The 44,707-nt window shown below is 73.0% G+C and carries 37 protein-coding genes (1 of these 37 only partly in view); 24 read left to right on the top strand and 13 right to left on the bottom strand.

All coding sequences use genetic code 11. The annotated features are described in order from the left end of the window. The first annotated feature begins 1,030 nt into the window (after positions 1 to 1,030). The 4 genes from ACGGAQ_RS14885 (at position 1,031) to ACGGAQ_RS14870 (ending at position 8,469) form a co-directional block, all read left to right on the top strand. Entirely contained in the window at positions 1,031 to 1,999 is a 969-nt protein-coding gene (locus ACGGAQ_RS14885) for an ATP-binding cassette domain-containing protein (RefSeq protein ID WP_393048839.1), read from the top strand. Continuing rightward, positions 1,999 to 4,233: a YhgE/Pip family protein gene (locus ACGGAQ_RS14880; RefSeq protein WP_393048836.1), complete on the top strand. Its 2,235-nt coding sequence runs from the start codon at positions 1,999 to 2,001 to the stop codon at positions 4,231 to 4,233. The genes ACGGAQ_RS14885 and ACGGAQ_RS14880 overlap by 1 nt, the downstream gene beginning before the upstream one ends. Positions 4,234 to 4,243: 10 nt before the next feature. Beyond that, the gene (locus ACGGAQ_RS14875) at positions 4,244 to 4,837 is read left to right on the top strand and encodes a TetR/AcrR family transcriptional regulator (protein WP_354857591.1); all 594 of its coding nucleotides are present in this window, start codon (positions 4,244 to 4,246) and stop codon (positions 4,835 to 4,837) included. A 95-nt stretch (positions 4,838 to 4,932) separates the two neighbouring features. Next, positions 4,933 to 8,469, top strand: coding sequence for an ATP-binding cassette domain-containing protein (locus tag ACGGAQ_RS14870; protein WP_393048832.1), 3,537 nt, complete (start codon positions 4,933 to 4,935; stop codon positions 8,467 to 8,469). A gap of 45 nt (positions 8,470 to 8,514) precedes the next feature. On the opposite strand, the gene ACGGAQ_RS14865 is transcribed toward ACGGAQ_RS14870, so the two are convergent. The 4 genes from ACGGAQ_RS14865 to ACGGAQ_RS14850 all read right to left on the bottom strand — a co-directional run bounded on the left by ACGGAQ_RS14865 (position 8,515) and on the right by ACGGAQ_RS14850 (position 12,769). After that, a complete protein-coding gene (locus tag ACGGAQ_RS14865) occupies positions 8,515 to 9,585 on the bottom strand; it encodes an NADH:flavin oxidoreductase/NADH oxidase (protein ID WP_393048829.1) in 1,071 nt (356 codons plus the stop codon). A 67-nt stretch (positions 9,586 to 9,652) separates the two neighbouring features. Beyond that, positions 9,653 to 10,945, bottom strand: coding sequence for a dicarboxylate/amino acid:cation symporter (locus ACGGAQ_RS14860; protein ID WP_354857680.1), 1,293 nt, complete (start codon positions 10,943 to 10,945; stop codon positions 9,653 to 9,655). Positions 10,946 to 11,142: 197 nt separating this feature from the next. Beyond that, positions 11,143 to 11,811, bottom strand: a complete 669-nt coding sequence (locus ACGGAQ_RS14855; protein ID WP_393048826.1) for a DUF998 domain-containing protein — start codon at positions 11,809 to 11,811, stop codon at positions 11,143 to 11,145. Further along, a complete protein-coding gene (locus tag ACGGAQ_RS14850) occupies positions 11,804 to 12,769 on the bottom strand; it encodes a glutathione S-transferase family protein (RefSeq protein WP_393048823.1) in 966 nt (321 codons plus the stop codon). Before ACGGAQ_RS14850 ends, ACGGAQ_RS14855 begins: the two co-directional genes overlap by 8 nt. Before the next feature lie 107 nt (positions 12,770 to 12,876). On the opposite strand from ACGGAQ_RS14850, the gene pcaF reads away from it, so the two are divergent. From pcaF to ACGGAQ_RS14830, 4 genes are all read left to right on the top strand, one after another. Then, positions 12,877 to 14,082, top strand: a complete 1,206-nt coding sequence (gene pcaF, locus ACGGAQ_RS14845) for a 3-oxoadipyl-CoA thiolase (RefSeq protein ID WP_393048820.1) — start codon at positions 12,877 to 12,879, stop codon at positions 14,080 to 14,082. A 151-nt stretch (positions 14,083 to 14,233) separates the two neighbouring features. Continuing rightward, positions 14,234 to 15,046, top strand: coding sequence for an SAM-dependent methyltransferase (locus ACGGAQ_RS14840; RefSeq protein WP_393048817.1), 813 nt, complete (start codon positions 14,234 to 14,236; stop codon positions 15,044 to 15,046). Positions 15,047 to 15,051: 5 nt separating this feature from the next. Beyond that, positions 15,052 to 17,217, top strand: coding sequence for a putative bifunctional diguanylate cyclase/phosphodiesterase (locus tag ACGGAQ_RS14835; protein ID WP_393048814.1), 2,166 nt, complete (start codon positions 15,052 to 15,054; stop codon positions 17,215 to 17,217). 55 nt (positions 17,218 to 17,272) lie between these two features. Continuing rightward, the gene (locus ACGGAQ_RS14830; RefSeq protein WP_393048811.1) at positions 17,273 to 17,773 is read left to right on the top strand and encodes a DUF456 domain-containing protein; all 501 of its coding nucleotides are present in this window, start codon (positions 17,273 to 17,275) and stop codon (positions 17,771 to 17,773) included. A gap of 105 nt (positions 17,774 to 17,878) precedes the next feature. On the opposite strand, the gene ACGGAQ_RS14825 is transcribed toward ACGGAQ_RS14830, so the two are convergent. Next, positions 17,879 to 18,448 (bottom strand): AAA family ATPase, encoded by a 570-nt coding sequence (locus ACGGAQ_RS14825; protein WP_393048809.1) that lies wholly within the window; start codon positions 18,446 to 18,448, stop codon positions 17,879 to 17,881. Between the two features lie 471 nt (positions 18,449 to 18,919). Here ACGGAQ_RS14825 and ACGGAQ_RS14820 point away from each other — a divergent pair, with 471 nt between their 5' ends. The 7 genes from ACGGAQ_RS14820 to ACGGAQ_RS14790 all read left to right on the top strand — a co-directional run bounded on the left by ACGGAQ_RS14820 (position 18,920) and on the right by ACGGAQ_RS14790 (position 29,359). Then, positions 18,920 to 20,506 carry an amino acid permease gene (locus ACGGAQ_RS14820; protein ID WP_393048807.1) on the top strand — a complete coding sequence of 529 codons (1,587 nt, stop codon included), beginning with the start codon at positions 18,920 to 18,922 and terminating at the stop codon, positions 20,504 to 20,506. 127 nt (positions 20,507 to 20,633) lie between these two features. Continuing rightward, on the top strand, positions 20,634 to 21,998 hold the full coding sequence (locus ACGGAQ_RS14815) for a glutamine synthetase family protein (RefSeq protein WP_393048805.1): 1,365 nt from the start codon (positions 20,634 to 20,636) through the stop codon (positions 21,996 to 21,998). A gap of 33 nt (positions 21,999 to 22,031) precedes the next feature. Then, positions 22,032 to 23,387 (top strand): aldehyde dehydrogenase family protein, encoded by a 1,356-nt coding sequence (locus ACGGAQ_RS14810; RefSeq protein ID WP_393048802.1) that lies wholly within the window; start codon positions 22,032 to 22,034, stop codon positions 23,385 to 23,387. Positions 23,388 to 23,392: 5 nt separating this feature from the next. Further along, the gene (locus ACGGAQ_RS14805; protein ID WP_393048799.1) at positions 23,393 to 24,160 is read left to right on the top strand and encodes a 3-oxoacyl-ACP reductase; all 768 of its coding nucleotides are present in this window, start codon (positions 23,393 to 23,395) and stop codon (positions 24,158 to 24,160) included. Further along, complete coding sequence (locus tag ACGGAQ_RS14800; RefSeq protein WP_393048797.1) at positions 24,157 to 24,906, top strand: gamma-glutamyl-gamma-aminobutyrate hydrolase family protein; 750 nt, start codon at positions 24,157 to 24,159, stop codon at positions 24,904 to 24,906. Before ACGGAQ_RS14805 ends, ACGGAQ_RS14800 begins: the two co-directional genes overlap by 4 nt. Before the next feature lie 46 nt (positions 24,907 to 24,952). Next, the gene (locus ACGGAQ_RS14795; protein WP_393048794.1) at positions 24,953 to 25,504 is read left to right on the top strand and encodes a pyridoxamine 5'-phosphate oxidase family protein; all 552 of its coding nucleotides are present in this window, start codon (positions 24,953 to 24,955) and stop codon (positions 25,502 to 25,504) included. 195 nt (positions 25,505 to 25,699) lie between these two features. Beyond that, on the top strand, positions 25,700 to 29,359 hold the full coding sequence (locus ACGGAQ_RS14790; RefSeq protein WP_393048791.1) for a SpoIIE family protein phosphatase: 3,660 nt from the start codon (positions 25,700 to 25,702) through the stop codon (positions 29,357 to 29,359). A 41-nt stretch (positions 29,360 to 29,400) separates the two neighbouring features. On the opposite strand, the gene ACGGAQ_RS14785 is transcribed toward ACGGAQ_RS14790, so the two are convergent. Beyond that, positions 29,401 to 29,715, bottom strand: a complete 315-nt coding sequence (locus ACGGAQ_RS14785) for an STAS domain-containing protein (RefSeq protein WP_393048789.1) — start codon at positions 29,713 to 29,715, stop codon at positions 29,401 to 29,403. Positions 29,716 to 29,810: 95 nt separating this feature from the next. Between ACGGAQ_RS14785 and map the strand changes: the two genes are divergently transcribed. Together map and ACGGAQ_RS14775 are read left to right on the top strand one after the other, a co-directional pair. Continuing rightward, positions 29,811 to 30,668, top strand: a complete 858-nt coding sequence (gene map, locus ACGGAQ_RS14780) for a type I methionyl aminopeptidase (RefSeq protein ID WP_393048786.1) — start codon at positions 29,811 to 29,813, stop codon at positions 30,666 to 30,668. Beyond that, positions 30,665 to 31,378, top strand: coding sequence for a VIT1/CCC1 transporter family protein (locus ACGGAQ_RS14775; protein WP_393048783.1), 714 nt, complete (start codon positions 30,665 to 30,667; stop codon positions 31,376 to 31,378). The genes map and ACGGAQ_RS14775 overlap by 4 nt, the downstream gene beginning before the upstream one ends. Positions 31,379 to 31,384: 6 nt before the next feature. Here ACGGAQ_RS14775 and ACGGAQ_RS14770 read toward each other — a convergent pair whose 3' ends face one another. The 7 genes from ACGGAQ_RS14770 to ACGGAQ_RS14740 form a co-directional block, all read right to left on the bottom strand. After that, positions 31,385 to 32,122, bottom strand: coding sequence for a nucleotidyltransferase domain-containing protein (locus ACGGAQ_RS14770; protein WP_393048780.1), 738 nt, complete (start codon positions 32,120 to 32,122; stop codon positions 31,385 to 31,387). Positions 32,123 to 32,158: 36 nt separating this feature from the next. Next, complete coding sequence (locus ACGGAQ_RS14765; protein ID WP_393048777.1) at positions 32,159 to 32,659, bottom strand: nitroreductase/quinone reductase family protein; 501 nt, start codon at positions 32,657 to 32,659, stop codon at positions 32,159 to 32,161. Positions 32,660 to 32,741: 82 nt separating this feature from the next. After that, the gene (locus ACGGAQ_RS14760) at positions 32,742 to 35,531 is read right to left on the bottom strand and encodes an FtsX-like permease family protein (RefSeq protein ID WP_393048774.1); all 2,790 of its coding nucleotides are present in this window, start codon (positions 35,529 to 35,531) and stop codon (positions 32,742 to 32,744) included. After that, complete coding sequence (locus ACGGAQ_RS14755) at positions 35,528 to 36,262, bottom strand: ABC transporter ATP-binding protein (protein ID WP_355066859.1); 735 nt, start codon at positions 36,260 to 36,262, stop codon at positions 35,528 to 35,530. Before ACGGAQ_RS14755 ends, ACGGAQ_RS14760 begins: the two co-directional genes overlap by 4 nt. Beyond that, on the bottom strand, positions 36,259 to 36,861 hold the full coding sequence (locus ACGGAQ_RS14750) for a PadR family transcriptional regulator (protein ID WP_393048770.1): 603 nt from the start codon (positions 36,859 to 36,861) through the stop codon (positions 36,259 to 36,261). Before ACGGAQ_RS14750 ends, ACGGAQ_RS14755 begins: the two co-directional genes overlap by 4 nt. A 52-nt stretch (positions 36,862 to 36,913) precedes the next feature. Next, positions 36,914 to 37,351, bottom strand: a complete 438-nt coding sequence (locus ACGGAQ_RS14745) for a ferritin-like domain-containing protein (RefSeq protein ID WP_393048767.1) — start codon at positions 37,349 to 37,351, stop codon at positions 36,914 to 36,916. After that, positions 37,348 to 37,875, bottom strand: a complete 528-nt coding sequence (locus ACGGAQ_RS14740; RefSeq protein WP_393048764.1) for a hypothetical protein — start codon at positions 37,873 to 37,875, stop codon at positions 37,348 to 37,350. The genes ACGGAQ_RS14745 and ACGGAQ_RS14740 overlap by 4 nt, the downstream gene beginning before the upstream one ends. Positions 37,876 to 38,029: 154 nt before the next feature. Here ACGGAQ_RS14740 and rimP point away from each other — a divergent pair, with 154 nt between their 5' ends. The 7 genes from rimP to ACGGAQ_RS14705 form a co-directional block, all read left to right on the top strand. Then, complete coding sequence (rimP, locus tag ACGGAQ_RS14735; RefSeq protein ID WP_393048761.1) at positions 38,030 to 38,761, top strand: ribosome maturation factor RimP; 732 nt, start codon at positions 38,030 to 38,032, stop codon at positions 38,759 to 38,761. Next, positions 38,758 to 39,801 (top strand): transcription termination factor NusA, encoded by a 1,044-nt coding sequence (gene nusA / locus ACGGAQ_RS14730; protein WP_393048758.1) that lies wholly within the window; start codon positions 38,758 to 38,760, stop codon positions 39,799 to 39,801. The genes rimP and nusA overlap by 4 nt, the downstream gene beginning before the upstream one ends. Positions 39,802 to 39,817: 16 nt before the next feature. Then, the gene (locus tag ACGGAQ_RS14725; protein ID WP_393048755.1) at positions 39,818 to 40,150 is read left to right on the top strand and encodes a YlxR family protein; all 333 of its coding nucleotides are present in this window, start codon (positions 39,818 to 39,820) and stop codon (positions 40,148 to 40,150) included. A gap of 91 nt (positions 40,151 to 40,241) precedes the next feature. Continuing rightward, positions 40,242 to 43,253 (top strand): translation initiation factor IF-2, encoded by a 3,012-nt coding sequence (gene infB / locus ACGGAQ_RS14720; RefSeq protein WP_393048752.1) that lies wholly within the window; start codon positions 40,242 to 40,244, stop codon positions 43,251 to 43,253. Positions 43,254 to 43,343: 90 nt separating this feature from the next. Then, complete coding sequence (locus ACGGAQ_RS14715; protein ID WP_234588255.1) at positions 43,344 to 43,640, top strand: DUF503 domain-containing protein; 297 nt, start codon at positions 43,344 to 43,346, stop codon at positions 43,638 to 43,640. A 128-nt stretch (positions 43,641 to 43,768) separates the two neighbouring features. Beyond that, positions 43,769 to 44,272, top strand: coding sequence for a 30S ribosome-binding factor RbfA (gene rbfA, locus ACGGAQ_RS14710; RefSeq protein ID WP_393048749.1), 504 nt, complete (start codon positions 43,769 to 43,771; stop codon positions 44,270 to 44,272). Continuing rightward, a protein-coding gene (locus tag ACGGAQ_RS14705) for a bifunctional oligoribonuclease/PAP phosphatase NrnA (protein ID WP_393048746.1) crosses the window boundary here: on the top strand, positions 44,269 to 44,707 show its 5' end (the start). Its footprint extends 620 nt past the window's final position; only the first 439 of its 1,059 coding nucleotides appear in the window; it begins with the start codon at positions 44,269 to 44,271; its stop codon lies beyond the right edge, outside the window. The genes rbfA and ACGGAQ_RS14705 overlap by 4 nt, the downstream gene beginning before the upstream one ends.

The following is a 44,707-nucleotide window of genomic DNA, read 5'->3' as shown; positions in this document are numbered from 1 at the left end:
CACCACCGGCGAACGCGAGACCAGCAACGGACAGCATGCTCTTACGCAAGATCGTGTTCATGGGGGTAGCTCCTTCGGGGGTAGGAACACCAGCGCACCGTTCGGGGGAAGCGGTGACGCGGGTGTGAGCACCTCGTCGGGCGCTGCACTATCAAAGGGGGAAGGTTTGGGGGCCGGCGAGCCCGAGGGCTCGCGGCGCGGCGGCCTACGAGCGGAGGGCTCGCGGCGCCGGGACGGTGTGTAACGACCGTCGGGCCGGGGGGATTCCCGGGGCGGCCAGCGAGCGGTGCTCGTGGCGCCGGGACCGTGTGTAACGACCCTCGGGCCGGGGGGATTCCCGGGGCGGCCAGCGAGCGGTGCTCGCGGCGCCGGGACCGTGTGTAACGACCCTCGGGCCGGGGGGATTCCCGGGGCCCTCACCGGGGCCAAATAGCGGACCCGGGGCGAGCCCACGCTCGTTCGGGGGGTCTGCAACGACCCGGCCCGGCCGACCATTCCCGCCCCGGTCGAGCCGGGCGCGGTGGCCGTGGTCCTGCGATCGTCAGGGTATGTAACGACCCCCGGCCCGCCACGATTCCAGCCCACGGATGCACCCGGTCACACCCCCACGCCGCCCAGAAACCGACATCCCGCCCCGACGGCCCCGTCGGAAACGGACATCCCTCCCAATCGACGCGGTGGGCGCGGTGGACGGGGCGCGTCCGGGGGGTGATCGACTCGGGTTCGCCGATATCGGGGTGTCCGGGGCGGGTTGATGCCGCGACATCAGCGATCTCGTGTCGATCACGGCCCGGTCACACGTCCACCAGCGGCCCAGAGACGGGCATCCCGCCCATTTGGCGCGGTGGGCGCGGTGGACGGGGGGTGTCCGGGCGGTGATCGACTCGGATCGCCGATATCGGAAGGTCCGGGACGGGTTGGTATCCCGACCGTGATGACCGGGATCACGCGTCCCAGACGGGCGCGAACCCGACCACCACGCCTATGCTGGGTCATGTTTTTAGACTGACCAGTCAGTACAGTGATCGGGGTGGGCGTCGTGGTGGTCGAGGCGAGGGGTCTTGGCCTGCGTACCTCTCGAGGGTGGGTCTTTCGGGGTGTCGACCTTGCGGTCAAGGCGGGTGAGCTGCACGCGATCGTCGGGGCGCCCGGTAGCGGACGGACCTCTCTGCTCCTCGCCCTGGCAAACCGCTTCCCCACGAGCGAAGGCCAGTTGGAACTCCGTGCGGCCGCGGCGCTCGGTCAGGTGGCCGGGGTGCACGAGCCCGACCCGGAGTTGACGGTCGCCGAGCACATCTCGGAACGACTGTCGCTGCTCGGGCGGCGAGCTGACCGTGCCGGGCCGACGGCCCTTCGTCCCGGTGCGGCAGGCGAGCTTCCGGCTGCCGAGATTGCCGACAAAGCCGAAACCGAAAGCCAAGCCGAAGCCGAAAGCCAAGCCGAAGGCCAAGCCGAAGTCGAAGGCCAAGCCGAAGCCGAAGCCGATGCCGAAGTCGAAGGCCAGGCCGAAGTCGAAGACCAAGCCGGAGGCGGAGGCCGAGGCGCGCCCGACCGACGGTCGACGGGCCGTCGAGGGTTCTTCGGGTACGGCACGGTGGGCGGTCGACCGGCTGGCCGGCGCGGGTCGCCGAGGCAGGGCCGGCGGGAGGCGGTCGCCGCCGTGATCGAAGGCGCCGGACTGGGCACGGACGTCCCGCTCGATCCGGCCAGCCGAGGACGGGACCTGACCCCGGTGCAGCGCCAGATCCTCGGGCTGGTGCTCGCCACCCTCGCGGGGCCGGGGTTGATTCTCGCCGACGACATCGACGCGGGTACGGACGGTGCGGACCGCGCCCTGCTCTGGGACCTTCTCGGTCGACTGACCGACCGCGGCATCGCGGTGGTGGTGACCGCCCGTGAGGTGGAAGCGCATGCGCCGTCGATCGTGCACCGACTGGGCCCACCCGAAACCGCCGTTGCCGTCGGGGCGGCTGCCGACCAGGACACCGAGGTGAACTGATGAGTGTTGTCCGACTGGCCTGGTTCGAGTTGCGCCGGATGACCCGGGGCCGGCTGCCGCGTGCCGCGCTTGCCGTGCTGACCGTCGTGCCGCTGCTGTACGGGGCGCTCTACCTCTACGCCTTCTGGGATCCGTACGGAAAGATGGACCGGATTCCGGTCGCCCTGGTGAACGCCGACCGGCCGGCGACGGCCAGCGACGGGTCGGTGGTGCACGCCGGGCAGGACCTGACCGACGAGCTGATCGACCGCCGGGTGTTCGGCTGGCAGGTCACCGATGCCGAGGACGCCGACGCGGGGTTGCGCAGCGGCCGGTACCACCTGGTGTTCTCCATTCCGGCGGACTTCTCGGCGACGCTCGCCGCGAGCCCCGAGCCAGGCCAGCCGGCCCATCGGGGCGAGCTGAAGGTGGTCAACGACGACGCCACCAACTACCTGTCGGGTCTGCTCGCCCGTTCGGCGTTCAGCGAGATCCGGGCCGCCGCGGCGGAGAGCGCCGCGTCCGGTTACTTCGCCCGGATGCTGGTGGGCTTCACCGATGCCAAGGCCGAGACGGGTCGGGCCGCCGACGGCGCCGGTCAGCTCGCCGACGGGCTGGGCAGCTCCGAGGCGGGCGCGGGTCGTATCGCCGACGGGTTGGACAGCTCGGCCGACGGTGCCGGGCAGGTCGCCGACGGGTTGGACAGCTCCGCCGCCGGGGCGGGCCGGCTCTCCGCCGGCCTGGACGCGAGCGCGCGGGGCGCCGACGAGTTGGCCACCGGGCTGGATCAACTGCGGACCGGCGCCGCGCAGCTCGCCGACGGCACCGCGCGGGCCGCGACGGCGACCCGCGCGGTGGCCAGCAGGGTGGACGGTGCGGCCGCGAGGATCGAGCCGGTCCTGCGGGAGAACGCCGAGCGGATCGAGCGGTCGGCGACGGCCATCGCCGACGGGGCGCAGGCGCTCGCCGACGGTCTGGACGCTCTGCCGCAGCGTGCGCAGAAGGCCCAGACCCAGGCCCAGGTGGTGCGCGATCGGCTCGACGCCCTGGTCGCCGCGCACCCGGAGTTGGCCGACGATCCGGACGTCGTCGCCGCAAGGGCGGCCGCGGTGGCCGGAGTCGAGGCGGCGCGGGCGGTGGTCGGTGGTCTCGACCAGGCCGACCTGACCGCGCTGCGCGAGCGGATGAGCGCGGTGGCCGCCACTGCGCGGCAGATCGCCGCCGCGGCGCCGCACCTGGCCGACGACGTGGCCGCCGCGCGGAGCAAGGTCGACGAACTGGCGGCCGGGCTGGGCACCCTCGCCGACGGCAGCGCCGAGCTGCGCGACGGTCTCGGCGACGCGGCGACCGGGGCCGCGCAGCTGCGCGGCGGGCTGTTCCGCCTGGCCACCGGGGCCCGCGAGCTGGACGGTGGGCTCGACCGGCTCAGCGCCGGCGGCGACCGGCTCGCCGACGGCCTGATCCGGCTGGAGAGCGGCGCCGGTGAGTTGGCCTCCGGGCTCACCCGGCTGGGCGGCGGGGCCGGCGACCTCGCCGACGGCCTGGCCGACGGCGAGAAGAAGATTCCGGGGTACGACGACGCGGACGCCCGCTCCGGCATCCTCGGCGATCCGGTGTCACTGGACCGCTCGGCCCGCCACCCGGCCGGCTCGTACGGGGTCGGCTTCGCGCCGTACTTCCTCGGTCTGGCGCTCTGGGTCGGCGCGATGATCACGTACATGCTGCTGCGGCCGGTCAACCGGCGGCACGTCATGTCCGGCGCACCCGCCTGGCGGGTCGCGCTGGCCGGTTTTCTGCCTGCCGCGGCGGTCGGGCTGGCCCAGGCCGGTGTGCTCTTCACCGTGGTGACACTGGTGTTGGGGCTGGACCCGGTGCACCCCGCCGCGACGCTGGGTCTGCTGGCGCTGGTCTCGCTCGCCTTCACCGCGATCATGCAGTGGCTGGGCGCCCAGCTCGGCCCCGCCGGGCGGCTCGCCGCGCTGGCCCTGCTGATGCTTCAGCTCACGTCCTCGGGCGGCACCTACCCGGTCCAGACCTCGCCCGGCTTCTTCCAGGCGATCCACCCCTGGTTGCCGATGAGCTACGTGGTGGCCGGGCTGCGGCACACCATCAACGGCGGCCCGGCCGGCCCGGTGGTGACGGCGGCGCTCGTGCTGCTCGGCTTCGCGGTGGCGGCGCTGGCCCTGACCGCCGGCGCGGCCCGCCGCTCACGCCGACTCACCCCGGCGAAGCTGCACCCCGAGCTGACCATGTGAGGATGGGCCGGTGACGGACGGACGGTCGAGGCGGCGGGAGGATACGCGTCAGCGGCTCTTCGTCGCCGCGGTGGACCTCATCGCCGAGCGCGGTTTCTCCGCGACCACCGTGGACGACATCGCTGCCCGGGCCGGTGTCGCGAAGGGCACGGTCTACTACAACTTCGAGTCCAAGACGGTGCTCTTCGAGGAGTTGTTGCGCCACGGCATCGGCCTGCTCACCGCCGAGTTCCGGGCGGCGGTCGCCGGGCAGCCGCCGCGCGCCGCGCTGGCGGCCCTGGTCCGCGCCGAACTGGAGTACATCCGCCGGTACCGGGCCTTCGCCCAACTGCTGCTGTCGGAGATGTGGCGGACCAACCGGGAGTGGCAGCAGACGTTGCGGCTGTTGCGCGGCGAGGCGATCGCGGTGATCGCCGAGACCGTGCGGGCCGGGGTGGACAGCGGGGACCTGCCGGCCGACCTGGACGTGCCCACCGCCTCCTCGGCGCTGTTCGGGGTGGGCCTGGTGGTGGCCGTGGACTGGCTGGTGTTCCAGCCCGACCGGCCCATCGCCGACGTGCAGGAGGCGCTGCTCGGCATCGTGCGTCGGGTCGCGCAGACCTGACCGCAAGTCCTGCTCAGGGCGGGTAAATCGGTTGAGTCGACGGGGCTGCTGCCGGCACGCTGGGTGTTCCGCCACCCACGTCCGGAGGAACTCCGATGCGCCTGCTCCGTGATCTGTGGGGCACCTCGCCGCGCCGTCTGACGCTCGTGGCCGTCCTGATCGTGCTCGGCGCCGCCGGTCAGGCGGGCGCGTCGGCGCTCGCCGGCGCGGTGCTCGTACACCGGTCGACAAGCTCCTTCGCGGTCCTGGCCGTGGCGCTGGCCGCCGTGGTGCTCAGCGATCTCGTGGTGAGCCTGGTGATGGCCGGGCTGACCGCCGACTGGTCCGCGGACGTCCGTCGCCGGCTCTGCCGGGTCGCGCTCGGGCAGGACCTGCCGAGCCTCGAGACCACGCCGGTGGGCGAGCTGCTCGACCGCATCGACGGGGACGTCTACCAGGTGGCGTCGGCGGTACGCAACCAGGGTTCGCGCCTCGCCCAGGGGCTCTGCGTCGGCCTGCTGTCGATGGTGGTGGCGCTGGCCGTGTGGTGGCCGGCCGGGATAGCGATGCTGCTGCTCACGGTGCTGCTGGGGGTGGGGCTGCGCCGGCCCACGGCGCGGATCGGCCCCGCCCGGATGGTCGAGGAGGAGGCCTGGTCGGACCTGGCCGCCGTGATGGAGGAGGCGGTGCACGGTCAGGACGACGTGCGGACCAGCCTGGCCCAGCCGTACGTGCTGCGGCTGTACGCCCGGCGGGCCGCCGCCGTGCTGTCCCGCGGCCACCGGGTCTGGGTGCTGTCCGCCCGGGTGGCGACGGTCGCCACCGCGACGATCCGGGCCGGCGTCGGCGTGGTGGTGCTCGGCGGGGCCTGGGCCCTGGCCACCGACCGGGTCGACGCCGCCCGGCTCACCGCGATCTGGTTGCTCGCCCTGGCCTTCGGGGCCACCGCCGAACACGTCAGCCGGATGGTGCCCGAGCTGCAGGAGGCTCTCGGCGCGTGGGCCCGGGTGCAGTTGCTCCAGAAGGCCCGGCAGGAGCCGGTCGGCGGGGCCAGTCCGGCCGAGGGTGACCTGCGCATCCGGGACCTGACGTTCGGATACGAGGTGAGCGGCCCGGAGAGCGGGCGGGGTCCGGCCCTGCGCGGACTCAGCCTGACCTTCGCGCGCGGCCGGTCGTACGCCCTGATCGGGCGGACCGGGTCGGGCAAGTCGACCCTGGCGAAGGTGCTCACCAGGGCCGTGGACGTGCCGTCGGGCACCGTGTTCCTCGGCGGCACCGACCTGTGTGACCTCGACGTCGAAGAGCTGCGCCGCTGGGTGGCGCTGGTGCCGCAGCGCACCGAGATCCTCGCCGGCACGCTCGCCGAGAACGTCGCGCTCTACGACCCGGAGCTGCTCGACGCCGCCGCCCGGGCGTTGGACGAGCTGGGCCTGGCCGGCTGGATCGCCGAGCTGCCCGACGGGTTGGCGACCCGGCTGGGGGAGGCCGGGCACGTGCTCTCCGCCGGCCAGGAGCAGTTGGTGGCGTTCGCCCGGATCCTGGTGCGCGATCCGCACGTGGTGATCCTGGACGAGGCCACCGCGCGGCTGGACCCGGTGACCGAGGCGCGGGTGCAGCGGGCCACCGAACGGCTGCTGCGCGACCGGATCGGCATCGTCATCGCCCACCGGCTCTCCTCGGTGCGCCGCTGCGACGAGGTGGTGGTGCTGGCCGACGGCGCGGTGGTCGAGGCCGGCCCCCTGGAGACGTCGACGCGCTTCGCCGAGCTGCTGGCGACCAGCCACGCCGCCGTGTACGCCGGCGGGGCGTCGGCGTTCCGGTCCGGCGGCGGCACCGACCTGCTGACCGGCCCGGACCCCGCTGGCGCCGACCTGTTGAGCGGCTCCGAGACCGCCGGCACCCGGCCGGTCGCACCGGCGGTGACGGGTGGGCAAGGCCCGACGGTGCGGGCCGAGCCGCCGCCGTTGCCACCGACCCCGCCGGCCCGCACGTTCCGGGAGATCATCCGGCTCTGCACCAACGACCCCCGGTACGGCGCGGCGGCGATCGCGCTGTTCCTCGGGCTCAGTCTGCTCGGGCTGGACGGCCCGCTGCTGCCGTGGTTCTGGGCCGACCTGGTCGACGGGACCGGCAACCCGTACCTGCCGGCGCTGGGCATCGTGGCCGGGCTGCTGGTGACCCTGCCGCTGCCGTACTACACCCACGTCTGGTTCCCGCACTGGTGGGTGCGGCAGATGCTGCGGATCGGCCTGCGTCTGGTGCACGGCCAGACCGGCCCGCGGCGGGTCAGCTCGCACACCCCGGCGGAGGTCGTGGCGCAGGGCGGCGACACCGAGCGCGTGGTGCAACTCGCCGACAACGTGCTCGACCAGTCCGTCGCGCTGGTCCTGGTGGTCGCCATGACGGCGGTCACCGGCAGCGTCGTACCGGGGCTGTTCTTCCTCGGCACGATGGTCGTCTCCGGACTGGCCGCGACGCTGTTCGGCCCGAAGCTGGAGCGTGCGGCTCGGGCGACCGTGACGGCGCGGGCGGCGTTCGCCACCGCCCTGGTCTCGGCGCTCTCCGCGGCGCGGACGGTGAAGCTGGCCGGCGCCACGGCGGCGGTGCTGCGTCACCTCGCCGTCCTGGACGCGCTGCGCAGTGACCGGCAGCGACGGGAGATCTCCGTGCAGGTGTGGTCGCGGTCGACGCCGTCGGTGGCCAGTGGCCTGCTGCCGATCGGCGCGTGGGCCCTCTACCTGGGCGGCGAGCTGTCGGCCGGCGCGGTGCTGGTGGCCGTTTCCACGCTGGGCGCGGCCCGGTGGTTCGCCTGGACCACCGCGTCGTTGATCTCCCAGTTGCCGTCGGCGCGGGTGTGGACCCGCCGGACGGTGGCGATGACGGGCGTGGGCGCGTACACGGCGGCGGTGCCGGCGGTCGACCTGGCCGCCGGGACCGCGCCCGCGCCAACGTCGCCGCCCCGGCACCCGCTGCGCCGGTTGGAGCTGCGCCGCTTCTCGGTGGTGCACTCCGACGGCACCCTCGCCGTCCGGGACGTGGACCTGACGGTGCAGCGCGGGCAGTTGGTGCTGGTCGTGGGGCCGGTCGGGTCGGGCAAGTCCTCGCTGCTGCGGGCGCTGGCCGGCATCGTGCACCACACCGGCGAGCTGTCGTGGAACGGCGACCCGGTCACCGAGCCTGAGCTGTTCCTGCGCCCCAACCAGGTCGGCTACGTCGGCCAGTTGCCCCGGGTGCTCTCCGGCACGGTGGCCGACAACATCGCGCTCGGCCACCAGGTGGACGCGGCCGGCGCGGTCAGCACCGCCCAGCTCGACCACGACCTGGCCGCCGCCGGCGGTGGGCTGGGTCTGCTCATCGGGCACAAGGGCACCCGGCTCTCCGGCGGCCAGCTACAGCGGCTGGCGCTGGCCCGGGCGCTGGCACCGCGTACCGAACTGCTGGTCGCCGACGACGTGTCGTCGGCGCTGGACGTCACCACCGAGCTGGCGCTGTGGCGGGCGCTGCGGGCGCACGGGGTGACAGTGGTCGGGTCGACCGCGAAGCGTGCCGCGCTGGTCCGCGCCGACCACGTGGTGGTGTTGCAGGCCGGTGCGGTGGCGGCGCAGGGCACCTGGCGGGAGCTGGAGGGCGACTGGTCGCACCTGGCCGGCTGACGGTCGGGCGACTGCCGGCAACGGCAGCCGCCCGACCGGCGGGAATCACCAGGCGCGGGCGTACTGGGCGGGCCCGCTGTACGCGACGCCGAGCTTCGCGGCGGCGCGGCGCGGCCAGTACGGGTCGCGCAGCAGTTCCCGGCCGAGCAGCACCAGGTCGGCCTCGCCGCTGGCGACGATCTGCTCGGCGTGCTCCGGCTCGACGATCAGGCCGACCGCACCGGTCGGCACGCCCGCCTCGCGACGGATCTGGGCGGCCAGCGGCACCTGGTAGCCGGCGCCGAGCAGCGGGATGCGCTGGTCGGTGCTGACGCCACCGGAGGAGGCGTCGACGAGGTCGACGCCGAGGCCGGCCAGCTCGCCGGCGAGCACCACGCTGTCCTCGACGGTCCAGCCGCCCTCGACCCAGTCGGTGGCGGAGATCCGGGTCAGCACCGGCACGCTCTCGCCGACCGCGGCGCGCACCGCGCGGGCGACCTCCAGGGTGAGCCGCATCCGGGCGGCCCGGTCGCCGCCGTAGGAGTCGGTGCGGTGGTTGGTCAGCGGCGACAGGAACTCGTTGAGCAGGTAACCGTGTGCGGCGTGGATCTCCACGGCGGCGAAACCGGCGGCGAGGGCCCGCTCGGCACCAGCCGCGAACGCCTCGACCACACCGGCGATGCCGGCCTCATCAAGGCTGGTCGGCGTCCGGTAGCCGGGGGTGAACGGCTCGGACCCGGGGGCGACGGGCGTCCAGCCGCCCTCGGCGTCCGGCACTCCGCCGCGCTCCGGCTCCCACGGCCGGTAGGTGGAGGCCTTGAAACCGGCGTGCGCGAGCTGGACGGCCGGAACCGCACCGTGGGCGGCGACGAACGCGGCGATCGGCCGCCACGCGTCGACGTGCGCGTCGGACCACAGGCCGGTGTCCTGCGGGGTGATCCGACCCTCGGGGAGTACGGCGGTCGCCTCGGTCAGCACCAGCCCGGCCCCGCCGACCGCGCGGGTGCCGAGGTGGATGAGGTGCCAGTCGGTGGGCAGGCCGTCCGGTCCGGCCGAGTACTGGCACATCGGCGCCATGGCGATCCGGTTGGGCAGGGTGACCCCGCGCAGGGCCAGGGGGGTGAACAGGGAACTCATAAAGGTCATCCTCTCCGAAACGGCGACGGGCCCCGGTAAGAGGGGCCCGTCGCGGTGCAGTGAGCTGTCAGGCAGGGACGGGGCTGAGCTCGGGCCGGGTGTCGGCTACCGGCTCCGGGTCGACCAGATCCCGGCGGCCCGCGGACTCGTACGCGGCCCGGTCGAGGGTGCCCTCACGGGCGGCGACCACTGTCGGCACGAGCGCCTGGCCGGCCACGTTGGTGGCGGTGCGGATCATGTCCAGGATCGGGTCGATGGCCAGCAGCAGGCCGGCGCCGGCCAGCGGCAGACCCAGCGTGCTCAGGGTGAGGGTGAGCATGACGATCGCCCCGGTCAGGCCGGCGGTGGCCGCCGAGCCGACCACCGAGACGAACGCGATGAGCAGGTAGTCGGTGACGCCGAGGTGCACGCCGAACACCTGCGCCACGAAGATCGCGGCGAGGGCCGGGTAGATCGCGGCGCAGCCGTCCATCTTCGTGGTGGCGCCGAACGGCACCGCGAACGAGGCGTACTCGCGGGGGACGCCGAGCCGCTCGACGGAGCGCTGGGTCACCGGCATGGTGCCCACCGAGGAGCGGGACACGAAGGCCAGCTCGATCGCGGGCCAGGCGCCGGCGAAGAAGCGCAGCGGGTTGAGCCGGCCGGCGAGGATCAGCACCAGCGGGTAGACCACGAACAGCACGATGGCGCAGCCGACGTAGACGGCGGTGGTGAACTTGGCGAGGGGTGCCAGCAGGTCCCAGCCGTACGAGGCGACGGCGTTGCCGATCAGGCCGAGGGTGCCGATCGGGGCGAGTCGGATGACCCACCACAGGGCCTTCTGCACGATTTCCAGCAGCGAGCGGTTCAGCGCCACGAAGGGCTCGGCCGCGTCGCCGACCAGCAGGGCCGCGGCACCCACCACGAGGGCGAGGAAGACGATCTGGAGGACGTTGCCCTCGACGAATGCGCCGACCGGGTTGGTGGGCACGATGCCGGTGAGGAAGTCCGTCCAGGAGCCGGTGTTCTTGGGCGGGGTCGCTCCACCCAGGTCGAGGCTCACGCCGCGGCCCGGGTTGACGAGCAGGCCGAGGCCGATGCCGATGCTCACCGCGATCAGTGCGGTGATGCCGAACCACATCAGGGTCTTCAGCGCGAGCCGGGCGGCGTTGGCCACGCCGCGCAGGCTGACCACGCTGACCACGATGGCGGTGAAGACCAGCGGCGGCACGGCCAGCTTGAGGAGCTGGATGAAGAGGGAGCCGACGGTGTGCAGGGTGCTGGTCAGCCAGCTCAGGTCGTTGCTGCGGGCCAGGAAGCCGAGCGCGACGCCGAGCACGAGGCCGAGGAGGATCTGCACGGAGAACGGAATTTTGCGCAGGCCGAAGGGCATGAAGTGTCCAATTGTCTGTTCTGGTCGGGGTAGGCGCGAGGAGGGCGGCTACGCCGGACAGATGCCGCTGGCCTGCAGTCGGAGATCGACATACAGGCGAACGGTGAGGCCCCAGACATTGGTCATCGCTCGCCGACAGTACGCCGATCAGCGCGATCTGCAAGGAACGGTGGCCGTGACGCTCCTTACAAGCCCCGTTCGCTGCGGGCCAGGGCCAGGGCCGTGCCGGTGGCCAGGCCCCACAGCACCGCGAGCCCGAGAACCAGCCGCTCCACCACGCCGGCCAGGGCGCCCCGGCCGACCACGAGCATGGCCAAGCCGACCGTCGCGCACAGCGGCAGGGCGAGCACGGCCGTGCCGGCCGCCAACCGGCGGACCATTGCCCCGGCCGGCTCGGACACGGCCAGCGCGATCATGGCGAGAACCACCGCCGCCGTCGCCGCGATGCTCGCGCCCCCGTGCACCAGGTCGGCCACCGTGGTCCGCTCGAACGGCGGCAGTGGGCAGCCGGCGGAGCAGGTCACCGCCCCGGACACCGCGGTGAGCACCGCACCGGTGGCGAGCAGCGCCGGTGCCACCCGCACCCCGGGAGGCAGCGCCGCGGCGATCAGCAGCAACGCGCCGGCCAGGGCGAGAACCCCGATCCGGTACGTCACGGCGTGCGCGCTGCCAGCGATGCCCGCCTCGCTCACGTACCCGGTGAGACCGGGACCGGGACCGGCGACGACCGCGACCGTCACCGCGACCGCGCCGGCCACCGCGCAGCCGGCGGCGGCGGACCCGGCGACCCGGCGGGCGACGTCCCCGCGGGCGGCGGATGCCGTCGCGGTGCCGGCCCGCCCCGGCTCAGCCACGCCCGTGCGGCGTCGTCCAACCGGACTCGTCGGGCCCCAGCGGCACGATGCCGCTCGGGTTGATCTCCCGGTGGGTGCCGTAGTAGTGCCGCTTGATGTGGTCGAAGTCCACCGTCTCGCCGAAGCCCGGGGTCTGGAACAGGTCCCGGGCGTACGCCCAGAGCACCGGCATCTCGGTCAGCTTGTTGCGGTTGCACTTGAAGTGCCCGTGGTACGCGGCGTCGAAGCGCACCAGCGTGGTGAACAGCCGCACGTCGGCCTCGGTGATCGCGTCTCCCATCAGGTAGCGCTGCCCGGCCAGGCGTTCGGACAGCGCGTCCAGTCGGGCGAAGAGCGCCCGGAACGCCTCGTCGTACGCCTCCTGCGAGGTGGCGAACCCGCACCGGTAGACGCCGTTGTTGACGTCGTGGTGGATCTCGGCCATCAGCGCGTCCATTTCCGGGCGCAGCGCGACCGGGTACAGGTCGGGTGCGCCGGGCGCGTGCAGCGACCGCCACTCGGTGGAGAAGTCGAGGGTGAGCTGCGGGTAGTCGTTGGTGACCACCCGGCCGGTCAGCGTGTCGACGAGCGCCGGCACGGTCACCCGGCCGGTGTAGTCCTCGTCGGTGGCCAGGTACGCCTCGGAGAGGAAGCTGACACCGAGGACCGGGTCGAAGCCGTCCGGGTCGAGGGCGAACGCCCAGCCCCGCTGGTCCCGGATCGGGTCGACGGTGCCCAGCGAGATCGCGTCGTCCAGCCCGAGCAGGCCGCGCACGATCCTCGCCCGGTGCGCCCACGGGCACGCGCGGCACCAGATCAGCCGGTACCGGCCGGCCTCCAGAGGCCAGCGGTCCTGCTCGTCCGGGCCGCCACCCGGCGGGGAGGTCGAGTCGGGGGTGACCCGACCGGTGAAGCGGTTGGGCTGGCGGACGAAAGCGCCACCACGGCTGGTCTCTGCGCTGAACTGGGCCCGGGCCATGCCGCCAACCTATCCGCTGTGCGCGTGGATATCCTGGCGGCTGGGGAGTCCCCTGCGACCCGGTGGACGCCCGCACCCCCGCCCTTCCCACCCCCGAAGGACTCGCGATGACCGTGGCATACCTGGTGGCCGGTGTCCGTACCCCCATCGGCCGGTACGCCGGCGCGCTGGCCGGCGTCCGCCCCGACGACCTGGCCGCGCACGTGATCCGCGAGTTGGTCGCCCGGCACCCGTCGGTGGACTGGGCCCGCGTCGACGACGTCGTGCTCGGCTGCGCCAACCAGGCCGGCGAGGACAACCGCAACGTGGCCCGGATGGCGGCGCTGCTCGCCGGCCTGCCCGAGGAGGTGCCGGGCAGCACCGTCAACCGGCTCTGCGGCTCCGGCCTGGACGCCCTCGCCATCGCCGCCCGGTCCATCGTGGCCGGCGAGACGGACCTGGTGGTCGCCGGTGGGGTGGAGAGCATGAGCCGGGCCCCGTTCGTCGTGCCGAAGGCGACCTCGGCGTACTCCCGCTCGGCGGAGATGTACGACACGACCCTGGGCTGGCGGCTGGTCAACCCGCTGATGCGGGACGGCTGGGGCGTCGACTCGATGCCGGAGACGGCGGAGAACGTGGCCGCCGAGTACGGGGTGGGCCGGGCCGAGCAGGACGCCTTCGCGTACCGCTCGCAGCAGCGCGCCGCCAAGGCGCAGGCCGACGGCCGGTTCGCCGAGGAGATCGTGCCGGTGTCCGTGCCGGCCGGTCGCCTCCAGGCCCGACTGGTCGAGGTCGACGAGCACCCCCGGGAGACGTCGCTGGAGAAGCTGGCCGCGTTGCCCACCCCGTTCCGCGACGGTGGCACGGTGACCGCCGGCAACTCCTCGGGCGTCAACGACGGCGCGGTCGCGCTGCTGGTGGCCAGTGCAGCGGCGGTCCAGCGGTACGGTCTCACCCCGCTGGCCCGGATCGGCGGCGCGGCGACGGCCGGCGTACCGCCGCGGATCATGGGAGTCGGTCCGGTGCCGGCCACCCGCAAGCTGCTCGACCGGGTCGGCGTCGAGCTGGGCGCGGTGGACGTCATCGAGTTGAACGAGGCGTTCGCCGCGCAGTCCGTGGCGGTGCTGCGCGAGCTGGGGTTGCCGGTCGACGCCGAGCACGTCAACCCGAACGGTGGCGCGATCGCGCTCGGGCATCCGCTGGGCGCCAGCGGCGCGCGGCTGGCGCTGACCGCCGCCCTGGAGCTGCGCCGTCGCGGCGGCCGCCGGGCCCTCGCCACCATGTGCATCGGCGTCGGGCAGGGCATCTCGCTGCTGCTGGAGTCGGCCGCCTGAGCGCGGAAAGTTACGTGAATGCATCTCCCGTACGTGGGAGTTGGCGGCCTAGAGTGGTCCACACCACACGACCCGCGGGGTCGGCCGGCGGTCGCGCGCGCTCGTCGACGCCGGCGCCTCGCGCCGCGGCGACGAACTGGGGAGCACACCGATGCCGGACGCACTGCCGACCGAGATTGACCTGACCAGGCCGAGCGCGGCCCGGGTGTACGACTACTTCCTGGGCGGGGCGCACAACTTCGAGGTCGACCGGCAGTTGGCCGAGCAGATCGCCAGCATGACCCCGAATCTCGCCGCCACCATGCGCTCCGGTCGGGAGTTCCTGCGCCGCGCCGTCCGGGTGCTGCTCGACGCCGGCATCGACCAGTTCCTCGACATCGGCTCCGGCATTCCGACCGTGGGCAACGTGCACGAGGTGGCCCAGGCGGCCAACCCGAAGGCCCGGGTGGTCTACGTCGACATCGACCCGGTCGCCGTCGCGCACAGCCGTGAGCTGCTCGCCGGCAACGACCTGACCGGCGTGATCCACGCCGACCTGCGCGAGCCGGAGCGCATCCTCGCCGAGACCCGGCGGCTCGGGCTGATCGATTTCAGTCGACCGATGGGCATCCTGCTGGCCGGGGTGGTGCACTTCATCCCGGACGCCGACGGTCCCGAGCAAATCCTGTCCACCCTGCGGGCCGCCGCCGCGCCGGGCAGCTTCCTGGTCATCTCGCACTCGACCTTCGAGGACCAGCCGCAGGAGATGCTGGACGCCCAGCGCCTCTCCGCCCGGACGGCCACCGAGATCACCCTGCGATCCCGCGCGCAGGTCACCGGCTTCTTCGGCGACTGGACGGTGCTCGAACCGGGCGTGGTGCACATGCCACTGTGGCGTCCCGACTCGCCGGCCGACGTGGATGAGCACCCTGAGCGGTTCGGCGCCTTCGGGGCCGTGGCCCGGTACGACCAGCCCGCCGGCTGATTCCAGTGGCCGCCGTCCCGGACCCCGCCGGGGTCGACGTCGGCCGGGGCGGTGCCCAGGGCTACGCCGCCGACTGGGCCCGCGCCGTACGCCGCATCGGTTTCGTGCCGCTCAGCGCGGCCGAGACCGAGCGGCTGCTGCTGCTGCACACCGTCCGGCTGGCCCAGGTGGTGCGGGCCGAGCCGTTCAGCACCCGTCCCGCCGAGGAGGTCGGGCGGGCGCTGGTGGAGGCGCACCTGACCGAGCCGCGGGCGTTGGAGTGGTCGCTGCGCGCGCTCGGCGACGACTTCCCCGATCGGGTCCTGGCGTCCGGCGACCGGCCGGCCGACCTGGGCGAGCGGATCGCGGCGGTGCAGGGCGGGTTGGCCGCCGGGTTCGCCCGCGCGCTGCGCGACCGCACCTTCACCCAGCAGGAGCGCATCGCCCGCTCGGCCTGGCAGGCTCGCGACGAGGTCGAGCAGGCGCTGCGTGACAGTGAGGCGCGGTTCCGGGCGGTCTTCACCGGCGCGGCGATCGGGATCGGCATCGCCGGGGTGGACGGGCAGATCATCGACGTCAACACGGCGTTCGCCGACATGCTCGGCTACTCGATCGAAGAGCTGTGCGAGATGAACGTGGCGCAGCTGTTCCACGCCGACGACGCCGCCGGCATGTGGGAGCTGTACCAGGAACTGATCGAGGGCAAGCAGGACTCGGTCCGGGTGGAGAAGCGCTACCACCGCAAGGACGGCAGCATCGTCTGGACGGACCTGGCCGTCTCGTTGATCCGGTACGACGACGGGCGACCCCGGTTCACCGTCGCCATGATCGAGGACATCACCGAGCGGTACGAACTCCAGCAGCGGCTGCGTTTCCAGGCGCTGCACGACCCGCTGACCGGGCTGCCCAACCGGACCCTGTTCTTCGAGACGCTGGGCCGGGTCTTCGACACCGCCGGGCCCGGTCAGCGGGTCGGGGTGTGCTTCCTCGACCTGGACGGCTTCAAGGCGATCAACGACAGCCTCGGCCACGACCTCGGCGACCGGCTGCTGGTGGCGATCGGCCGGCGGCTCGCCGAGTGCGTGGCCGACCACGGCCACCTGGTCGCCCGGATGGGCGGCGACGAGTTCGTCATCCTGGTCGACGGCGGCGACGACGTCGATGACGCGGTGGCCGTGGCGGAGGCCGCGCTGGCCGCCGTCGCCGCCCCGGTGCATCTCGGCGACCAGCAGTTGGCGGTCTCCGCCAGCGTGGGCATCGTGGACTGCCCGGCTGCGGAGACCACCGCCTCGGAGCTGATGAAGGCCGCCGACACGACGCTCTACTGGGCCAAGGCGGCCGGTCGCGGCCGGTGGGCGGTGTACGACCCGGAGCGCAGCGCCCGCGACCTCGCCCGGTCGGCGCTGGTCGCCGGGCTGCCGGCCGCGCTGGACCGGGGCGAGTTCGTGCTGCACTACCAGCCGATCGTGTCGCTGCTGGAGGGCACGATGCTCGCGGTGGAGGCGCTGGTCCGCTGGGAGCACCCGGAGCTGGGCCTGATCGGCCCGGACCGGTTCATCGGCCTCGCCGAGGAGACCGGCCTGATCGTCCGGCTCGGCGAGTGGGTGCTGCGGCGGGCCTGCCACGACGCCGAACGCTGGCGGCGGGAGTTCCCCGAGGCCCGGCTGGTGGTCAGCGTCAACCTGGCCGCCCGGCAGGCCGACGACCCGGAGATCGTCGCGACGGTGGCGGACGCGCTGGCCACCAGCGGCTTGCCGGCGGAGCTGTTGCAGCTGGAGTTGACCGAGAGCGCCGTGATGGGCAGCGCCGGCGAGCCGCTGCGCAGCCTGCACCGACTCGCGGCGCTGGGCGTCCGGCTGGCGGTCGACGACTTCGGCACCGGATATTCCAACCTCGCGTACCTGCGGCGGCTGCCGATCCACTGCCTGAAGCTGGCCGGCCCGTTCGTCGAGGGCATCCGCGCCGACGGGACGGACGCGGTGGCGGACCACCGCGACGAGCGGATCGTCGACGCGTTGGTCCGGTTGGCGCACGCGCTGGAGCTGTGGGTCACCGCCGAGGCGGTGGAGACCCCGGTGCAGGCCGAGCGGCTGCGGGCGCTGCGCTGCGACACCGGGCAGGGGCGGTACTTCGGCGCACCGTCGCCCGCCGAGGAGATCACCGCCCGGCTGCGCGGCGGTTCGGCGGCGTGAGCGGGGGATGCGTCCGGGCCGTCCGGCCCGGACGGTGGCAACGGAAGGTGGCGCGGTGAGCCTGAACGACCCGCAGACGGTGGTGACCGTGGTGGCCGCGCTGGCCATCCTGGCCGGGCTGGCTGGCGTGGTGGTTCCCGGCCTGCCAGCGCTGCCGCTGTGCTGGGGCGGGGTGCTGGTCTGGGCGATCTTCGGCGGCGCAGGTCCGGGCGGCTGGGCGGTGTTCGCCGCCGCGACGCTTGTCGCCGCCGGTGGCACGGTGATCAAGTACGCCTGGCCCGGGCGGAACCTGAAACGGACTGGCGTGCCCACGTCGACGCTGCTCGCCGGCGCGGTGCTCGGAATCGTCGGGTTCTTCGTGGTGCCGGTGGTCGGGCTGGTGCTCGGCTTCGTCGCCGGGGTGTGGGCAGCGGAGCGGCTGCGGCTGGGCAGCAACCGCCTCGCCTGGCCGTCCACCGTGCAGGCGGTCAAGGCCGCCGGCCTGTCCATGCTCGTGGAATTCCTCGCCGGCCTCGTCATCGCCGCACTCTGGACAGCCGGCGTCCTGCTGACCTGACCTTCCCGCAAGATCGACACGATGTCGCCAATGTGGCGGTATCCCGGGCCTTGAATAGCGCCACATCGGCGACCTGGAGACGATCAACGCCTTTTCGTGCGGCCCTCAGTTCCAGCCTCTCCCGGCCCGAGCCCACGCGTCCTGGTCCACCGGTTGAGGGCCTTGTCGCAGCCACCTGATGATGCTCTGGGCGTGTTCCGCGGGTGTCCCCGAGGACGACTCCATGCGGAGAGCCCCGTCGAAGTAAGGGAACGCCTCAGCTCGTTCACGGACGAGCGCTTCGTCGAGATCCGTGGCTTGCTGGCGCTCCCGGAATCGGTTCACGGCCTCGTCGGGAGTCACGAAGAACTCGACGACCCAGAGCGGCGCAGAGGAGCCGGTCAACGCTTCCAGCAGACTGGCGCGCTGGTCGCGACGAGCGTAGGTGCATTCGAGGATTACAGACTCTCCACAATCGACAAACATTCGGGCGAGGAGATGTGCTCCGGCGTACGCGCGCATCCGGTCGTCACGACTTCGATCGGAGTCAGGGAAGAGGAGCTCGAACAGGGTGTCGACCTCCAGGTGGATCCGACCGTGTCCTAAGGAAGTCCGCTCCTCAGCCAGAACCTGTCGAGCCGTGGTCTTGCCCGAGCACGGAGGGCCCGAGAGCACGACGATCCCGTTGCTGGCCATGTCCCTCACGGTTCAGTGCTCGTTGACGACGTTCCAAGCAGGCGGACAAGGTCCGAAAGCACCCTGAGAGCCTAACCATCCGGATCTGCCGCTCCGGGACGCAGCGCGGGTGACATCGAGCGGTACGTGCGCTGGCTACAGGATGTACGCCGGTACCAGCCCTCGACGGTGTCGCGGCGTCCGCTGAGGTGAGAGTGGGCGGCGCGGGGCTTTTGTGGGTACGGCGGTACGCCGTACGTGAGAGAGAGGCGTGCCCCGCGCCGCCGCGGTGCCGGGCGGTCCGAGCGCCCGGTGGTGGCCCGTCGCGATCGGGCCTGGTCACGAGGTCAAGCATGCGGGCGGGCTGGACGGGCGGCAACGCAATTAGCCGGGACGGCGGTGAGATTCCCACCGGCACCGTATTGACCTGTCTTGATCGGCGGGACGACACTTTGCGCACTCGTTCGCGGAACCACCTCAGGGAGGTGTGCAGTGGCCACGACGCCCGTGCCGACCGCAGAGCAACCGATCGATGACGACGCCCGACGACTCGCCGAACTCGGCTACAAGCAGGAGCTGCGCCGCAAGTGGAGTGGCTTCTCCAACTTCGCCATCTCGTTCTCCATCATCTCGATCCTGGCCGGCTGCTTCACCACCTTCGGCCAGGCGTGGAACAACGGCGGGCCGGTCGCCATCTCCTGGGGCTGGCCGCTGATCTCACTGTTCATCCTGATCATCGGGTTCTGCATGGCCGAGCTGGTGTCGGCCTACCCGACGGCGGGCGGAATCTACTGGTGGGCGGCGACCATGGGCCGCCCGGTGCACGGCTGGTTCACCGGCTGGTTGAACCTCATCGGCCTGGTCGCGGTCACCGCCTCGGTCGACTACGGCTGCGCGACCTTCCTCAACCTCACCCTGTCGGCGCTCTTCGACGGCTGGGCCGGGACGCTGCGGCAGGCGTTCGTCCTCTTCGTGATCATTTTGGCGTTGCACGGCCTCATCAACATCTTCGGGCACCGGATCATCGACGTACTCCAGAACGTCTCGGTCTGGTGGCACGTGGCCGGCGCGGCCGCCGTGGTGGCCATCCTGGTGTTCGTTCCGGACGATCACCAGAGCTTCCAGTTCGTGTTCACCGAGCGGTTCAACAACTCGGGTTTCGGTGACGGGGACACCGGCGGGCTGACGTTCTGGTTCTACGTGCTGCCGCTGGGCTTCCTGCTCACCCAGTACACGATCACCGGCTTCGACGCCTGCGCCCACGTCTCCGAGGAGACCCGGGGCGCCTCGCAGGCCGCCGCGCGCGGGCTCTGGCAGTCGATCTTCTATTCGGCGGTCGGCGGCTGGATCCTCCTGCTGGCGTTCCTGTTCGCGGCCACCGACGTCGAGGCGGTCAACGCCGCCGGTGGCTTCTCCGGCGCCATCTTCGAATCCGCCCTGACCCCGGTCTTCTTCAAGATCGTCATCATCATCTCGACGATCGGGCAGTTCTTCTGCGGGATGAGCTGCATCACCTCGATGAGCCGGATGGCGTACGCCTTCAGTCGGGACCGGGCGGTGCCGGGTTGGCGGCTCTGGTCGAGGGTGAACCGCAACGGCACACCGGTCAACGCGATCATCGGCACCACGATCGCCGGCCTGGTGCTGACCCTGCCGGCGCTCTACGAAAGTTCGGCCGGCATCCCGATCGCCTTCTACGCGGTGGTCTCCGTCGCGGTGATCGGCCTCTACCTGTCCTTCCTCATCCCGATCGCGCTACGCCTGCGGATGGGTGACAGGTTCGTGCCCGGCCCGTGGACGCTGGGGCGGAAGTACAAGCTGCTCGGCTGGATCGCGGTCATCGAGATCGCGGTCATCGCCGTGTACTTCGTGCTGCCGATCGTGCCGGCCGGCGTGCCCGGCAACGACGACTTCACCTGGTCGGCGGTGAACTACGCGCCGCTCGCCGTGGGCGGGGTGCTGCTGGTGGTCGCGGTCTGGTGGTACGCCTCGGCCCGGAAGTGGTTCGCCGGCCCGGTCCGTACCGTCGAGGAACCCGCGCCGGCGGCCGACCCGACGCCGGTCGACGGCCCGGCCTGACACCCGCCCGGCGGGACGGTCATCGCGGCCGTCCCGCCGGTGCGGTCACCGGGTTTGCCGCCCTCGGCCCCGGGGGCATTGACGGTGATCCGGTTTGCCAGTAGACCTTGGTGATGGAGGCCCGCGAATGACGAAAGCTCCGCTCACGCTGGAACAACTGCGGGTCGCCGTCGCCGAGGGCGAGATCGACACCGTCGTGCTGGCCCTCGTCGACATGCAGGGCCGCCTGCAGGGCAAACGGTTCCACGCGCCGTTCTTCCTCGACCAGGTGGTGGCCAACGGCAGCGAGGGCTGCAACTATCTGCTCGCCGTGGACGTCGACATGAACACCGTCGACGGGTACGCGATGTCGAGCTGGGAGCGCGGCTACGGCGACTTCGCGATGGTGCCGGACTTCGCCACCCTGCGTCGGGTTCCCTGGCAGCCCGGCTCCGCCCTGCTGCTGGCCGACCTGACCTGGCTGGACGGCTCCGGTGACGTGGTCGCCTCGCCCCGGCAGATCCTGCGCCGGCAACTGGACCGGCTGGCCGAGCACGGGCTCACCGCGTACGCCGGCACCGAGCTGGAGTTCGTGCTGTTCCGCGACTCGTACGAGGACGCCTGGCGGCGCGGCTACCGCGACCTCACCCCGGCCAACCAGTACAACGTGGACTACTCGCTGCTCGGCACCGCCCGGGTGGAGCCGCTGCTGCGCCGGATCCGCACCGAGATGGCCGGCGCCGGGCTGACCCCGGAGAGCGCCAAGGGTGAGTGCAACCTCGGCCAGCACGAGATCGCCTTCCGCTACGACGAGGCGGTCGCCTGCGCCGACCACCACGTGATCTACAAGAACGGGGCCAAGGAGATCGCCGCCCAGGAGGGCATGGCGATCACCTTCATGGCCAAGCCGAACGAGCGGGAGGGCAACTCCTGCCACATCCACTTCTCGCTACGCGACCGCACGGGCGCCTCGGCGATGCTCGGCGACGGGCCGGCGCACCTGTCGGAGACCGGGCAGCGGGTGCTCGCCGGGCTGCTCGCCACCATGCGGGAGTTCAGCCTGCTCTTCGCCCCGAACATCAACTCCTACAAGCGCTACCAGCCGGGCTCGTTCGCCCCGACGGCGCTGCGCTGGGGGGTGGACAACCGCACCTGCGCCCTGCGGGTGGTGGGGCACGGGCAGGGCATGCGGGTGGAGAACCGGGTGCCCGGGGCCGACGTCAACCCGTACCTGGCGATCGCCGGGCTGGTCGCGGGCGCGCTGCACGGCATCGAGCGGGAGCTGGAGCTGGGCGACGAGTGCACCGGCAACGCGTACGACGACCCGCAGGCCGAACGGGTCCCCGGCACATTGCGCGACGCACTGGCCCTCTGGGAGGCGTCGACGGTGGCCCGGGAGGCTTTCGGCGACGAGGTGGTCGCCCACTACGCCAACCAGGCGAGGGTGGAGCTGGCGGCCTTCGACGCCGCGGTGACGGACTGGGAGCTGACCCGTGGCTTCGAACGCCTCTGACCACGGACTCGCCCAGGGAAAGGCGGTAGCGGCGTGACAGTGGTGGTGGATCCGGCCAGCGGGGAGGGGTTTCGGGAGGTTTCCGGGGCCTCGGTGGCGGAGGTGGACGCGGCGATCGCGCGTGCCGCGACGGCGTTCGAGGCGTGGCGGGTCGTCGCGCCGGGGGACCGGGCCCGGCTGCTGCGGCGGTTCGCCGCCGTCGTCGACGCGCACCTGGACGAGCTGGCCGCGTTGGAGGTCCGCAACTCCGGGCACACCGTCGGCAACGCCCGGTGGGAGGCCGGCAACGTCCGCGACGTGCTGGACTACTACGCCGGCGGGCCCGAACGGCTGACCGGGCGGCAGATCCCGGTGCCCGGCGGCCTGGACGTCACCTTCCACGAGCCGCTCGGGGTGGTCGGGGTGATCGTGCCGTGGAACTTCCCCATGCCCATCGCCGCCTGGGGGTTCGCCCCGGCCCTCGCGGCCGGCAACACAGTGGTGCTCAAACCCGCCGAGCTGACCCCGCTCACCGCGCTGCGCCTGGCCGAGCTGGCGCGCGAGGCCGGCCTGCCCGACGACGTGTTCACCGTCATCCCCGGCGAGGGCGCGGTGGTGGGGGAGCGGTTCGTCAGCCACCCGGCGGTCCGCAAGATCTGCTTCACCGGCTCCACCGAGGTCGGCACGCGCATCATGGCCGGCTGCGCCGCCCAGGTGAAGCGACTCACCCTGGAGTTGGGCGGCAAGAGCGCGAACATCGTGTTCGCCGACGCCGACCTGGAGCGCGCCGCCGCGACCGCGCCGGGCGCGGTCTTCGACAACGCGGGCCAGGACTGCTGCGCACGGTCGCGGATCCTGGTTCAACGCCCGGTGTACGACAAATTCCTGGAACTGCTCGAACCGGCGGTACGCGCGGTGCGCGTCGAGGATCCGTCCCGGGACACCGCCGAGATGGGTCCGCTGATCTCGGCGGCCCAGCGGGACCGGGTCGCCGGCTACGTGACCGGGGCGACTGTCGCCTTCACCGGCTCCTGCCCGGACGGCCCCGGTTTCTGGCACGCGCCGACGGTGCTGCTGGCCGACTCGCCGGCCGACCGGCACTGGCGGGAGGAGATCTTCGGACCGGTGGTGTCGGTGCTGCCGTTCGACGACGAGGCCGACGCGGTCCGGCTCGCCAACGACACCGAGTACGGCCTCTCCGGCTCGATCTGGACCCGGGACGTGGGCCGCGCGCTCCGGATGGCCCGCGCCGTCGAGGCGGGCAACCTCAGCGTCAACTCGCACTCCTCGGTGCGCTACTGGACCCCGTTCGGTGGGATGAAGCGCTCCGGGCTCGGCCGCGAGCTGGGCCCGGACGCGCTGCACGCCTTCACCGACGTCAAGAACGTGTTCATCGCGACAGAGGAGTGACGCCTGTGCAGGGTCGATTGCAGGACCGGGTGGCCGTGGTCACCGGAGCGGGCAGCGGCATCGGGTTGGCCACCGTGCGGCGGTTCGCCGCCGAGGGGGCCCGGGTGGTCTGCGTGGACATCGACGAGGCGGCCGGCGAGAAGGCCGCCGAGGAGTGCGGCGGCGAGTTCGTCCGCACCGACGTCGCCGACGAGTCGGCGGTCCGCGACCTGTTCGACGGGGTGGCCGACCGGCACGGCCGGGTGGACGTCGCGTTCAACAACGCCGGCATCTCCCCGCCGGACGACGACTCCATCCTGGACACCCGGCTGGACGCGTGGGAACGGGTGTTGCGGGTCAACACCACGAGCGTCTACCTCTGCTGCAAGTACGCGATCCCGCACATGCGTCGGCAGGGCAAGGGCTCGATCATCAACACCGCGTCGTTCGTGGCGCTGATGGGCGCGGCGACGTCGCAGATCGCGTACACCGCCAGCAAGGGCGGGGTGCTGGCGATGACCCGGGAGCTGGGTGTGCAGTTCGCCCGCGAGGGCATCCGGGTCAACGCGCTCTGTCCCGGCCCGGTGGCCACCCCGTTGCTGCTGGAGTTGTTCGCCGCCGACCCGGAGCGGGCCGCCCGCCGACTGGTGCACGTCCCGATGGGCCGCTTCGGGCAGCCGGAGGAGATCGCCGCCGCGGTGGCGTTCCTGGCCAGCGACGACGCCTCGTTCATGACCGCCGCGCAGTTCGTGGTCGACGGCGGGATCACCGGCGCCTACGTCACTCCCCTATGAGGCGGCCGCTGATCGGGATCAGCGCGTACGTCGAGCCCGCCGACTGGGCGGTGTGGCGCGGTGTGCGGGCGGTGCTGGTGCCCGAGGCGTACGTGCGGGCGGTGACCGCCGCCGGCGGTCGGGCGGTGGTGTTGCCCCCGGACGACTCCGACGGTGACGTGCTGGCGGTCCTCGACGGGCTCCTGCTGGCCGGGGGCGCCGACGTCGGTCCGGGGCGGTACGGCCAGCAGCCGCACCCGCGGACCGAGGACCGGCCGGACCGGGACGCCGGTGAGCTGACCCTGCTGACGGCCGCCTTCGCCGCCGACCTGCCGGTGCTGGGTGTCTGTCGGGGAATGCAGCTGCTCGCCGTGGCGTACGGCGGCACCCTGCACCAGCACCTGCCCGACGTCGTCGGTTCGGAGGCGCACCGTCCGGCCCCGGGGGTCTACGGCACCCATCCGGTGCGGTTCGCGCCGGGGAGTCTGGCGGCGAGGACGCTGGCCGGGGTGGACCGGGTCAACTCGTACCACCATCAGGCGGTCGCCACGCCGGGGCGGCTCGCGGTCAGCGGCTGGGCGGCGGACGGCGTGATCGAGGCGGTCGAGGACCCGGACCGTCCGTTCGTGCTCGGGGTGCAGTGGCATCCGGAGAACGAGCCGGACCCGCGTCCGATCACGGCGCTGGTCCGGGCCGCCGGGCGGTCGGGCCCACCGTTGGTTGACCGCGACGAGGGGGTACGCGTGGCGGGGTCGCCGACGGTGTGACGCAGGTCGCCCCGGCGGGGGACGGGCGCGATGGGAGGATCACCGCATGGGCAAGGTCTATCCAGAGATCGACGCTCGTCTGCGGGAGTTCATCGCGGGCCAGCCGGTCTTCTTCGTGGCCACCGCGCCGTCCGGGCCCGAGGGGCACGTCAACGTCTCGCCGAAGGGCATGACGGGCACCTTCGTGATCCTCGGCCCGCACCGGGTGGCCTACCTGGACTACCACGGCAGCGGCGCGGAGACCATCGCCCACCTGCGCGACAACGGCCGCATCACGCTGATGTTCTGCGCGTTCGACGGGCCCCCGAAGATCGTGCGCCTGCACGGCAGGGGCAGCAGCGTCGCGGTGACCGAGGCGGGCTACGCGGACCGGCTCGCCGAGTTTCCCGCGCCGCCGGACGTGCACGCCGTGCGGGCCGTGATCACGGTGGAGGTCGAGCGGGTCAGCGACTCCTGCGGTTATGCGGTGCCGCTGATGGACTACCGGGCGGAGCGTGACCTGTTGCTTACCTCACACTCCCGCCGTACGGCCGATGATCTGGTGACCTACCGCGCCACCAAGAACGCCGCGAGCATCGACGGACTGCCGGTCTTCTGACAGGTCAGGGCGCTCCCGGCGGCCTCCCTGGGCCCGCGTACGCTCCCGCGCTGTCGGGTCGGCGACGGGTGCGACACGGGTAACCAGCGTCCAAGGGGCGTCATGCGTTACGTTGCTGGTCCGCCGGGGTACAAGTCGAAGCACGGCGCGTGAAGATCAACGGCTGCGGGGTACGGCCGAAGCGGGGGAGGCTGCATGAGCTCGGCCCAGGGGGGCGCGGATGCGGGGCATTCCCTCGCGGACGTCCACGGAATCTCCCCGCTGCTCGCCGCCGCGTACGCGGGCGGCGGTGAGCTGGGTGAGCGACTCCGCGCCTTCGACTGGTCCACCCACCCCCTGGGCGGCCCGTCCGGCTGGCCGGCGGCGCTCTCCAACGCGGTCGGCATGATGCTCTCCTCCAGCGCGCAGATCGTCATGTTCTGGGGCGAGGACCAGCTCGCCTTCTACAACGACGCCTATCGGCCGACCATCGGCAGCAAGCACCCGCACGTGCTCGGCCAGCCGGCCCGACACCACTGGGCCGAGACGTGGGACGTCCTCGGTCCGCTGCTGGACGGGGTCCGGCGCACCGGGCTCTCCTACCGGGGCGAGGACCACCCCTTCCTGCTGGACCGCTCCGGTTTCGTCGAGCAGACCTTCTTCGACGTCTCGTACGACCCGATCCGGGGTGCCGACGGCGCGGTCAGCGGCGTCTACTGCATCGTCAACGAGACCACCGGGCGGGTGGTCGGCGAACGCCGGCTGCGGGCGTTGTCGGAGCTGGGCACCGAGCTGGCCGACGTGATCAGCGCGGGCGAGCTGGGCCGGACCGCCGCCGACGTGCTCGCCCGGCACTCCGCTGACGTGCCGTTCGCGCTGATCTACCTGGCCGACTCCACCGGCCGCTTCACCCTGACCGCCGCCAGCCGCGTCGACCCGGCCGCGGTGAACATCCCGCCCGACACGGTCGGCGAGCTGGTCGCCGAGGGCTCGCCCGCCACCATCGAGGTGAGCGGTCTGCTCGCCCAGCCTCCGGCCGACGCCGCCGACGTGGCGCTCGTGCTGCCCATCAAGGCGGCCAACGAGACGGTCGGCGCGCTGATCGCCGGCGTCGCCCGCCGGCTGCCGCTCGGTGACGAGTACCGGGACTTCCTCGACCTGGTGGCCGCGCAGATCTCCCGCGCGGTGGGCACCCAGCGGGCGTACGAGCAGGAGCGCGCCCGGGCCGCCGAGCTGGCCGCGCTGGACCGGGCGAAGACCAACTTCTTCGCCAACGTCAGCCACGAGTTCCGTACGCCGTTGACCCTGGTGCTCGGCCCGCTGGAGGACATGCTGGCCGACCCGGAGCTGCCCGCCGCCTACACCGACCGGCTCGTCGTGATGCACCGCAACGCGTTGCGCCTGCTCAAGCTGGTCAACACCGTGCTCGACTTCTCCCGACTGGAATCCGGTCGGCTGGCCGCCCGCTACCAGCCCACCGACCTGGCCGGCTACACCGCCCGGCTGGCCAGCACCTTCCGCTCGGCCACCGAGCGTGCCGGGCTGCGACTGGTGGTGGACTGCCCGCCGCTGCCGGCGCCGGTCTTCATCGACCGGGACATGTGGGAGAAGATCGTCCTCAACCTGGTGTCGAACGCGGTGAAGTTCACCTTCGACGGCGAGATCCGGGTGCGGATCCGGGCCGAGGAGGGCGTCGCCCGCCTGGAGGTCACCGACACCGGCGTGGGCATCGTGCCGGCCGAGTTGCCGCACGTCTTCGAGCGTTTCCACCGGGTGCCCGGGGTGCGCGCCCGCACGCACGAGGGCACCGGAATCGGGCTCGCGCTGGTTCGGGAACTGGTCGAGATGCACGGCGGCGACGTCGGTGTGACGAGCCAGATCGACGAGGGCAGCACCTTCACGGTGACCGTCCCGTTCGGATCGGCGCACCTGCCCGCCGACCGGGTCGCCGCGTTCGCACCCCTGCCCGCCGCCGAGCCCGAGCAGGCCCGGCTGTACGTGGCGGAGACGGCCCTGTGGGCCGACGAGGACACCCCCGGGCCGACCGACCGTCAGCCGACCGACGCGGCCCCGGCGGGCCGGATCCTCGTCGTCGACGACAACGTCGACCTGCGCGAGCACGTGACCCGGTTGCTCTCCCCGACCTGGGAGGTGGTCACCGCGAGCGACGGTCTGGCGGCCCTGACGCTGGCCCGTGCGGGCGGGTTCGACCTCGTGCTCACCGACGTGATGATGCCCCGGCTGGACGGGTTCGGCCTGGTCGGCGCGCTGCGCACGGACCCCCGTACCCGCGACGTGCCGATCGTGTTGCTCTCCGCGCGCGCCGGTTCCGCCGAGGCGGTCGCCGGCCTCTCCGTGGGCGCCGACGACTACCTGACCAAGCCGTTCTCCGGGCAGGAGCTGATCGCCCGGGTCCGGGCCAACGTCGAGCTGGGCCAGCTGCGCGGGCAGATCATCCGCCGGCTTCGGGCGCTGGCCGACGCGGCGGTGGCGGTCAACACCGCCCGTTCCACAACCGATGTGCTGCACGTCGCCGCCCGGCACGCGCTCAGCCTCGCCGAGGCCGCCCGGGTCGTGGTCACCGCGCCCGGCGCTCGCGCCGAGGCCGACGGCGGTGGCGTCACCGCCAACGACCCGTCCTTCGTGGCCGCGCTGACCGGCACCACCCGCGAGCAGCTCGGCGAGTTGCGGGTCTGGCGGGCCGCCGGCGACGACGCGCAGGCCGACGAGGCCGCGCTCACCCAGCTGGCCCGGCTGGTCGGCGTTCGGCTGGAGAACGCCCAGCTCTACGAGGCCGAACACCGCATCGCCGCCACGTTGCAGCACAGTCTGCTGCCGAGGTCGCTGCCCCAGCTGCCGGGCGCGGTCGTCGCGAGCCGGTACCTGCCGGGAAGCGCCGACGTCGAGGTCGGTGGGGACTGGTACGACGCGATGAGGCTCGACGGCGACGATCTGGTGCTGGTCATCGGCGACGTGGTCGGCAAGGGCGTCCAGGCCGCCGCGGCGATGGGGCAGCTGCGCAACGCGCTGCGGGCGTACCTGTTGGAGGGCTTCGACCCGGGCCAGTCGCTGACCCGGCTCAACCGGCTGGTCGGGTCCACCGAGGGGCGCTCGTTCGCGACAGTGGTCTGCCTGCTGTTCAACCCCCGTACCAGCCGGCTGCGTTACGCCAGCGCCGGTCATCCGTCCCCCCTGCTGATCCGAGGAGACGACGTGGCGTTCCTGCATGACCGCGCGCTCGGCCCGCCGGTCGGCGTCATCTCCGACACGACGTACCGGACGGTCGAGGGGGAGCTGCCCGCTGGCAGCCGGCTGCTGCTCTACACCGACGGGCTGATCGAGGACCGTCAGCTCGGTATCGACGCCGCGCTGGCGCAGCTGCGCGCCGACGCCGCCACCCCCGGCGAGCACGTGGCGGACCTGATCGACACGGTGGTCGAGCGGGTCACCGGACGGCCGCGCCGCGACGACGTGGCGGTGCTCGCCCTGGAGGCGGCGGAGCTGAACCGGTTCGCGTTGCGGCTGCCGGCGGACCCGACCAAGCTGAGCGTGCTGCGCAAGCGCCTGGAGGACTTCCTCGTGGCGCACAACGTCGGCGAGACGGACCTGTTCGACCTGACCGTGGCGGTGTCGGAAGCCGCCGCGAACGCCATCGAGCACCCCGTCCAACCCGCCGAGGCGATGATCAGCGTCGAGGTGGCCATCGAGGACCGGACGGTGATCGCCACCGTGCGTGACACCGGGCAGTGGCGGGAGTCGACCGACTCCGGGTTCCGGGGGCGCGGCCTGTCACTGATCAAGGCGTTGGGTGACCTGATGGTGCGGCGTACCGACGAGGGCACCGAGGTGACGCTGCGCCGGCAGTTGCAGGGCTGACCCGGCGGCCGGGGCGCCAGCGGCCGGGTGCGTCGGCGATCTCAGACCGGGTCGAGCCAGCTCTGGTCGCCCAGGCCGGAGATCTCCAGCACACGGCGGACCTGCCGGGACGGCAGCACGGTGAGCGTGCCGGTGAACTGCTGGGCGAGCCGGACCAGGGCGTGGATGGCCGCCGAGTCGAAGAAGGTCACGGCGCGCAGGTCGAGGGTGATCCGACGGGCGGGCTCGCGCAGGGCGGTCTGGAGCATCGTGTCGGCGGTCGCCATGTCGACCTCGCCGGTGACCACCACGCGGAGGTGCTCTCCGTCGATCTCCGCGCTGGCGGAGAAGACGGGTGGTGCTCCCCCTTGATCCACGCAGACACCATGGCACAGCCGACCTGGCAGGGCAACAACCGGGACTGCCCGGCCGTGGCACGGGTCACCAGCTCCTCCGGCGATAGGCTTGGGGCATGACCGTCCGTCCGCCGCTGACCCCAGGCACGCTCTCCCCGATGCGACAGGTGCCCGCCCACATTCCCCGCCCGGAGTACGTGGGTAAGAAGAGCCCCCAGCAGTGGCGCGGCTCGCACGTGCAGACGCCGGAGACCATCGAGAAGATGCGGATCGCCAGCCGGCTCGCCGCCCAGGCGACCCAGCTCGCCGGTGAACACTGCAAGCCCGGCGTGACCACCGACGAGATCGACCGTCTGGTGCACGAGTTCCTCTGCGACCACGACGCGTACCCGTCGACGCTCGGCTACCGGGGCTACCCCAAGTCCTGCTGCACCAGCGTCAACGAGGTCATCTGCCACGGCATCCCGGACTCCACAGTCCTGACCGACGGCGACATCATCAACGTCGACGTGACCGCGTACATCGGTGGGGTGCACGGTGACACCGACGCCACCTTCTGCGTCGGCGAGGTCAGCGAGGAGGCCCGGCTGCTCGTCGAACGCACCCACGAGGCGATGATGCGCGGCATTCGCGCGGTCGCCCCGGGCCGTCAGATCAACGTGGTGGGCCGGGTCATCGAGTCGTACGCCAAGCGGTTCGGCTACGGCGTGGTCCGCGACTTCACCGGCCACGGGATCGGCGAGACCTTCCATAGCGGGCTCTACGTGCCGCACTACGACAGCCCCCGCCCCACCGACATCATGGAGCCGGGGATGACCTTCACCATCGAGCCGATGATCACCCTCGGCACCTACCAGTACGACATGTGGGACGACGGGTGGACCGTGGTCACCAAGGACCGGAAGTGGACGGCGCAGTTCGAGCACACCATCGTGGTGACCGAGGACGGCCACGAGATCCTGACCCTGCCGTGACCGACACCCCGGCCGCGCTGCGCGAGGCACACCACGCCGACGTCTCCGGTGGCTGGCTGCGCCCGGCCGTCTTCGGCGCGATGGACGGGCTGGTCACCAACATCGCCCTCATCGCTGGCGTCGGCGGCGGCGGGGTCTCGCCCCGCAGCATCGTCCTGACCGGCACCGCCGGCCTGGTGGCCGGCGCGATCTCGATGGGGCTCGGCGAGTACACGAGCGTGCGCTCGGCCAACGAACAGGTCGCCGCCGAGGTGGCCAAGGAGCGGCGCGAGCTGGAGCGGCACCCCGAGGCGGAGGCCCGCGAGCTGGCCGACGCGTGGGTGGCCCGGGGCCTGCCCCGCGACCTCGCCACCCAGGTCGCCGAGGCGGTACGGCGGGACCCGGAGGAGGCGCTGCGGGTGCACGTCCGCGAGGAGTTGGGCGTCGACCCCGACGACCAGCCGAGCCCCTGGGCGGCGGCGATCTCCTCGTTCCTGTTCTTCTCGGTGGGGGCGCTGATCCCGCTGCTGCCGTACCTGCTGGGCGCCACCGAACTCTGGCTGGCGCTCGCCGTGGGTGGGCTCGGCCTGTTCGCCGCCGGTGCCGTGGTGGCCCGGTTCACCAACCGACCCTGGTGGACCAGCGGCCTGCGTCAACTCGTGCTGGGCGCCGCCGCGGCCGGCGCCACCTACCTGGTCGGCTCACTGATCGGAGTGCAGGGCGGGCTGTGACGCCCCTCAACCGGTGAGCAGCTCGTCGATCGTGCCGTCGACCGGGCGGCCCCGCGCCGCCAACTCCTCGGCCTGCCGCGCCAGCACCGCGCCGACCTCCGTCATGTCCGCGCCGGCCAACCCCGTGCGCCGCACCGCATCACCCGGATCACGGTAGTAGGTGCGGCCCAGCAGGCCCGTCACGGTCGCCGCGGCCAACCGCGCCTCACCGAGCATCAGCAACGCCTGGTCCGTCTCGTACCACTCGGCCAACCGGGCGGCCCGGGAGTGCGCCGCGCTACCCCGGTACCAGGCCTGCCGCGCCGCGGTGCTGAACTCCGCAGGCCGGGCCCGGGCGAGCCGGCCGAGATGCTCGTCCCGCAACGTGCGCAGCCAGCTCGTCGGGTCGTAGAGCGACCGGGTGGTGACGTACCGGTCGGCCGTCAGCGGCCACAACGGGGAGAGCACCCGGGCCTGCCCGAGGTAGTCGTCGGCGGCGGCCACGGTCAGATCGACCAGCACACCGTCCACCCGCCGGGTCGCCGGCGGCGGCCCGGCGCCCGGCCGGTAGGTGACGACCAGCATCCCCACCTCACCGTCCCCGCCACCGTCGTCGTCGCCGTGCGCCAGGGGGCCGTGGACCGCGATCGCGAGCACGTCGGCCGGAAACCGCCGCCGGACCACCTCGGCGACCCGCTCCGCCACCGTCCACCGTCGATCGTCGAGGCTCCGGTCGAGACCCGACCGCTCACTGCTCGCGCTCACGGGTCACAACCTCCGCCTGAAGCGACTGGCGTCAGCCTAGCCAGCCGACGGGGGGTCGGCTGGCACGCCGCGCCCGGTCGGCACCAGCCGGAAGATGCGGATCTCCCGGCCGCCGGCCCGCTCGACGTACGTGCGGTACGCCGGCCACTCGGTGACCAGCAGGTGCCACAGGCGTTCCCGTTCGGCCCCGGTGGCCGGGTCGGCCCGCACCGGGAACCGGCGACCTTTCACGTCCACCTCGGCGGCCGGGTCGGCGAGCAGGTTCATCGCCCAACCGGGCTGGTGGGTCTGCCCCCAGTTGGAGCCGATCACCGCGTACGCGTCGCCGTCGGTCACGTAGAGCAGCGGATTGCTGCGTGGCTTGCCCGAGCGGCGACCGGTCGTGGTGATCACGAGGGACGGGAGGACACCGAGCGCGACCACCCGGCCCCGGGTGAGCCGGCCGACGATCCGGTCGGCGGGGACCAGCAGGCGGGCGGCGGCCCCGAACCAGCGGTGGTGGCCGAGTCGACGGGTGAGGGTTGCGAGCGCTGACACGCGGCTCAGTCTGCCGGCTGCCCCGCCCCGACGGCACCCCCGGACGGTCCGGTTCCGGCCTCCCGGCCCCGGGTGGCCCGGTTCAGTCCAGGCGACGTTCGATCGGCAGCCCCGCCCGGGTGAACAGGCCCGCGCCGAGCATCGCCACCACCGGCACCAGCACCAGCACGCCCAGCGCCGGCCACGGCACCAGGTACGGGTACGGCTCCCGTACCGGCCAGGCTGTGGCGTACTCCCGGTTCGCCGAGAACAGCACGATCGCCGCGGTGCCGAGCCCGGCCACGATGCCGAGCACCGAACCGAGACCGGCGATCACCCCGGCCTGACAGATCGCCAGCAGTCGGCGTACCGCAGGGGCCGCGCCGACCGCGGCGAGCGTGGACAGTTCGGCGCGGCCCTCCGCGGCGGCGAGCGCCGTGGCGATCCCGGCCGCGCCCACCGTGATCAATCCGGCCGCCGCGGCGAGCAGCAGCAGCAGCGGTGAGTCGTCGCGCCCGGCGGCGCCCTGCTCCACCTGCAGGGAGAACGTCCCGAAGGCCCGCAGGTCGTTGGCGAATCGATCCTGCCGGCGCTGGCTGGGCGGCGCCGGAGTGTCGACCACCCAGCCTGCCTGGACGGGGCTCAGACCGAGTTGTCGGGCGGCGGACGCGGAGAGCAGAAGGCGGGGCTGGCCGACCGTCGGCGGCAACGCGTACCCGGGCAGGTCGTGCCGGGTGGTCCTCGCCTCGTTCCACCCGGCCCGCACCTCGTTGACCTGCACCGTCACCATGCCGTCGTGCAGGTAGCGCGGGTCTGTCACCACCACGCCCCCGGCGCGCAGCACGGCGGTGGCGGCGGAGGTCGCCGCCGCGTCGGCGCCGGTGAGCAGCGGCAGCGCGCTGCCGTCGTCCACCAGCGTCTCGACGCCGTTGCCGAAGTAGTCGGCGGCGCGGTCCCGGCAGCGCGGGTCGGCCCGCGCCTGGCGACGCTGTTGCGCCGACAGGCCGTCCCCGGGCGTAAAGGGGCAGACGCGCTCCGGCGGGATTTCCGGCCCGACGGAGCAGTAGTCCGCCGGGCCGTCGGTCGAGGAGCAGAGCGGCATGCGTACGGGGGCGACGGCGGTGGCGCCCAGCTGCGCCCGCGCGACGGCGTCGATCTGGGCCAACGTCGGCTCCGGCTGCCGGCCCGGCCCCTGGGGGTTGATGAGGACGTGACCGGTGGGCAGCATCGGCTGGTAGGTGCGGGCGTCGCGGACCCCGTCGCTGGCCAGATATCCGCCGAGCGCGACGCTGCTGGCCACCGCCGCCATCACGGCGCAGATGGCCGGCGCCGCGGCGGCCCGGTTGCGGCTGGCGTCGCGCAGCGCGATGCGGGGCGCCAGCGGCAGCACCCGGCCGAGCCGGGCGAGCGCGCCGATCAACGTCGGCGTGCAACAGACCAGGCCCAGCTCACCGAGGATCAGGCCGGTCAGGATCACCGCCGGTGATGTCCGGCTGGCCCCGAACGCCGCGAGCGCCGCCCCACCGACCACCAGCGTCAACCCGAGGGTCAGGGCGCGGGCCCGGGGCGGCGGCGGGGTACGTCGCCCGGCGAGCCCGGCGACGACGTCCTGCCGGGCCGCCGTCCAGGCCGGCGCGAGCGCGGCCAGCACCCCGGCCAGCACCGCGACCGCGCCGAGCACGACCAGGGCTGAGGGCCAGCAGCGGTACCCGCCGAAGCGGGCGCCGAAGACGTACTGCTCCATGAGTGGACGACCGGCGAACGCCGCGCCGACACCGAGCAGCAATCCCGCCGCGGCGCCCAGCACGCCCAGCACCACCCCGTCGGCGAGCACGACCCGACGCAGTTGGGCCGCGTCCCCGCCGGCCACGGCGACCAGCGCCAGGTCCCGGCGCCGACGGCGGACCCCCACGGCGAACGCCGGTCCGACCAGCAGCACGACCTCCAGCAGCCCCAGGCCGGCGATCAGCACGCCGGTGCTCAGGTCGGTGGTGTCCGCGTCGCCGATCCAGCTGCGGGACGACGTCGCCGAGGCGGGCAGGTGGCGCGGCGCGACCACCACCCCGTGGTCGTTGAGCCGCGACACCATCGCCGCGTCGACGACGCCGGGCACGTCGACCAGCCACCGGCTCTCCGTCTGCGGATCGGCCCGCCCGACGGCCGCCGGGTGCAGCGCCACCACCGGGCCGAGGTCGTCGGGAAACTCGACAACCCCGACCACCGTGTACGTCCTCGCCCGGTCGGCGGTGGCCACGGCGTCGCCCAGGCGTGCGTCCAGGCGGCGCAGCGCCGCCGGGCTCACCGCGACCTCGCCGGGCTGCTGCGGCGCCCGCCCCGACCGGAACCGCACCAGACTCCGGGCCAGCGGGTCGGCGAGGTCGAGAACCCGCCCCTGCAGCGTCTCGTCACCTCTCGGGCCCCGCACCGTCACCGGGCTTCCGGCGCGGATCTCGGTGACCCGGCTGCCAGGGCCGAGCAACGCGGTCACCTCGGCGGCGGTGGCCGGGCGGCCGATCGCTGACTGGCTGCCGTCGCGGGGATACCAGCTGTCGCCCCACTCGTCCTGGATGACCGGGGTCTCGGCGAACCACCGCAGCTCCGCGTCGGCGACGCCGAGGCGGCGGTCGACACGCTCCCGCGGGGTCAGTTCGGACATGTCGTAGCTCGTGGCGAGGAAGGCCAGCACCAGCACCGGCAGGGCGATCATCGCGAGCACCAGGGCGGTACGCCGACGCGCCCGGCGCGACTCGCGTCGGGCGATCCGCAGCGCCGCCCGCCACGAGCCGGTCAGTTCGGCGAACCTCCGCCGCCCGACGGGCGTGGGCGGTGTTCCCGGCCCGACCGCCGGGGGATCGACGCGGCGGCGTGCCAGCGGCGTCCGGCGCAGGGTCAACGGTCGCTGCCGGACAGCAGTTGCTCGACGCTGCCCAGCGGGGCCGTCGTGTCGACCAGCACGCCGTCGCGCAGGAACACCACCCGGTCGGCCCAGCCGGCGTGGCGCGCCTCGTGGGTGACGAGGATGCCGGCGGCGCCCGCGTCGACCCGGCGGCGCAGCAGGTGCAGCACCGCCTCGCCGGTCTGCGAGTCCAGCGCCCCGGTGGGTTCGTCGGCGAGCACCAGCCGCCGCTCGCCGACCAGCGCGCGGGCGATCGCCACCCGCTGCTGCTGACCACCGGAGAGCTGGTCCGGGAAGCGGTCACCCAGCGCCGGCAGGCCCACCTCGGTCAACGCGGCCAGAGCCGCCGCACGGGCCCGCCGGCCGCCGACGCCGTCGAGCTCCAGCGGGAGCGCGACGTTCTCCAACGCGCTCAGGCTGGCCAGCAGGTTGAGCTGCTGGAAGATGTAACCGATGCGGCGGCGGCGCAGCTGGGCCAGCCCGCGGCGGTCCAACGCCCCGAGCGGCTGGCCCTCGACCCGGACGTCGCCGCGGGTCGGGCGGTCCAGCCCACCGGCGAGGGCCAGCAGCGTCGACTTGCCCGAACCGGACGGGCCCATCACGGCGACCAGCTCGCCCGGCCGGACGACCAGGCTGACACCGCGCAGCGCGTGGACCGCCGCCGGGCCGGACCCGTGGGTGCGGTGGACGGCGCGCAGCTCCAGCACCGCGTCGTCCGTTCCGCTCACCGTCGCGCCTCCTCGTCGGCCCACCGCGCGCCGTCCGACGCCCCGCCGTCGGGTGGCCGGGGCGGGGGCTGCGTCGGCCCGTTGGGCTGATGCCGGACCAGACTGCTCTCGCAGTGGTCCAGCCACCGCACCTCAGCCTCGGCCTGGAACACCATCGAGTCCAGCACCAGTCGCCACGGCAGATCCTCCGGGCGGTCGCTGCCGTACTTCAACCGGGTCAACTCCTGCAACGTGCGCATGGTCGCGCTGCGCTGGGCTTGCACCACCGAGCGGACGTCCACTCCGGGGGTGGTGAGCGCCAGGGCCAGTTTGATCGCCAGCTCGTCGCGGGGGCGGTCGTTGCGGCTGATCGGGGTGGCGAACCACAGCGCGAGGTCCGCCCGGCCGGCGTCGGTGATCTCGTACGGGCGCTGCCCGGCCTCGCTCTCCGGCAGCGGGCGCACCAGACCGTCCCGTTCCAGCCGGGACAGCGTGGTGTAGACCTGCCCGATGTTCAGCGGCCAGGTCGAGCCGGTCGACTCCTCGAACGCGGCGCGCAGCTGGTAGCCGTACATCTGGCCGCGTTCGAGAAGGGCGAGCAGCCCGTGACGGATGGACATGGCAACGGAGTATGCATACCTGGTATGCGCTCCGCAACCGGAGCGGACCGGTTCAGGTCGGGCGGCCGGGAAATGCGACAGTCGCCGGGGTCACACCTGCGGTCTTGCGCCACCGTGTGGCCCGTACGGCGTACTCGACCAGGGCGGCCAGCGCCTGGTCGCGGTCCGGGCCGGTGGTGGACGCCAACGCGGCCCGCCAGTGCGCCGCCGTGCGCTCCTCCACCTCGACGGCCAGCCGCAGGGCGCTCGCCCGGTCGGTGACAGGAAACGGCAGCGCGTACCCGGCCCGGCCCGGCGGAATGGTGCCGCCGGTGGTGCTGAGCTGCACGACCAGCGCGTCGCGCCGGCGTCGGTGTGCGGCCTCCGCCTGGTGTGCGGACTCGCGTGCCGCCCCGGTGAGCCGAACGCCGATCCGCCCGTAGGCGTAGATGGCCGCGTACTCGGCCGAGAGGGCGGCGGCGAGCGCCTCCCCGGCGGTGGGCTGCCTCACTTCAGTGCCTCCTGGTGGGTGGCCCGCGCGGCGGCGATCGACCCGAGCAGCGCCGCCCGCTCGGCGGGCGCCGCCGCGCAGGCCGCGGTGGCGGACTGCTGTGCGGTCTTCTCCCGCGCGCGCAGGGCGGCCAGCGCGCCGGCCGGCTCGGTCGCTGCGGTGGCGCTCGGGTCGGCGGCGGGTGTGGATGGGAGAGCGAGGCCGATCACCCGGGCGAGCTCGGTGGCGTGCGCGGTGTGTGTCTCGGCGATGGGGCCGAGGCGGTCGGCCAGCTCCGGGTGCGCGGCGGCGCTCGCCCGGTACGCGGCGGCCAGGCCCAGCGACTCGTCGACCATCGGGCGCAGCGGGTCCGGCGGTGGCGCCGGCTCGTCGTCGCGGTCGAAAAGATCACAGCCGGTCAGCGGCGCCGCTGCGCAGCCGAGCGCCAGCAGCGCCCCGGCGCGCAGGAGCTTTCGCCGGTGATGTCCGGATACTTGGTCCCGCGGTGTCGTTCTGCCGATCCCCACCGGGCCAGTGAACACCATCCGGGCCCGTCCGGGGGCCATCGCCGTCGGTGCGCCGCCCGGTCCGCCGCCGGGCAGGCGCGTTACGCTCTGCGCAGCCACCGGCGCGTCCGCTCCGGTGGCGTGCCGGCATGGCGGGACGAGGGTCCCGGTCGACCAGGGAGAGGGTGCGCAGATGACGCAGCGTGGCCGTGCCACCAGGTCGACGGGTCGACCCCGCGACGGCGCGGGCTCCCGGGGTCCGCGCGACGGAGCCACTCCGCGCGCTGCCGCCCCACGCGGCGGCGGTGATCTCGCGGCACGGCGTACCCGATTGCGGACCGTGATCGAGCCGGTGGTCAACGGCGTCGGCTACGACCTGGAGGACCTGTCGGTCTCCCGGGCCGGCCGCCGGCACGTGGTGCGGGTGATCGTGGACGCCGACGGCGGCATCGACCTGGACGCCGTCGCGGACGTCTCCCGCGCGGTCTCGGCCGCCCTGGACGCCGCCGAGGAGACCGGCGGCGACATTCTCGCCGGGGAATACCAGCTCGAGGTCAGCTCGCCGGGTGTGGACCGGCCGCTCACCCTGCCCCGGCACTGGCGGCGCAACGTGGGCCGGCTGGTCAAGGTCACCGTCCGGGGCGCGGTCGCGCTGCCCGGCCAGCGCGGCGAGCAGCCCTCCGGGGACCGCCAGCTGACCGGCCGGGTGGTCGGGGCCGACGACGAGGGCGTGCGGCTGGAGACCGACGACGGCCAGACCGTGTGGGCGTACGCCCAGCTGGGTCCGGGCCGCGTGCAGGTCGAGTTCACCCGCCTCGCCGAGCTGGGTGAGCCGGACGAGTTCGACGACGCGGACGAGACCGACGAGAACGACGATTCAGACGACATCGACGACGAAGATGATGTGGAGGACGAGGAGAGGTGAACATCGACCTCGCGGCGCTGCGCGCACTCGAGCGCGAGCGGGAGATCCCGTTCGACACGATTCTCGCGGCGATCGAGACCGCGTTGCTGACCGCCTACCGGCACACCGACGGCGCCGAGCCGCACGCCCGGGTGGAGATCGACCGCAAGTCCGGCGCCGCCCTGGTGTACGCGCAGGAGATGGACGACGACGGTTCCCTGGTGCGCGAGTGGGACGACACGCCGCACGACTTCGGGCGGATCGCCGCGATGACCGCCAAGCAGGTGATCCTCCAGCGTCTGCGGGAGGCCACCGACGAGGTGCACTTCGGCGAGTACGTGGGCCGCGAGGGTGACCTGGTCACCGGTGTGGTGCAGGCGCACGAGACCCGTACCGAGAAGGGCATCGTCAGCGTCGACCTGGGCAAGCTGGAGGGCGTGCTGCCGCAGTCCGAGCAGGTGCCCGGCGAGCGGTACGCGCACGGCGAGCGGGTCCGGTGCGTGGTGGTGCACGTGGCCAAGGGCATGCGCGGGCCGCAGATCACCCTGTCCCGGTCGCACCCGGCACTGGTCAAGAAGCTGTTCGCGCTGGAGGTCCCGGAGATCGCCGACGGCACCGTCGAGATCGGCGCGATCGCCCGTGAGGCAGGTCACCGTACGAAGATCGCCGTCCGCTCCACCACCCCCGGGGTGAACGCCAAGGGCGCCTGCATCGGTCCGATGGGCCAGCGGGTGCGCGCGGTGATGAGCGAGCTGCACGGTGAGAAGATCGACATCATCGACTGGTCGGACGACCCGGCCACCTTCGTCGGCAACGCGTTGTCGCCGGCAAAGGCGCTGCGCGTCGAGGTGGTGGACCTGGCCGGCCGGGCCGCCCGGGTGACCGTCCCGGATTTCCAGCTCTCGCTCGCCATCGGCCGTGAGGGGCAGAATGCCCGACTCGCTGCCCGGTTGACCGGTTGGCGGATCGACATTCGGTCCGACGCGGAGCAGACCACACCGGCCGCGCGGGGCGCGGCCGAGCATGTGCGGGAGCCGGGCGGCGCGATCTCGGGCAGCTAGGGGTAGACTTCCTCCAGTGGTACGACGCGCGCAGCCGGAGCGCACCTGTGTGGGTTGCCGGCAACGTGCGCCGGCCAGCGAATTGCTGCGGGTCATCGCGATCGGGGACGAGGCTGGTCACAGCCTCCAGCCTGATCCGCGCCGCAGGCTGCCGGGTCGGGGAGCGAACATGCACCCGGATCCGGCCTGCTTCGCGCTGGCGGTGCGGCGCCGCGCCTTCGGGCGAGCGCTGCGCATCACCGAGGTCCTCGACCACGGTGTGCTGGCAGAGCACGTCGATGCGCCAACCACTACGTCCGGTCAGCCCGACCGGGCGAGGGTCGCTAGCAGGGTAGGACGACCGACATGAGCACACGATGAAGTCCCTGAAATGACCAGGCTTCAAGTGCACGAGTGAGGTCTGCGGGTGCTGCCCGCACGACCTCGGAGTGAGGAGTGCAGTGGCAGGCAAGGCCCGCGTACACGAGCTTGCAAAAGAGCTCGGGGTCGAGAGTAAGACCGTTCTCGCCAAGCTGAAGGAAATGGGCGAGTTCGTCAAGTCCGCGTCCAGCACGGTCGAGGCGCCCGTCGCCCGACGGCTGCGTAACGCATTCGTCGCGTCCTCCGGTGCTCCGGCGCCGGCCGCCCCGTCGGCGCCCGCGCCGACGCCGGCTTCGACGCCGACCCCGACGCCGTCTCCGACCCCGGGCGCCCCCCGGGTCTCGGCGAAGCCGATGCCGCCTCGGCGGCCGGCCGCGCCGGCACCCGGTCCGAAGCCCAAGGGTCCGGTGCCCGGTGCGCCGCAGTCTGCGGCCCCGGTCGCCAAGCCGGCGAGTGCCCACGACATCGAGGTGGCGGCCGCGGAGGCGCGTGCCGCCGCGCTGAAGGCTGAGCAGGAGGCCGCGGTCAAGGCCGCGCAGGCCGCCCGCCAGCAGCAGCGGGACAACCCCGTTCGCCGGGAGCCTCCGGCAGACGGCAACCGCCCCGGTCCGCGGCCGGGTCCGGCCGCGATGCCGCCCCGTCCCGGTTCGCCGGCCGCTCGGCCGAGCACGCCGGCGCCGGGTCCCGGTGCCCGACCGGGCGGTCGTCCGCCGGCGCGCGGCGCCGGTAACAACCCGTTCGGCATCCAGGGTGGCCAGCAGCAGCGGCCGCCGGCCGCGGGTGCGGGTGGCCCCCGGCCCAACAGCCCGGCGGGTATGCCGCCGCGGCCGAGCCCGAACTCCATGCCGCCGCGGCCCAGCCCGGCGTCCATGCCGAGTCAGCGTCCGGCTGCCGGTCGTCCCGGCCCGGGTGGCGCCGGTCGTCCCGGTGGCGGCGCGGGTCGTCCCGGTGGCGGTGGCGGCGGTTTCCGTGGTGGTCCCGGCGGCGGCGCCGGTGGTGGCGGCGGTTACCGCGGCGGCCCCGGTGGCGGCGCGGGTGCCGGTGGTGGCGGTGGCTACCGTGGCGGTCCCGGCGGCGGTGGCGGTGCTCCCGGCGGTGGTTTCCGTCCGGGCGCTCCCTCCGGCGGCGGTCGTCCGGGTGCCGGCGGTCGTGGCCGTGGCGGCGGTGCCGCGGGTGCCTTCGGGCGTCCGGGTGGCCGGCCGACGCGTGGCCGCAAGTCCAAGAAGCAGCGCAGACAGGAGTTCGACAACCTGTCGGCTCCGACCATGAGCTCGGGTGCTCCCCGGGGTCAGGGTCAGGTCGTCCGGCTCTCCCGTGGCGCCTCGCTGTCGGACTTCGCCGACAGGATCAACGCCAACCCGGGTTCGCTGGTCCAGGAGATGTTCAACCTGGGCGAGATGGTCACCGCGACCCAGTCCTGCTCTGACGACACCCTGCAGCTGCTGGGTGAGCACCTCGGCTTCGAGGTGCAGATCGTCAGCCCGGAGGACGAGGACCGCGAGCTGCTCGCGCAGTTCAACATCGACCTCGACGCGGAGGTGGCCGAGGAGCGTCTGGTCAGTCGTGCGCCGGTCGTGACCGTCATGGGTCACGTCGACCACGGTAAGACCAAGCTGCTCGACGCGATCCGTAAGGCGAACGTCGTGGCCGGCGAGGCCGGTGGCATCACCCAGCACATCGGTGCCTACCAGGTCCACGTCCCGCACGAGGGCGAGGACCGCGCGGTGACCTTCATCGACACCCCGGGTCACGAGGCGTTCACCGCCATGCGTGCCCGTGGTGCCCAGGTGACGGACGTCGTGATCCTGGTGGTCGCGGCCGACGACGGCGTGATGCCGCAGACCATCGAGGCGTTGAACCACGCCAAGGCGGCCGACGTGCCGATCGTGGTCGCGGTCAACAAGGTCGACAAGCCGGAGGCCAACCCGGACAAGGTCCGCCAGCAGCTGACCGAGTACGGCCTGGTCGCCGAGGAGTACGGCGGCGACACCATGTTCGTCAACGTGGCTGCGAAGCCGGGCATCGGCATCGAGGAACTGCTCGAAGCTGTCCTGCTGACCGCCGACGCGTCGCTGGAGCTGACCGCTCCGATCGACGGGCCGGCGCAGGGTGTGGCCATCGAGGCGCACCTGGACAAGGGTCGCGGTGCGGTGGCGACGGTGCTCGTGCAGAAGGGCACCCTGCGGGCGGGCGACTCGATCGTCGCCGGTGGGGCGCACGGCCGGGTCCGGGCCATGCTCGACGAGAACGGCAACCAGCTCACCGAGGCCGGTCCGGCGCGTCCGGTCATGGTGCTGGGTCTGACCGCGCCTCCCGGCGCGGGCGACACGTTCCTCGCCGCGGCGGACGACCGTACGGTGCGGCAGATCGCCGAGCAGCGGCAGGCACGGCGGCGGGCGGCGTCCTTCGCCAACTCCCGTGGTCGGGCCACTCTTGAGACGCTCATGGAGCAGCTCAAGGAGGGCGAGAAGACGTCGCTCAACCTCATCCTCAAGGGTGATGTCTCCGGTTCGGTGGAGGCTCTGGAGGACGCGCTGTTCAACCTCGACATCCCCGAGGAGGTCCAGCTCAAGGTCCTCGACCGGGGCGTCGGCGCGATCACCGAGAGCAACGTCATGCTCGCGAGTGCCTCGTCGGAGCCGGTCACGATCATCGGCTTCAACGTGCGGGCCTCGAACAAGGTCCGTGAGATGGCCGACCGCGAGGGCGTGGAGATCCGGTACTACACGATCATCTACCAGGCCATCGAGGAGATCGAGGCAGCGCTCAAGGGCCTGCTCAAGCCGGAGTACGAGGAGGTCGAGCTGGGCACCGCGGAGATCCGCGACGTCTTCCGCTCGTCCAAGATCGGCAACATCTCCGGTTGTATCGTCCGGTCGGGCATCATCCGGCGCAACGCGAAGGCGCGCCTGCTGCGGGACGGGGCGGTCGTGGCGGACAACCTCACGATCACCTCGCTCAAGCGGTTCAAGGATGACGCCACGGAGGTCCGCGAGGGCTTCGAGTGTGGTCTGACCCTGGGTGGTTACAACAACGTCCAGGTCGGCGACGTCATCGAGACGTTCGAGATGCGGGAGAAGGCTCGCGCCTGATCCGGCAGTGACACGCTGATCAAGGGGTTTACGCCAACCGGCGTAAACCCCTTGATCATGCGGGGCGGGTTGCCGGTATCGTCCGGGGCGATGTTCACCGGAAACGCGGTCTTCGACCTGCTGCTGCCGGGCGACTCCCGGTCGCTCAAAGCCAAGAGATCATATGTACGGCCGATCGTGGCGGCGCTGCGCCGCTTCGAGGTCTCGGCCGCCGAGGTGGGTGCGCTCGACCTGCACGGTCGAGCGGAGATAGCGGTGGCCGTGGTCGCCGCCGAAGCGGCGCACGTCCGCGAGGTGCTCGACTCCTGCGAGCGCCTGGTGGCCGCGCGTCCCGAGGTCGAGTTGTTGTCGGTCCGACGCCGGCTGTACGGCGTGGACGACGACTGACCCGGGGTGCCGGCGGTGCCGGGCGACCGGTGCCGCCGCGAAGGTAGTGTTCGAGATGTTGGCCGGTCGGGCCGGCGGCCCCAGGGTCGCCGGGTCGGCCGGGAGCAGGACGCCGTGGAGGTGGCGAGATGTCTGATCCGGCCAAGGTACGCCGGCACGCGGAACGGGTGCGTGAGCTGGTCGCGTCGGTGGTGCGGAGCCAGATCAAGGATCCGCGGCTCGGCATGATCACCATCACCGATGCCCGGATCACCGCTGACCTGCGCGATGCGACGGTCTTCTACACGGTCCTCGGCGACGCGGTGGCCCAGGCGGACACCGCGGCGGCTCTGGAGAGCGCCAAGGGGCTGCTGCGCAGCACGGTCGGCAAGGCGCTCGGGCTGCGGCACTCGCCGACGCTCACCTTCGTCCTGGACGACGTGCAGGACCAGGTCAAGCACATCGACGATCTGCTCGCCGCCGCTCGCAACGCCGACGCGGAGGTGCAGCGGCTTGCCGCCCGGGCGGAGTACGCGGGCGAGGCGCAGCCGTACCGGGTCGACGACGACGAGGCCGACGACGAGGCCGACGACGACGAGGCCGACGTGGCCGCCGACGTCACGGAGATCCCCCGGGGTGGGGCAGCGCGGTGACGGGCGCCGCCGGTGCCCAACTCGTCGCGCCGGTCGACGCCGGCCCGGCCGAGGCGGACTGGGCCGCGGCCCAGGCGTTGATCCGTGCCCTGACGCCGACCAGCCGGGTGCTGTTGATCTGCCATGTCAACCCGGACGGCGACGCGCTGGGCAGCATGCTCGGCTTCGGTCTGGGCCTGCGCCAGCTCGGCGTACACCTGTTGCAGGCGACCTTTCCCGGGCCGCCGGAGGTGCCCGAGCCGTTCCGGGGGCTGCCCGGCCTGGAGCTGCTGGTCCCGGCGAGCGCCGCGGACCCGGCTCCGGATCTGGTGATCTGCTTCGACGCGGCCAGCGAGTCGCGCCTCGGTGAGCTGGCCGGTCGGTTGTCCACGGCTCCTGCCGTCCTGGTGCTCGACCACCACGCCTCGAACCCGGGCTTCGGCACCGTCAACCTGG

It is taken from the genome of Micromonospora sp. NPDC047557 (assembly GCF_043205095.1).
Taxonomy (GTDB): domain Bacteria; phylum Actinomycetota; class Actinomycetes; order Mycobacteriales; family Micromonosporaceae; genus Micromonospora.
This window is presented reverse-complemented; position numbering and strand designations above follow the sequence as displayed.

Coding starts and splice junctions, on each gene's coding strand:
- ACGGAQ_RS14880 (WP_393048836.1), top strand. CDS start 1,999: ATGAGTGTTGTCCGACTGGCCTGGTTCGAGTTGCGCCGGATGACCCGG.
- ACGGAQ_RS14870 (WP_393048832.1), top strand. CDS start 4,933: ATGCGCCTGCTCCGTGATCTGTGGGGCACCTCGCCGCGCCGTCTGACG.
- ACGGAQ_RS14865 (WP_393048829.1), bottom strand. CDS start 9,585: ATGAGTTCCCTGTTCACCCCCCTGGCCCTGCGCGGGGTCACCCTGCCC.
- ACGGAQ_RS14850 (WP_393048823.1), bottom strand. CDS start 12,769: ATGGCCCGGGCCCAGTTCAGCGCAGAGACCAGCCGTGGTGGCGCTTTC.
- pcaF (WP_393048820.1), top strand. CDS start 12,877: ATGACCGTGGCATACCTGGTGGCCGGTGTCCGTACCCCCATCGGCCGG.
- ACGGAQ_RS14840 (WP_393048817.1), top strand. CDS start 14,234: ATGCCGGACGCACTGCCGACCGAGATTGACCTGACCAGGCCGAGCGCG.
- ACGGAQ_RS14825 (WP_393048809.1), bottom strand. CDS start 18,448: ATGGCCAGCAACGGGATCGTCGTGCTCTCGGGCCCTCCGTGCTCGGGC.
- ACGGAQ_RS14815 (WP_393048805.1), top strand. CDS start 20,634: ATGACGAAAGCTCCGCTCACGCTGGAACAACTGCGGGTCGCCGTCGCC.
- ACGGAQ_RS14800 (WP_393048797.1), top strand. CDS start 24,157: ATGAGGCGGCCGCTGATCGGGATCAGCGCGTACGTCGAGCCCGCCGAC.
- ACGGAQ_RS14795 (WP_393048794.1), top strand. CDS start 24,953: ATGGGCAAGGTCTATCCAGAGATCGACGCTCGTCTGCGGGAGTTCATC.
- ACGGAQ_RS14790 (WP_393048791.1), top strand. CDS start 25,700: ATGAGCTCGGCCCAGGGGGGCGCGGATGCGGGGCATTCCCTCGCGGAC.
- map (WP_393048786.1), top strand. CDS start 29,811: ATGACCGTCCGTCCGCCGCTGACCCCAGGCACGCTCTCCCCGATGCGA.
- ACGGAQ_RS14750 (WP_393048770.1), bottom strand. CDS start 36,861: ATGTCCATCCGTCACGGGCTGCTCGCCCTTCTCGAACGCGGCCAGATG.
- ACGGAQ_RS14740 (WP_393048764.1), bottom strand. CDS start 37,875: ATGGTGTTCACTGGCCCGGTGGGGATCGGCAGAACGACACCGCGGGAC.
- rimP (WP_393048761.1), top strand. CDS start 38,030: ATGACGCAGCGTGGCCGTGCCACCAGGTCGACGGGTCGACCCCGCGAC.
- ACGGAQ_RS14715 (WP_234588255.1), top strand. CDS start 43,344: ATGTTCACCGGAAACGCGGTCTTCGACCTGCTGCTGCCGGGCGACTCC.
- rbfA (WP_393048749.1), top strand. CDS start 43,769: ATGTCTGATCCGGCCAAGGTACGCCGGCACGCGGAACGGGTGCGTGAG.